This is a genomic window from Halorhodospira sp. 9628 (assembly GCF_022228075.1).
Lineage (GTDB): Bacteria > Pseudomonadota > Gammaproteobacteria > Nitrococcales > Halorhodospiraceae > Halorhodospira > Halorhodospira halophila_A.
Map to the genome: position 1 here is coordinate 1 of NZ_JAJNRF010000015.1, position 50,793 is coordinate 50,793.

Genomic DNA, 50,793 nt, shown 5'->3' on the forward strand with positions numbered 1-50,793 from the left:
CCCAGGGCGGGGGGGCGGGACGCGGGCCCGCGCGGGCCACGCCGGGCCCCCGCCCCCCGGCGCCCGGGGGGCCCCCCCCCCCCCCGTTATGTAGATGCGGACCACATCCCAGGTGTCATTGACTGATCGGTCCGTTCTGGGGCGACGGCTGTTTGAGCCAATCTGAGCTTCGAGGCGGAACAAGTTCCGCGCCTTGCGAAGTTCTTCTGCTACCTTGATTTGCAGCATCCCTTGAGTCCCCGCCGGGAAAGGGGATGTCCCGAGACCCTCAGGGCACGGTTGCCGCCGATCAAAAGCGCAATGGATACAGGACGGTACGCGCGTGATCAGGCTGGGCAGGTCTCATGCAGAGGGTCATGCCCGAGGCAATCTGAAAGATCACCGACACCGAAGTAGGGTGTGCGTCAGCGGGATGCGCATCCGGAACGGATGAGCGCCAGCTGAGGCTGGCTGGAGCGGACGAACATGGAGCAGGTCGTCCGGGAGATCCTGCATCAGCTGCGAGCGACTTGGCGTCGACGCTGGTGGATCCTCCCGATCGCATGGTTGGTCTGTGTACCGGGATGGGCCTACATACACACCATCCCGGATACCTACCAGGCCTCCAGCGAGGTCTACGTCGATACCGATTCGGTGCTGGATCCGCTGCTCAGCGGCATGGCGGTGCGCCCGGATTCCGAGCAGCGGATGAGTATGATGACCAGCACCCTGCTCAGTCGGGATAACCTCCGCGAGATCGCCCGTGCGGCCGACCTCGACGTCTTGCTAGGCCATGACGACATAGATGCCGTGGTCGAGGGTCTGCAGGGGATCGATCTTCACGGCCGGGATGAGAATATCTACACCATTTCTTTCTCGCATCGGGATCCGGAGGTGGCCTACCGCGTGGTGCGCGAGACCGGCAACCTCTTCATGGAGCGGGGTCTGGGCGATCCGCGGGGGGATCTGGTCAGTTCCCGGGAGTTCATCGAGAACCAGCTCGGGCGGTACGCCGAGGAGTTGCGTGCCAAGGAGGCGGAGATCGAGCAGTTCCGGCGTCGGCACTCGGAGGTGCTGGTCGCCGGTGGGGACTTCTACAGCCGCCTGGAGGCGGAGCGGGAGAGCCTGGAAGAGGCGGAGATCGAGCTCGAGCAGGCACGGAGCCAGTACGAGCACCTTGTGGCGCAGCTCGAGGGGGATGGCGACCAGCCCGGGTTGATGCAGCCGCGCCAATACGAGAATCCGGAGCTGGATCGGCGGATTGCCGATCTGGAATCCGAGCTCGATGAGATGCGCCGGCAGTACACCGACGCCCACCCCGATGTCCGCCACACCCAGCGGATCCTGGACGATCTGCGCGAAGAGCGTGAGGAGCAGGTTGCGGAATTGAGTGAGGAATTGCTGGCCTCACCGGTGGATCGGGTGGGCCTGGGCGACCCAAATCACCCCATGCAGATGGACTTGGCCGAGGCGGAGAGTCGGGTGGCCTCACTGGAGACCCGGGTCGAGGAGCGCCGGGCGCGGCTTGACGAGCTGGAGGCGATGTCCGACGAAGTCCCCCAGATTCAGTCCGATTACAGCCGGCTTCAGCGCGACTACGAGGCGCTGCAGAGCAGCTACGATCAACTCCGGGATCGCCTGGAGCAGGCGGTGCTAGCCGGCGAGGTGGAGACTGGCACCGACTCGGTGGACTTCCGGGTGCTGGAGCCTCCGCAGCAGCCGGGTAGCCCGGCGGCGCCCAATCGCCCGCTGCTCGCCAGTGCAGTGCTCTTCCTCGGGCTGGCGGCGGGGACCGGTTTTGCCTTCCTGCTGGCACAGGTCCGCGGGACTGTGGCCTCGCCGACCAAACTAGGCGAGCTTACCAGCCGGCCGGTGGTCGGGCAGGTCAGGCGGGTGCGGACTCCGGCGCACCGGCGGCGCCGACGGATGGAGATGGTGGTCTTCTCCTCGGCAACCAGCGCGCTCTTTGTGGCCTATGGTGTAGTGATCGGGATCGTCTTTACCTAGGAGGGAACAGGCCGATGAGCATAATCGAGCGGGCGCTGGAGAAGCGGCGGGGGAAGCAGGCCCAGCGCGCGACGGCCGAGGAAGCGGCCGAGGGTCAGGAGCTGCCGGGAGCTGCGGAGCTGGTTTCGGATGCCCCCGGGCACGAAGAGGCCGGCGCGGTGCCTGCGGGGCTGGCCGCGTCGCGCCACAGGGGCGCCGGTGAGTCGACAATTGAGCGGCCTGCGGATCGGACCATCGATTACGGCTGGCTGCGCCATCAGGGCATCCACGTCCCTGGCGATGGCCGCAGCGGGCTCGAGGAGGAGTTCCGGCTGATCAAGCGCCCGTTGCTGGATAACGCCTTCGGTCGGCACGGTACGCCGATGGTCGACGGCGGGCGGCTGATGATGGTCACCAGTGCCGTCCCCGGCGAGGGGAAGACCTTCACCACCATCAACCTGGCCTTGAGCATGGCGTTGGAGGTGGATCGGACGGTGTTGCTGGTTGACGCCGATGTGGCACGGCCCAGCATCCCGAAGGCGCTGGGGATCGAGGCCGACCGCGGCCTGATGGACGTGCTGACGGATCCGGAGGTCAGCCTTCCCGATGTGCTCCTGCGTACCGATATCCCCGATCTGACCGTGCTCGGCGCCGGGCGGCCCCATGGCCGGTCTACGGAGTTGTTGGCCAGTCAGGCCATGTCCGACCTGCTGGCCGAGATCCACGCACGCTACCCCGATCGGATCATCCTGTTCGACTCCCCTCCGCTGCTCTCCGCCAGTGAGCCCAGTGTGTTGGCTCGCCAGATGGGCCAGGTGTTGCTGGTCGTCGAGGCCGAGAGCACCGCGCAGACCGCAGTGACCCGGGCCGCTGAGTTGCTGGAAGGCTGTGACGTGGTGCTGACCATGCTCAATAAGGCAACGGGCCTCGGGGGACTTGGTTACGGCGGCTATAGCTACGGCGGCTATGGCGGGTACGGAGCCTACGCCAGTGACGTCCAGCGGGGCGCTGCAACCGGATCCGGCGGCCGTGTCGTTGAGGGGAGCTAGGCCGCGGTCCCGGACGCTTGCCGGCGGTATCGTTGCCGGGCTCCTGCTGGTCTCGGACGGGGCTTCGGCGAGCACGGAGTGGACGTTCACCCCGCGCATGACCGTCGGCCAGGAGTGGACCGACAACGCCGGCTTCGCACCGCGCGGAGCGGAAGAATCGGATTTCATCACTCTGCTGCGGCCCAGTTTTACGCTCTCCGGCGAAGGTGCCCGGGCGCAGCTGGACCTGAGCTATTCCTGGGATAACCGCTTCTACTGGGACGACAGCGACCGCGATCGCAGCACCCACAACCTGTCCGGCCGCGGCAATGCTGAACTGGTCAGTGAGTCCATCTTCGTGGATGGATCGATCCGCCGCAGCGTGCGGGCCGAGTCTGTCTTTGATCCGGTGACGCCGCGGGATCAACAAGAGACAACCCGTTACCGCGTCAGCCCCTACTGGGTCTGGCGGGTTGGGCGCTTCGCGGATCAGGAGGTGCGCTACGTCTTCGACGAGGCTCGCTACCATCGCTCGGATCGGCAGCCGCAGCAGGTCCATCGCGCGCAGTACCGCCTCGACAGCGGTCCCCAGTTCGGCCGGACATTCTGGCAGCTCAGTTCGGAGCGCACCTGGGATCGCTTCGATGATCCCGAGCGGGCCAAGGTGGATCGCTTCTTCAACGAGGCCACCCTGGGCTACCAGGTGACACCCTCGCTGCGCACAAGCGTCTCCGGCGGCGATGGCTGGAATCGAGTGGAGGATCAGCCGCAGGTGGATACCCAGAGCTGGCGGGTCAACGCCGATTGGGGGATCACCCGCAATACGCAGCTGCAGGGGAGTTACGGGCAATTCAAGGATGAGATCGACGAACGTGACCAGACCAACCGCCGAGAGCAGCGGTCGCTGACCCTGACTCACCAGGCGCCACGCTCAACTTGGCGTCTCTCGTACTCGGAGGCGCGGGCAGATGGCCTTGGGCGTTCTATAGACGAGATTGGGGTATTGACTTTTGACGATTCCCCTCCCGGTTCTGTCGGTTTCGAGATCGTTGACCGCGAGACCGATCGAGAACAAATCAGTTTCACCGAGGTCTGGCGCGGCAGCTGGGACTATTCAACCGGGCCGAATACGTTTCGCCTTGAGGTCTCCCGGCGCAAGACGGATCGGGATTTCGATCTGGTTAGTACTGTGGATGCGGATGACATTGACGATGACGTCTTTGAAGAGGATTCGGTCGATCGGGATTGGGGGGTCACAGGCAGCTGGACCTGGGCCTTTGGTGCGCGAACGCAGGCCAATCTGCGCGGCACTGCGCGAAGGCTGGAGGGGGCTACTGAGCAAATTGAGCGCGGTGGTGACACTACAGAACAGGAGCGAGAAACCGACGAGTGGCGCGTCTCGCTGGGACTCTCGCGCTCCATCGGACGCCGGACCAGTGGCGACCTCGACTTTAGCCACAGACAAAGCCGCCAGCAGGTAGATGAGGACAGCGAGCGCCGCCGCGAGAACCGAATCAGCGCCCGGCTGACCATGGAGTTCTGAGCCCCCTATGTACGAAGACTTTTACGGTCTGCGCGACAAGCCGTTCGCCCTCAGCCCCGACCCCCGGTTCTTCTATGCCAGCAAGGGCCATCGCCGTGCCATGGCCTACCTCGAGTACGGGGTCCAGCAGGGCGAGGGCTTTATCGTCATCACGGGCGAGGTGGGGGCCGGCAAGACCACCCTGGCGCGCAGCCTGCTCGGCGGCATCGTGGACCGCCCGCTGGTGGCCGCCCACCTGGTGAGTACGCGTCTGAGCGCGGATAACCTGTTGCGCCTGGTCTGCCTGGCCTTCGGCATCGAGAACCCGCCGGAGCACAAGGCTGATCAGCTGCGCGCCCTGGAGGCATTCCTGGTCCGCATCCGTGGCCGCGGCCAGCGCGCGTTGCTGGTGGTCGATGAGGCGCAGAATCTGGGCGATGCGGCGGTGGAGGAGCTGCGCATGCTCTCCAACTTCCAGGGGGAGGAGGGTGGACCGCTGCTGCAGAGCTTCCTACTCGGCCAGCCGGAGTTCCGCCGCCTGATGCGCAGCGAGAACATGCAGCAGCTGCGCCAGCGGGTCATCGCGACCTACCACCTCGGCCCCATGGACGAGGAGGACACCCGGGCGTACATCGAGCACCGCCTGCGGGAGGTGGGTTGGGCGGATGACCCAAGCTTCTCCGAGGGCGCCTGGCAGCGGATCTACGACTACACTCGAGGTATCCCCCGGCGGATCAATACGCTGTGCGACCGGCTGCTGTTGATGGGGTATCTGGAGGAGTGCCACGAGTTCTCGGTGCGCGAGGTCCAGTCGGTGATCGACGAGGTGGAGGCCGACCTCGGCGAGGCCACCTCGGACCAGGAGTCCGCGCCGGTGGCCGGGCAGGGGGAGGCCAACGGGAATGGAGCCGGTGTCGAGGTGGCAACCCTGGATCAGCGCCTGCAGCGCCTGGAGCGCTATCTGGGTTTCACCTATCGCCAGGTGCAGCAAGGGCTGGCTGTCCACCGGGAGGACCAGCAGCGACTGGACCAGCGCCTGGAGCGCATGGAGCGCTACCTGGTCTCCAACTACCGGTTGGCCCGGCAAATCGGCAGTACCGTCAAGCGCATGCTGGGGGTACGCAACGAGACGGACTAAGGGATGACCCATGCCGGCGCTAGGTGGCCGGGGGGCTCCAAGGGAACCGGGGCGCTGCCCCTGGGGGGAGTGGCTGATGGAAGGCCGTGGATCGGTCCGGGTCAACGCCTTGACCGTGGATGTTGAGGACTATTTCCAGGTTTTGGCCATGGCGCCCTACGTGCGCCGTGACCAGTGGGATCGCTGGCCGTGCCGGGTCGAGGCGAGCATGGATCGGCTGCTGCAGCTCTGCGCCGATCACGGGGTCTATGGAACGTTCTTCACCCTGGGCTGGGTGGCGGAGCGCTACCCCCACATCGTCCGACGCATCGTAGCCGCCGGGCACGAGCTGGCCAGCCACGGCCACGGGCATGAGCGCGTTTGGGAGATTGGTCCGGCGGCCTTTCGCGAGGATCTGCTGCGGGCCCGGCAGCTGCTTGAGGACATCGGCGGGGTGGCCGTGACCGGCTACCGGGCGCCGGCGTTCTCTATTGGACCCCGGACCCCCTGGGCCCGCGAGATCCTGCTGGAGACCGGACATAGCTACAGTTCCAGCGTCTACCCCATCCGTCACGATCATTACGGGGAGCCCGATGCGCCGCGGCAGGCCTACTGGCCGGACGGCCCCGCCGGGCTGTTGGAGATCCCCCCGGCCACGCTGCGGGTCTTGGGTCGGCATCTGCCGGCGGGCGGTGGCGGGTACTTCCGCCTGCTGCCGTATCGCCTATCGCGCGGCGCGCTGCGTTGGATCAGCCAGGTGGAGGGTCAGCCGGCGGTCTTCTACATCCACCCCTGGGAACTGGACCCCGGGCAGCCGCGTATCCCCGGGATCGATCTGCGCACCCGCTTCCGCCACTACCTGAATCTCGGTCGCACCGAGGAACGGCTGCATAGCCTGTTCCGGGATCTGCCTTGGGATCGCATCGATCGCGTGTTCGCCGCCGAGTTGGCCGGCTCGCGGGACTGGCCGGCGGGCCAGGAAGTCGCCGCGCAGGCGGTATGACCCTGCTGAGCATGGAGGAGCGTGTCGAATGGCAGTGCGCGTAGCAGCGTTGAAGGACGGGGACGAGGCCCGCTGGGATGCCTTCGTACTGCGCTCGGCCGAGGCCACGTTCTTCCATCGCAGCGGCTGGGCGCGGGTGCTCCGGGAGGTCTTTGGTCATGCCACGCAGTACCTCTTTGCCGAGCGCGACGGCGAGGTGGTGGGGGTCCTGCCGCTGGCCCGGGTGCGCAGTTGGCTCTTTGGGGACGCCCTAGTCTCCACCCCCTTCTGTGTCTACGGGGGCGTGGCTGCAGCGGACGAGGAGGCGCGCGCCGCGCTGGATGAGGAGGCGCAGCGGTGTGCGGAATCCCTGGGCGTCGCGCACCTGGAGTACCGCCACCGCGCCGCGGTGCATACCGACTGGCCACGCCGGGACGACCTCTACGTCACCTTTCGCAAGGCGATGGAGCCGGACGAGGACGCGAACTTTCAGGCCATCCCGCGCAAGCAGCGGCGTATGGTCCGCCAAGGCATCAAGGCTGGGCTGCAGGCAGAGTGGGAGACGGACCTGGATCGCTTCCATGCGATCTACGCGCGCAGCGTCCACCGCTTGGGGACCCCGGTCTTCCCGCGCCGCTACTTCCACGCCCTCGCCGAGGTTTTCGGCGACGACTGCCGGGTGCTAACCGTCAGCCGCGAGGGCCGCCCGGTGACCAGTGTGCTCAACTTCTACTTCCGCGACGAGGTGCTCCCCTACTACGGCGGCGGGCTTGCCGAGGCGCGCGAGGTGGCCGGCTACGACTTCCTTTACTGGGAGGTCATGCGGCGGGCCTGCGCCGAGGGGTATCAGCTTTTCGATTTTGGGCGCAGCAAACGCGATACCGGCGCCTATCATTTCAAGCGCAACTGGGGGTTCGAGCCCCAGGGGCTGAGCTACGAGTATCGGCTCTACAAACGACCGGATGTGCCGGATCACAATCCGCTCAACCCCCGCTATCAGCGGGCCATCCGGATCTGGCAGCGGCTGCCCCTGGCGGTGGCCAATCGACTCGGACCGCTGGTGGTCCGCAATCTCGGTTGAGGAGGGGGCGTGGGGGATATCCTCTTTCTGGTGCATCGGCTGCCGTGGCCGCCGAACAAGGGCGACAAGATCCGCTCTTACCATGTCCTGCACCACCTGGCCCGCCACCACCGGGTGCACCTGGGGACCTTCGTCGACGATCCGGCGGACTGGCCGTACCTGGAGCAGGTACAGGCGTGTTGCGCGGATGTCTGCGCCCGCCCTTTGCCCCGCCGCCGGGCCCAGTTGCGGGCGCTGAGCGGTCTGCTCAGCGGCGAGCCGCTGACGCTGCCCTGGTACCGGGACCGGGGGCTGGCCCGCTGGGTCCGCCGGGTCCACGACGAGGTCCCGCTCACCGCGGTGGTGGTGTTCTCCTCGTCCATGGGGCAGTACCTGCGCGAGGGAGACGACGGGCCGGTGCGGGTGGTCGATTTTGTTGATATCGACTCGGACAAGTGGCGGCAGTACGCCCAGCGGCGGGCGTGGCCGATGGCTTCGGTCTTCGCGCGGGAGGCGAGGCGGTTGCTGGACTATGAGCGGCGTCTGGCCGCGGTCAGCGATGCCAGCGTCTTCGTCTCGCCGTCGGAGGCGGAGGCGTTTCGCGGCCTGGCCCCGGAGGCGGCAGCTGCCGTCGTGCCCATGGGCAACGGGGTGGATACGGGGTATTTCGATCCGGCGGCGGTCGGTCCGAGTCCATACCCCGAGGGCCAGCGGCCGCTGGTGCTCACCGGGGCCATGGACTACTGGCCCAACGTCGACGCCGCCTGCTGGTTTGCCCGGGAGGTCCTGCCGCGGGTGCGGGCGCAGGAGCCGGCGGCCCACTTCTATGTCGTTGGCAGCCGTCCGGCCCCCGCGCTGGCTGCCCTCAACGGGCAGCCCGGCGTCACGGTGACGGGCTTTGTCGATGACGTGCGGCCGTGGATCGGGCATGCGGCCGTGGCCGTGGCGCCGCTGCGGGTGGCGCGGGGTATCCAGAACAAGGTGCTCGAGGCCATGGCGCTGGCACGGCCGGTGATCGCTTCGCCGGAGGCGCTGGAGGGGCTGCAGGTGGATCTGGACGCCGAGGTGGTCCGCGCGGCCGCCGAGCCCGGGACGATGGCTGAGGCCGTCTGCCGCCAGTTGGCTGAAGCCGGTGAGGGGATCGGCGCGGCAGCGCGCCAGCGCATCCTGCATGACTATACCTGGGAGCGGCAGCTGACGCGCCTGGATCAGCTGCTGGCCGGCGGGAAGCGCGCCGGCGTGCCCATGGAGGAAGCGTCCGCCGTGGGGGTGAGCCATGGACGGTGAGACGGTCTCCACAGTCGTGGCGGGCCAGCGCTCGGCCTGGAAGGGGCACCTGGCGGCGCTGGCGGTGGCCGGGCTGGTCCTGGCGGTGGCGTTCTTCCCTACGTACCAGTCCATCGTCGGGATCTGGTCGCGCTCGGAGACGTTCGCCCACGGCTTTCTGATCGTGCCCATTGTGCTGTTCCTGGTCTTCCGGCTCCGTCACGAGCTGGCCCGGGTGGTGCCCCAGGTTCAGCCCGTGGCGCTGCTGCCGGTCCTGGGGCTGGTGCTCGGTTGGGTCCTCGGCGCCCTGGTGGATGTGGATACGGTCCGGCACTTCGCCGCCGTCCTGCTGGTCCCGGCACTGGTCTGGCTGTTTTTGGGCAATGGGGTGGCCTGGATCCTGGTCTTCCCTTTGGCCTACCTGTTCTTCGCGGTGCCCTTTGGGGACTTTCTGGTGCCGCCGCTGATGGATGTCACCGCCGATTTCACGGTCTGGGCGGTGCAGATGACTGGTATCCCCGTCTACCGGGAAGGGCTCAACTTCGAACTGCCCACCGGTCGCTGGTCAGTGGTTGAGGCGTGCAGTGGCGTGCGCTACCTGATCGCCACCCTGGCCCTGGGTACGCTCTACGCCTACCTGGTCTACCGCAGCTGGATGCGTCGCTTGCTGTTTGTCCTTGCCTCGGCGCTGGTGCCGATCATCGCCAACGGCCTGCGCGCCTACCTGATCGTGATGATTGGCCATCTCAGTGATATGGAGTTGGCTGCCGGGGTCGACCACCTTGTCTATGGCTGGATTTTCTTTGGCTTCGTCATCGCGCTGCTCTTCTGGATCGGTACCTTCTGGCGGGAGGACGGTCCGGGAGCCGCACAACGGCGGCGGAGTGCTCCGGCCGCCGACGATGTGGTGGCCGTTGAAGGCCCGGTGCCAGCCCGCGCCGGTGGCCGGCTGTGGCTGGTGGCCCTGACCGGCGTCGCCCTGGTGGGCGCCGGGCCCTTGTATGCGCACTGGATGCATGAGCGTGATCTGGGCGCTGTGAGCGGGCTGCAGGCCGACGGCTGGGCCGCCCCCGGTTGGGAACCGGTCGAGGTGAATGCCTGGGTACCAGGCTATCGCCACGCGCGGGAGACGGTGTCGGGGGGCTTCGTCGATGAGGAGGGGATCCCGGTGGGCATCCACGTGGGTTACTACCGAGAGCAGCACCGCCACGGCAGCATGGTCGGCTGGGAGAACACGCTGGATGGGCGCGATCGCGACGGCTGGAGCCGTCGGGCCAGCGGCCGCGGTGACGTGGACGGCTGGCCCCGGCCCGCTCGGTATGAGCTCTCCGGCCCGGGCGAGCGGCTGCTGGTCTGGCGCTGGTACTGGGTGGACGGGCATCTGACGCGCAGCGCCCACGAGGTCAAGTTCCGCGAGTCCCTGTCGAGGCTGTTCGGCGGTCGGGATGACGCCGCGCTGCTCATCCTCTACGCGCGGTATGACTCCGATCCCGCGGAGGTGGAGCCAGCCCTGCGGCGGTACGCCGAGCAGGCGCTGCCCCAGGTGCTGGATACCCTTGAGCAGGTGCAGCAGCATTGAGTGTTGAGGGCCAACACTTGGCGAGGGATGGGCGGGATCCGCGGCCGCTGGTGCTGCATATCCTCTATCGCCTGGATGTCGGAGGGCTGGAGAACATCCTCGTGGAACTGGTGCGCAACAGCGCCCCAGACTCATACCGGCACGCCCTGGTCTGTCTGGCCGACTACGATGAGGACTTCCGCCGCCGCCTGCCGCCGGAGGTCCCGGTGTACGCCCTGCACCGATCGCCGGGGTGGGGGCTCGGCACCCTGGCCCGGCTCTACCGCCTGCTGCGTCAGCTCCGCCCGGATGTCGTACACACCTCCAATCTCGCCGCCCTTGAGTGTCAGCCCGTTGCCGCGCTCAGCGGGGTCCCCGCCCGGGTGCACGCCGAACACGGCTGGAATATCACCGATCTCGACGGCACCCGTCGTCGCTACCGGTGGCTGCGCCGGGGTTTGAGCCCCTGGGTTCACCGACACGTGACGGTCTCCCACCATCTGGCGGAGTACCTGATCGAGCGGGTGGGTGTGCCTCGGCAGCGGGTCCGCCACATCTACAACGGGGTGGACACCCGTCGTTACCGGGTGAGCGATGCGCAAGCGGCTTCGGGATCGGAAGATGCGGCGCCTCTGGTTATTGGCACGGTGGGGCGTCTGTGCGCGGTCAAGGATCAGGCCACGTTGATCCGCGCTTTTGCGCGCTTACTGGAGCGTGCCCCGGCATCCCCGGCTACGTGCCTGGTGCTGATCGGCGCTGGCCCGGAGGCAGACGCCCTGCGGGCCCTGGCCGGCGAGCTCGGCATCGCCGCGCAGGTCGAGTTCGCCGGCAACTCTGCGGCAGTCGCCGAGCGCCTGGCGGGATTCGACGTCTTCGTGCTCCCGTCGCTGGCGGAAGGCATCCCGGTAACCGTCCTCGAGGCCATGGCCAGCGGCCTGCCGGTGGTTGCCTCGCGGGTGGGCGGGGTGCCGGAACTGGTTCGGGACGGCGTCACCGGTACCCTCATCCCCCCTCAGGATCCGGAGCGGCTCAGTGAGGTGCTCGAAGGGTATCTGATCGATGCGCAGCGCCGCCGCAACGAAGGGCGCGCTGGCCGGGAGCGGGCCGTGGCGCACTTCTCGCTGGAGACGATGGTGGCCGCCTACGAGGGACTCTACCGTGAGCTGCTGCCCGCCGCGCCGGAACGTCTCCCGTTGGCTGGAAAGGACTGATCTGCGGTGTGTGGGATTGCCGGCATTCTGGATCGTGGTCGCGACGGGGGAGATCCGGGGCAGGAGGCCCTGATCCGGCGCATGACCGATACCCTCAGCCACCGGGGGCCTGACGCCGCCGGGGTGCACTGTGAGCCCGGTATCGCCCTGGGGCACCGGCGGCTGTCGATCATCGACCGGGCCGACGGTCAGCAGCCGCTGACCAACGAGGACGGCCGGGTCTGGACCGTCTTTAACGGCGAGATCTACAACCACGCCTACCTGCGGGAGCGACTGCAGGGGCTGGGGCACCACTTCCGCACGCGCTGTGACACCGAGGTCATCGTCCACGCCTGGGAGGCTTGGGGGGAGGCGTGTGTCGAGCACTTCCGGGGCATGTTCAGCCTGGCGGTCTGGGATGGTCGGGAGCAGACGCTCTTCCTCGCGCGTGACCGACTGGGCAAGAAGCCGCTTTGCTACGCCGAACTGGCCGATGGGCGGGTGCTCTTCGGCTCGGAGATCAAGGCGCTGCTCGCCTGTCCCGATCTGCCGCGGGATCTCGACGCCTCTGCCGTAGAGGCGTACTTCGCCTACGGCTACGTGCCGGATCCGCAGAGTATCTTCGCGGCGGTGCGCAAGCTCCCGCCGGGGCACACGCTCACGTTCCGGCGTGGTGCTGGGTTTGCGCAGCCGCGCTGCTACTGGTCGCCGCGGTTTACAGGCGACTCCGAGCTGAGTCCCGATTCGGCCGTCGAGGAGATGCGTGATCGGCTGCGCGAGGCGGTGTCCGTGCGCCTCGAATCCGAGGTCCCCCTGGGCGCCTTCCTGTCGGGGGGGGTGGATTCATCCGCCGTGGTCGCCTCGATGAGTGAACTCGGCGGGCAGCCCGTGGATGCCTGCTCCATCGCCTTCGGGGACCCCCGCTACAACGAGGCGGATCACGCCCGCAGCGTGGCCACGCACCTGGGGCTGAACCACCACCTCTACGAGTTGAGCCCGGAACGTTTTGAACTCCTTGATGAACTGGCGCTGCTCTTCGATGAGCCTTTTGCTGACCCCTCGGCGCTGCCGACCTACGAGGTCAGCCGGGTGGCCCGGCAGCACGTCACGGTTGCGCTCTCCGGGGATGGCGGCGACGAGGTGCTGGCCGGATACCGACGTTACCGGGGGTACGCCCGCGAGGCGCGGGTCCGTGATCGGCTGCCGGGGCCACTGCGCCGCCGGCTCTTCGCGCCATTGGCGCGCTGGTATCCGAAGGCCGACTGGGCGCCTCAGGTCGTTCGGGCCAAGGCCACCTTCGAGGCCCTGGCTGCGGACCCGGTGGCAGGCTATCTGCGCAGCGTGGCAGTGGTGGACGATGCGCAGCGTCAACAGCTGTTCTCCGATCAACTGCACACCGAGCTGCAGGGGTACCACGCCGTGGAGGTGCTGCGCCGGCACGCCGCGGATGCCCCTGGCCACGATCCGGTGGCCTTCGTCCAGTACCTGGATCTAAAGACCTGGCTGCCCGGGGACATCCTGACCAAGGTGGATCGCGCGAGCATGGCCCATGGCCTGGAGGTCCGCGCGCCATTGCTCGATCACACCCTAGTGGAGTGGGCCGGTGGGCTGCCAACGGACTGGAAAATCCGCGAGGGGCAGGGGAAGTGGCTGCTCAAGCGGGCGGTGGAGGATCGCTTACCCAGAGAGATCCTCTACCGGCGTAAGCAGGGGTTCGATTTGCCGGTGGCGGAGTGGTTCCGCGGACCGCTGCGGGCCCCGCTGCGCCAGGCACTCCTTGGCGAGCGGCTGGCCGATAGCGGCTTCTTTGACGTTACCCGCCTCCAGGTGCTGCTCGATGAGCATCAATCGGGGCGGCGCAACCACGCCCGCCCCCTGTGGGCGCTGCTGATGTTCGAGTCGTTCCTGCGCAGGTCTCTGGAGCGCTGAGGTACGCAGGCATTCGGGCACATCGGGCTGCAGCCAACAAGGAATGTCGAGTGTGAGGATCCTCTACCACCACCGCACCCGGGCCGAGGATGCCCAGGGCGTCCACATCCAAGCCCTGATCGAGGCCTTCCGAACCCTTGGGCACCGGGTGGATGTGGTCGAGCCCGGTCCCGCCCGGCGCCGGCGAGCCCGGGATAGCCGGCCGGCGTCGGCGGCGAAGGGGCAGGCGACCGACGGTGCGAAGTCGGGTGTCGAGGACGCCGATGCCACCCCGACCCTGGCCGGCCGGCGGATCCCCCATTGGCTCTATGAGGTGCTCGCCCTGGCCTACAACGTGCCGGCAGCGCTCATGCTGCTCCTGCGCTGCCTGCCCCGACGTCCGGATCTGATCTATGAGCGTTACGCGCTCTTCTCTTGCGCCGGTTTGCTGGTGGCCCGGTGGATCCGGCGCCCGCTGGTGCTTGAGGTCAATGCCCCGCTGAGCCTGGAGTTGCAGGAGCACGGTGATCTTGTGCTGCGCGGCCCGGCGCAGCGGATGGAGGACTGGCTCTGTCGCGAAGCGACCCGAACCGTGGTGGTGAGCCATTCCATGGCGGAGATCTTCGCCAGCCGCGGGGTCCCGCGGGGGAAACTGCTGGTTATGCCCAACGGGGTCGACAGCCGGCGGTTCCATCCAGCGGTGGACGGTTCGTCCGTGCGCAGGCGGTATGGCTTGGAGGGGTGCCGGGTGGTGGGGTTCGTTGGCTGGGTGCGGCCCTGGCACGGGGTCGATGGCCTGCTCACGGCCATGGCCGATCGCCTGCGGGGTGGGGCCACCGAGCGCGTGCTGATCGTCGGCGACGGGCCGGCGGTCCCCGCCCTGCGGCGTCAGGCCCGGGCCCTGGGGATCGAAGAGGCGGTGATCTTTACCGGGGCGGTGGCTCAGGAGGAGGTCCCGGCGCACCTGGCGGCGCTGGACATCGCCGTGCAGCCGGATGTGACCAGCTACGCTTCCCCCATCAAGCTCTTCGAGTACCTGGCCATCGGACGGGCCGTCGTGGCGCCTGATCGGCCCAATATCCGCGAGGTGATCGAGGAGGGCGTCAGTGGTCGACTGTTCCCGCCGCAAGACTGGGAGGCGTTAGGGTCGGTCCTGGCGCAACTGCTTGACGATGCAGAGGCGCGGCACTCGCTGGGCGAGGGGGCTGCGGCGCGCATCGAGCAAGGGGGATATCGCTGGGTCGATAACGCGCGCCGGGTCCTGGAGGCGGTGGACGAAAGGAATCAGCGACATGTCGTGGCGGGGGCCTAGGTCTGTGCAGGAGCCTTCCGGCCCGGATGCGGTTGCGGGCCCGCGGATTGTCGTGCTCACCCGGGTCTACCCCAACGCGGCGCAGCCGACCTTCGGCGTATTCGTCCAGGAGCGGATGGCCCGCGTTGCCCGGCACCTGCCCCTGGTGGTGGTGGCGCCGGTGCCCTGGTTCCCCGGGGAGGGACTGATCCGCTACTGGCGGCCCTGGTTCCGGCCCCGGGTGCCGCGCCACGAGCAGCGCGAGGGGATCGACGTCCATCACCCCCGCTTTCTCTGCATCCCCGGGGTGTTCAAGAGCCTGGACGGGCTGTTTCAGGCGCTCGGGGTCTTGCCGACCCTGCGGCGGCTGCGTCGCGCCGGGCAGCTGGATCTGATCGATGCGCATTTTATCTACCCCGATGGCGTAGCGGCGTGGCTGGTTGCCCGGTGGCTCGGTTGCCCCTACACCATCACGCTGCGTGGGACCATCCTGCGTATCTCGCGCACCCGGCTGGCGCGGTATCAGGCCCGCCGAGCGCTGCGTGGGGCGGCTCGGGTCTTCTCGGTCTGCGACTCGCTGCGCCAGGTTGCGCTAAGCATGGAGCCTGATCGCATCTCGGTGGAAGTCGTGCCCAACGGGATCAACCTCGACCTCTTTTATCCGGAGGACCGGTGGGCTTCCCGTCAGGCGCTGGGTATCCCGCCCGATGCCCGGGTGCTGATCACGGTGGGGACGCTCAACGAGCGCAAGGGCTTCCACCGGGTCATCGAGCAGCTACCGCAGATGCTCCAGGAGCAGCCGGATCTCTACTACCTGGCGGTGGGCGGGGGCAGCCCGGATGGCAACGACGAGGGCCGTCTGCGGGCGCTGGCGGAGCAAAAAGGGGTGGCCGACCGGGTGGTGTTCACGGGCCCTGTTCCGCCCAAGCGGCTGCGCCACTGCTATTCCGCGGCCGATCTGTTCGTCCTGCCGACCCGTTTCGAGGGGTGGGCGAACGTCTTTCTGGAGGCCTTCGCCTGCGGCCTGCCGGTGGTCGCCACTGATGTCGGCGGGAATCGCGAGGTCGTCTCCAGCGACACCCTGGGCCAGCTGGTACCGTTTGGAGATGGTCCAGCCCTGCGCCGGGCCATCCTCGATGCGCTGAGCCGGGAGTGGGATCATGCGGCGATCCTGGCATATGCCCGGCGGAACAGCTGGGCCGAGCGCATCCCGGTGCTGGTGGCGCGGCTGCAGCAGGCCGCGACTAGCCGATCAGCCCGCCCAACCCCCCCCCGCTGTAGAGGCTGAGGGCACCGAAGAACGCGATCATCAGTCCGATAAGTGCCAGGGTGAAGACGGTGATCTCCCGGCGCTGACGGCGGTATCGGGTGGGGGTGCGGACGCGACTGACCACCCCGAGCACCGGGCGCCCGGTCAGCGCAGCTAGCTGTGCCGGTGAGGCCAACGTCCCGCGGATCTGCGAGATCAGGAAAGCGACGCCGGACCCTGCACCGAGGCCGAGCAGGAGAACTCCGCTGGCGAGCAGGGGGCGGTCCGGGGCCGCGGGGCTGCTGGGTCGTTGCGGGGGCTCCAGGACCCGGAAGTCCACCGCCGCGGTCTCGGTCTCCACGGTGCCGGTGAGCACCGCCCGTTCCCGGGTGCTGAGCAGTTGCCGGTAGCTCTGCTGCAGGACCTCGTGGTCCCGCGTCAGGGCGTTGTATCGGGACTCGATGGCGGGTACCTGGTCCACCAGCTCTTTCAGGTTGGCCACACGGCGCTCGTGCTCACGCACACGGGTGTCCATGGCGGCCGCCTGGCTCTCGGCCTCGGCCAGGGCCAGGCGCACCGGGGTGTCGATGCCGGAGAGCTCCAGGCCGCCCTCGCTCATGGCGAGCTCGACGCTATTGCGCCGCTCCTCCTCCAGGTCTTCGAGGATGCGCCGGGTCTGCACGACGTCCGGATGCGAGTCGGTAAAGTGCCGGCGCATCTCATCCAGTTGCGAATGCAGGCGGCTGATCCTTTCATCCAGGCGGGGGTCGCTCAAACTGCTGTCGGATGGCAGCGAGCTGCGCCCCTCGTCCAGGCGCGCCTGCAGGGTCTCCACCCGGCGCAGGTGCTCCTCGCGCTCCAGGCGGGTCTGCGCCAGCACCTCGCGGGCCCGTTCCAGCCGTGCGTAGTAGTTCCCGCCGGCGCTGAGCAGGGCGACATGCTCCCGCTTGAAGGCTTCGATCTCCTCCTCCTTGTCACGCAGTAGTTGGGCGTAGCGCCCTAGCTGCCGCTCGATGAAGCTCTGGGAGCTGAGCAAGTCGGTACGCGAGTCTCCCAGGCCCCGTTCCATGAAGAGGTTGGAGGTTTCGCGCACCACGCGGTAGGCGACCTCCGGGTCCCGGTGCGAGAAGGAGATGGTGTAGATGTTGTCACGCCCCTGGCTGCGCAGCTGGATCCCACCACGCAGTGTGTTGATCAGGGCCTGCTCGTTGTCCTGGCCGAGGAGGACGTCCAGATCCGATTGCCGGGCGATGTCACGAAGGTTGTCGTTGCTCAGCAGGGTTGCGGACATCATCCGCATGCGCTGATCGGTGTCCGGGCGGACGGTCATGCCGCGCAGCAGCGGGTCGAGCACGGATTGGGTGTTGACGTAGACGCGGCTGGAGGACTGGTAGACGTCGGGGAGGGTGTGGATGTAGGTCCAGCCGCTTAGGCAGATGACCCAGGCGAACGGAACGATCCACCAGCGGCGATGCCAGATCGCACGCAGGTACTGAATAAGGTCCTTATAAAGCTGCTCCAGCCCCACGGCCTGCTCCCCCACGTCAGTCCTCGGCCTGCGGGCCGAGTCGCGGCGGTCCCCGCAACCGCCTCAACGAAGGAGTATAGCCGCTCTTTAAGAAACGAGAGGGTCTAAAAACCTTCCGCCGGCCTGAGGCCGGCGGAAGGCGACCGGATGCCTTAAGACAGATGAGAGCGTTTTACTTGCCCTCGTCGTCCGGCGACACCTTGTCGGAGAGCTTCTGCGAGTACTCACCGAGCACTGGCACCTCCCAATCCTTGCTCTGGAAGGCGTTGAAGGCCATGAACAGCAGGCCGATCAGACCCACCCAGAACACCAGGGGCATGCCGGCGAAGGCGGCGTTGAGGATCGCCACGCAGATCCAGACCACGGCGATGACCGCGGAGATCGCCAGGGACTGTGCGGCATGGAAGCGCACGAACGGGTCCGCGCGATCGAGCAGCAGGAAGATCGCCCCCGTAACGGGACCGCCGACGTAGGAGAGGCCGGCAGCGAAGTGGCGCGGCAGCCCGGAGTTGCCGAGGAAGGCCTCGGCGCTATCGCTGCTGCTCTTGCCGGAATCGGAAGCCGCCGAGCTCGCCGTTGTGGAGCTGCTGGTGGTCGAGGCGGAGCTGCTCGCCTTGCTGCTGGCAGTGCTGCTCGTGCCCTTGCCGGCACTGCCCTGCTCGGCAGCGGTCTCCACCGTGCCGGACTTGGCAGCTTCGGACTTGGCGCTCTCGGACTTGGTGGTGCCGGCCTTGGCCGTGCTACCCGTGGATTTGGTGGTGCTGCTCTTGGTGCTCGTTTCCGAGGTTTTCTTGGTCGATTTGTCGTTCATGTCCTCGCTCATTCTGGACACCTCCATGAAAAAGCCCGATCAGGGCGAATCATACCCCCGGCCCGTCGTTACAATACCGAGGAGCGATAACCTCCGCAAACCGCAGTTCCGGGCCGCCCCCTGTTGATTCCCGCGGGTAACCACCATTGCGCGCGGCCCATCGGTTGCCTTTGTGCAACAGGATGTTAGGCGAAACCCGGGGGGTTCCACTGATCCATCATGCGCTCTCTTGCCACATCCAATCGTTTCGACATCAGCGCCGAAAAGCGTTTCAGAATCTGATATCCGAAAGCCGGATCCGCCTCGCAGCGCGCGATGATTGCAGCGCCGTCGAACTCCAGCAATTCGGTTTTATCCTCGGCGCGGGCGTTGAAATTCCAGCGGTACGGGGGAATCAGCCAGGACCAGCCAAGGATCTGATCGGCCCCCAGGTGCTGGACCTCCAGCGTGGGCCCGCTGATCGCCGGGACCTCGAGCACGACATCACCGGAGCGGATCAGGTAGAAGGCGCGCGCGGCGTCGCCGTGGCGGAACAGCACCTCATCCCGCTCCAGGGTGCGAGGGCTGGCGCATTCGGCCAGGAACTCCACGTGGGCGCGCTCCAGCCCCTCGAAGAACTCCTGATCGGACAGGATGTTGGCAATCGTTGCGGGCATGGTGCGTGCCTCCTGGGGCGGATGGTCCGCCGCCGCCGGCCCCGCGCCCGGCCGATCGACGGGAACGGCTCAGCTTGCAATCCGCGATGGCTCCGGCCATCGGCGCTCTTCGCGCTCCCCACTGTAAAGGTAATCGCGTGTCAAAGGCACTGCGTCTTGCTGCCGCGCCAGCTGCAGCTGCAGGACCATCATGCCGCGCCAGCGGAAGGCGGCTTCGCTGACCGCCAGGTAGAATTCCCACATGCGGCAGAACGACTCACTCTTGGCGGCGGCCACGCGTCCGCGGATGCGCTGGAAGCGTGCCTGCCAGTTGGCCAGGGTGTAGGCGTAGTGCAGCCGGAGGACCTCGATGTCCGTGGTGCGAATGCCCACGCGCTCCACCGAACTCATGACCTCGGAGGTGGCCGGGATATAGCCGCCGGGGAAGATGTAACGCCGGATCCATGGGTTGGTCACGCCGGGCGGATTGAAGCGCCCGATGCTGTGGACCAGTGCCACACCGTCTTCGGTGAGCAGTCGGCGGATGGTGTCGAAGTAGGTGTCGTAGAAGGGCGCCCCCACGTGCTCGAACATGCCGACACTGACGATGCGCTCGAACGGTCCGGTCACGTCGCGGTAGTCCTGCAGCCGGATCTCGACGCGGTCGGCCACGCCCGCCTGCCGGACGCGTTCCTGCGCCAGGCGCTGCTGCTCGCTCGACAGGGTCAGGCCCACCACTTCGACCTGTTCATGGCGGGCCAGGTGGATCGCCATCGAACCCCAGCCACAGCCGATATCGAGCACGCGGTCGCCGGGCCGCAGGCACAGCTTGCGGCGGATGTGGGCGGCCTTGGCGCGCTGCGCCGACTCGAGGTCCATGTCCGGATCCTCGAAGTAGGCGCAGGAGTAGTGCATATCGGCGTCCAGGAAGTTCTGGAACAGCCAGTCGTCCAGGTCGTAATGGGAGGCGATGTTCCGCCGCGCCGCGGCCGCTCGGTTCCACTGCTGCAGCGGGCGCGCGGCCCACAGCAGCCAGGCCTTGACGCCGCGGGCGCGTGGTGGCGGGAAGTTGTTCAGCAGCACCTCGAGGACGCCGAGCAGCCCGCCTTCACCGGGGCTCCAGTCGCCGTCCATGTAGGTCTGGCCGAGCATGAACTCCGGATCGAGGGCGATGCGCCGCAGGGTGCGCCGGCGATGGATGTGCATCACCCCGTGCGGCGGGCCGCCGTCCCCGTAGGCGCACTGCTCTCCGTCGTCATAGCGCAGCTCCAGGGTCCCGCGACGGATTCGTCGACCAAGTCGTTGTTCTACCCATTTCATCGACACGACTCCATGATGTCTGTCTGGGCGACCCGGTTCCGGAGGCCGGACACACGGCACTCCTCCCAGTTTGGCTCAGGAATTCAATGGTGTTGCAGGGGGTGGCCGGGACGCAGGCGCGCACCCCCGTGCGCCGTATCGCCGCGCCTAGCGGCGCAGTGCGCGTCGGGCGCGGACGAGGCTGCGGTACCAGTCGCGCCGGGGCAGCGGCACCGGCGTCGGGCGGCGGCTGAGCAGGCTCACCTGGCTGGCCTGCTCGCTGAGCTGCTGCCCGCGGGAGATGGTCGCCAGAACCCGCTCGCGGGCGCCGTAGGTCTCGGTCAGGAACCGCCTCCCGTCCTCGGTGAGTTCCACGTGGTAGTGGCGGACCAGGGCAAGTGCCAGCTGCTCAGCGGAGCGGCTCAGGTCCTCTTCGACGCTGGCGGCCATCGCCTCGCCGAGGTCGCGTTTCTCCCGGGCGCTCATGCCCGGCTCGAGGCCGCCAAGGTAGCTCGCGTTGGTGGCCCCCAGGCCGCGTTGGACCTCGGGCCGGGAGAGCTGGATGTGCGGTTCCAGGGCCAGCGCGGTCTCAACGGCCAGGTGCCGGGCTCGGTGGGGGGTCAGATCGCGCACCTGCTCGCGGGGGCGGCGGGGCTGCGCGTCGCTGCGCAACCACTCCAGCCCTTCGTCGCGCAGGTGACGCATGATCTGCTGGCAGACGGTCTGCCGGGCGTCCTCGTCCAGGGCGACCGTCCGCTCGACGATGCGCAGGCCCCGGCCGCCCCGGCTGGTGCGCAGTCGCTGCGGATCCCCGGGCAGGGTTCCGGCAAGGTCGTTCCAGCGCTCGGTGGCCTTAAGCAGTTCCGCGTGGGCAGTGCCTAGGGTGACCAGGGCCTCTCGGGCCGAGCGGTACAGCGACAGCGCCGTGCCCAGGGTGTCCGCGGTGCGTGCCAGGCGCTCGCGGCTGGCCCGGTCCAGGGCCCGGCGTTGCTCCAGGGCCTGCAGACGGTCGATGCGCATCTGCAGGTCGTCCATGGCGGCCATGACGCGTTCCAGCAGTTTATTGGAAGGCAACTCTTCGGGGACCAGCTCGTAGGGCAGGGCGTCGGCCTCGATCAGCCAGGCGGCGAGTGCGCGGATGCGGTTGTCGCTGGCGGCCTGGGCCAGGCGATAGCGGCTGCGTGCGGTCTCCAGGGTCTCCAGGGCGCGGGCAAGCTGCCATCGCCCGCGGTAGGTGAACGTGAGGATGGGGATCTCGCGGCCGTTGATCAGCTCGAAGGCCAACCCGAGCATGTCCTCCACGTCGCCCATGGTGATCAGCAGCGGGTTATCCTCCTCGAAACCCGCCAGTACGCGTTCGATAAAGGCCTCGTTGCGCGCGATGCCGGCTCGCAGCTGGGGCACTTCACCGAGGAAGCGCTCGCGCAGGGCGCTGGCGGCCAGTGGGGCCTCCGGCCGGATCTGCTGGTACGCGGTATCGAAGAGTTCCTCGTGCTGGGCGTTGAGGTCCCGGATGCGGGTGAACAGGCCCGAGCGGCGGTAGCTCTCAATACGCGCGAGGACCTCGCCGAGCTGGCGATCGCCGGTGAGGTCCTGGCAGGCCAGGCCGATCCCGGCCGGTGAGAGGTCAACCCGGCGCAGGAGCTGGCGGGCTGCTTCGCTGCGCCGCGCCTGGCCGCTGAGGCCGGCCACATGAAGATCCCGGCTGGCCAGGATCAGGTCGCCGAGGTGATCGATGGTGCTGGATACATCGGCCTGGGCGCGTTCCTGGGCCGGCCCCCAGGTGCTGTCGTATACGATCTTGGCCAGCAGGCCGATCAGGCCGGAGAGGATGGTGAAGGTCGTGAAGTAGATCAGCAGCTGGGTGTGGGGGGGATGACCGTAGGCCACCCAGTAGCCGCCGGTCAGCCCCAGGCCGGTGACCGGGCCGGCGGTCCAGGCCAGGCTGAGCAGCGAGCGGGAGATGCGCACCCGGCGCACGGCGCGGGACCATTGCTCCAGGCGCTCATTGGCCTCCCGATCCAGTGAAACGCCACGAGGCTGCTCGTCAGCTGACGAACCGTCGGGCGGCTTTTTCTTCCAGCGCAGCAGCGACACCGGGGCGACTTAGCGGAATTTCCGCTCGTACTCTTCGAGCAGGGGCGCGGCCAGATCCAGCGGGATGGCGTAGCTGATGCCGCTGGGCTCGCGTACGGCCGCCTCGCGCCCGCCCTGGACAAAGACCTTGTTGAGCACCGCATAGACCTGCCCGGTGGCCGTATCGTAGACCGGGCTGCCGCTGTTGCCCGGGTAGGCGGTGCCGTCGAGCTGAAAGACCATCGGCGGTTGCTCGCGGCGCAGACGGGCGACCTGGCCGGGATCGAGCTGGTCATCGCGCTGCGCGGGCAGGGCCAGCGGGGTGCGGGCCGAGATGATCGCGGTGTGCGTGACGGGGTAGAAGCCGATGACCATGCCGATGGGGAACCCGGTGTAGGCCACCTGGTTGCCGGGGCGCAGATCGTCGGGGTTGCCCAGGCTCAGTGCCGGCAACGGATCGCCGTCGATGCGCACAATGGCGAGGTCGTGGGCCCGGGAGTGGGCCACCGTCTCCGCGGCACGGACCTCCGGCGAGCCCGGTTCACCAACCAGCACGATCAGTTGTTCGCGCCGTTCCTCATCCAGGCGCTCGGGCAGTACATGCTGGTTGGTCAGCACTGCCTTGCCATCCGCGATCACGAAGCCGGTGCCGCGGAAATCGACCCGCGGGTTGCGGGTCGGCGCATGGGTGCCCACGCCAACCACGGACGGGGCGATGGTCTCGATCGTATCCGCGAGTTGATCCGCGGCTTGGCTGGCGGGTGTTACGGCATAGGCGAGGAGCAGCATGGCAGAGAGGCTGAACAGCCAAGTGCGGTCAGCGCGGCGGGGGCTTCGCGTCATCCTTGCTGGCTCCCAAGAGGGTTTTATAAACGTTTGAGCGGACGCTTCGTCTACCGTCGAGCAAAGCCGCCGCGGGTAGCATAACACCTGGCTCGAACGAGGCGAGGCACGACTAGACTCAGGATAGCGCATACACGCGATTGCTGACCCAACTGCTGAGGTCGCCCGCCGTGAACAAACTGACTGGACTGCGTCTCGGCCTCCTCTTCGGGGACCCGCGTCTGCCCTACGCCTACGGCCCCTACGGACGGATCGGCCCCGAGGAGCTGGCGGCGGCGGAGGAGGCCAAGCGAGTGCTGGCGGCCCTGCCCGGAGTGAGCCTGCGCGTTTTCGATGACCACGAGCGGCTGATCGATGATCTGCGTGACCATCCGCCGGACCTGGCGGTGAACTTCTGCGACAACGGTTACCGCAACCGCCTGGAACTCGAGGCCAGCATCCCGGCACTGCTGGAGATGCTCGCCATCCCCTACACCGGGACCACGGCTACGGCCATGGGGCTGGGGCGGGACAAGGGGGCGGTGCGCGCCCTAGCCGCCGGACTGGGGGTGGCGGTGCCCGAGGAGTGGCTCATCGATCTGCGCGACCCGCGCCCGGTGGTGCCGAAGCGCTACCCGGTGCTGATCAAGCCGAACGACAGCTGCGGCAGCATCGGCATGGAGCCCGATTGCGTGGTGCGGGACGCCCGTCAGGCGCGGGCCTATCTGCGCCGTCTGGCTGGATCCGGGGTGGTCTGGGCGCTGGCCCAGGAGTTCCTCCCCGGGGCGGAGTACACGGTGGGGCTGGTCGGCAACCCGGCCACCAGGCTGTCGGTCCTGCCGCCGCTGGTCGTCGACTATTCGGCGCTGCCCCCGGAACTGCCGCCGATCCTCTCCTACGGCTCCAAGACCGACCCCGAATCCGCCTACTACCGGTCGCTGCGCTTCGCCCCGGCGCGACTCGACGAGGCCAAACGGGTCGGGCTCGAGCAGGCCGCGCGGCAGCTGTTCGCGCGGCTGGGGGCGCGGGACTATGCGCGGGTGGATTTCCGTGAGGATGCCGAGGGGAAGCCGCGGCTGCTCGATTTCAACAACCACCCCGCCTGGGGGCCGGAGGGGAAACTGGCGATGATGGCCGGATATGCCGGCTTCAGCTACGCCGAACTCCTCGGGCAGATCGTCCAGGCCGCCGTGGAGCGCTACGGCGCCGCAGGGCGGCCGCTCGGGGGGCAGATCTAGAGCAGCTGTCTTGGGATCCACTCGTCGTAGTCGCGGTGGAAGATGCGTGCCCCGTTCTCGAAGACCTCTAGCTCGGCGCTGACCCGGAAGTGTTCGGCGGTAGCGCTCATGCGGGTCTGGCAGGTCACCCGCACGTCCCAGTCCTCGCGGTGTAGGCGGGCATCGAGGTCGATCAGGGCCTGGGCCGACAGGGGATCGGTCTCGTTGATGCGGAAGGTGCGCCGGATGGTGTGGCCGACGGTGAGATCGATCTCCTCGAGCCGCGCCAGGGCAGCACCCTCCAGATCGGCGGCGTCGCCGAAGGTGCTGTAGATCGTCTCGTTGGTGGTTAGATCGTGTTCCACCGTCCGGTGCGGATCGACCCACTCGAGTGCCGTGGGTTCGGCGCCGGGGCCGCGCTCAGGCGGTGCGAAGGGGGCCAGGGATCGATCCAGGGCGCTGGGCGGGCGTTCCGGGAGCTCGAGGGTGCTGACCCCGGTATGGACCGTCAGGGCCACGGGCTCGGGCGAAGGCCAGATCAAGGGCCAATAGGTGGTGGAGATGCTGAGCCGCAGGGTGTGGCCGGCCGGGAAGGCGTAGGCGATGTCGTTCAGGGTGATCCGCACCCGGTACCGCTCGCCGGGCTCGAGCGGTCGCGGCTGCTCGTGGCCGTCGCGATGGCAGAGGTTCAGCGCCCCGTAGCTTACCCGGGATGAGGTGCCGTCCGGGGCGACGTCATTGAGGCGAATCACCGCCATCGCCACCGGGCGGTCCACGGACAAGACCAGGTCCACCCGGGGTGCACCAAGGATCTCCAGCCGCCGGGGGAGCGGGTCCGAGTCGAAGACCAGGGACTTGCCGTCATCCTCGCGCTGGTCCAGGGGGCCCTCGCCCTCGGCCCCGTAGCCGTAGAACTCGCCGCCCTTGAGCCCGGTGGTTTGCGGCGAGCGCACGCGCACCGCGTCCTCGGGATCGTCCGGCGTCTCACCCAGGGCGCCGACGTTCAGGTGCCATCGGCGGGCCTGGATGCGCGGCGAGGGCCATTCGGTCTCGGCCACCCAGCGTCCCGGCCGGTACTCCAGGTAGGGCGAGGGCGGCACCCACTCCTCCAGCCAGACCCGCAGCATGGGCTCGTCCATGATCCCCGTCTCGATGCCCTTGAGCCAGTGATCCCACCAGCGCACGGCCTCCTGGAACATGCCGATCCGCGGCCCGGGCACCGCGGCATGGGGGAAAGCGTGGGGCCAGGGGCCGATCAACCCTTTGCGCGGTGCGCTCAGGCCGGCCATCAGCCGAGGGATGGCGTTGACATAGCCATCCGACCAGCCGCCCACCGCGTAGACGGCGCATTCGATGGCTGCGTAGTCCTCGCAGACCGAGCCGTGGCGCCAGTAGCCGTCACGATGGGGGTGCTGGAGCCAGACCGCCGGGAACAGGCGCAGGCTGTCGAGTCGCTGCTGCCACTGTTCGCGCCAGTTGGCGCCGGCGATGGCCGGGTCCGGTGGCCAGGCCGCCAGGCTGAAGAAACTCGAGCCCCAGGTCAGGTTCTCATTGAGCAGGCAGCCGCCCTTGTAGTGGGCGTCATCGGCGTAGCGGTCGTCGGTGGAGCACATGGTGAGGATGGCGCGCAGTCCGGGTGGACGCCGGGCGGCGACCTGCAGGGCGTTGAACCCTCCCCAAGAGAGGCCCATCATGCCGACGTTGCCGTCGCACCACGCCTGTTCGCGGATCCAGGCGATGGCGTCCACCGCATCGTCCTGTTCCTGCTCCAGGTATTCGTCGAGCAGCACCCCCTCGGAGTCGCCGGTCCCGCGCAGATCCAGGCGGATGGAGGCGTAGCCGTGGCCGGCGAAGTAGTGGTGCAACGGCTCGTCGCGCAGACGGGTGAAGTCGCGCTTGCGGTAGGGCATGTACTCGAGCACCGCGGGGACCGGGGAGCGCTCCGCGTCCTCGGGCAACCACACCCGCGCCGCCAGGCGGACCCCGTCGCGCATCGGGATCCACAGGTTCTCGATGACCCGGATGTTCTGCGGGAACGCCTCGACGATGCGCATGGTTCAGTCGTGGCCCCGGTTGTGCCCGGCGAAAGCCGGTTCCATCCGCCCCGCTGCCGGACGCAGGCCATCCAGGCCTGCCTCAAGCAACCGTTCGGTGGTGCGCACCAGGGTTCGCGCCACCCGGCAGGTGGTCTCGAGGGAGACGGATTCATTGGGTGCGTGGGCCTGGTCGATGTCCCCGGGGCCGTAGATGACGGTCGGCACCCCGGCCAGGCGAACCCAGCCGGACATGTCGCAGCCGTAGGGGGCTGCGGCGATGCGCGGCTCCTGGCGGAACTCTTCCTCGGCGCACTCGGCCAGGGTGCGCACCAGCGGGTGGTCGGCGTCGGTCTCGGCCGAGCCGAAGCCCGAGGCCAGACGCCGAATCTCCGGCGGGTTGCGGGATAGCCAGGGGTCGTCGTGGATCGCCTCGGCGATGGCGTGGCGAAACCGGGCCTCGGCCTCGTCGATGGTCATGCCCAGGGGGACCCCGACGCGGACCTGGGCCTCCAGCGAGTCCATCACCGAGGACGACCAAAGCCCGCCGCGGATGACCCCGACACTGGTGGCGTAGGGCAGCGGGTGGACGGTCATCAGCGGGTGCTGCTCGGCGGCGTTCAGGGCCTGCTCGTCGGCCCGCATGGCCTGGTAAAGGGTGATGAAGTGATCCAGGGCGCTCTCGCCCTGCAGGCGCTTGCTGGCGTGGGCCGATTTGCCGGGTACGCGGATGCGCAGGGACATGGCCCCGGCGTGGGCGATGACCAACTCCGGGATGCCGTGCTGCACCGTCGGTTCGGGGATGATGCAGGCATCGGCGCGCCAATTGCCGCGGATGGCCGCCAACGTGCCGAGCCCGCTGTCCTCTTCAGCCGGGACCGCGGCGAAGATCACCCGCCCCGGGAAGTTGCGCCCCCCTTCGGCGAAGGCCTCGAAGGCGGCCAGTGCGGCCACGAGGCCGGCTTTCATGTCCGACGCGCCGCAGCCGAAGACCCGGTCGCCCCGGGTGACCCCGGAGAAGGGCTCGTCCTGCCAAAGGCCGTAGTCGCCTGGCGGTACCACATCCACATGCCCGGTGAGCAGCACGCTGGGACCGGGCTGATCGCCCCGGACCACGCCTACCACCACCGGCGCCCAGGCCCGCTCGACCTCGTGGCCGGGGTAGCGGGGATCGCGCTGCAGTGAGGCGATGCCATCGTTCCAGTAGTCGATCTCAGCGTCGTACTGTTGCAGCCAGTTGGCGATGCGAGCGACCGCCCCATCCTCCTCGCCAGTGATCGAGGGGATGCGGATCAGGGAGACCAGTCGCTCGTGGATGCGCGCTTCGTCGAGGTAGGCGGTACGGCGGACCATGCGTGCTCCGCGGTTTCGGGGGCTACCATGGAGTATATGCACCTGAGACCGACTTCACCCGACGATCTTGCTTTCGTGCGCACCGTGGAGGGCGCCACGGAGAACGCCGCCTTCGTCGAGCAGTGGACCGTGGCCGAGCACCAGGCCTGCATCCGCGCCCCGGGCTGCGCGCACTGGATCCTGGAGGCCGGGCGGCCGCGGCGGGCGGTTGGGTATGCCATCCTGCAAGACGTGGATCACCCCGACGGCGTAGTGATGCTGCGCCGGATTGCCATTGCTGGCAAGGGCCGCGGTTACGGCCGCCGGGCGGTGCGGGCCTTGATTACGCACGTCTTCGCCGAGCTGGGGGCGCAGCGCCTGTGGCTCAGTGTGCTGAGCAGCAATCGCCGGGCGCTGCGCCTGTACCGCGACCTGGGGTTCGTCGATGACCCGCAGGCCGTGCCGGCTCCCGGCTCGCGCATCCTGATCCTGGAGCGCCCGGCGGCCCGTCAGTAGTTGGTTTCTAAAGGCTCCGAGAAGCGAAAATCAAGCTGCTCCATGATGGACCGGAACTTGTCGTGGAGGTGCTGTTCGTCCTCGCCACCGATGAACAGCTCGGCGATCTCGTAGCTGTAGCTGTCCTGCCCGCGCAGCTCGGAGAGCTGCGTCCCCTCGGCGACCTGGATGTGGATGGACAACTCCGGGTGGGTGCGTTGCAGGGCGTGGATCTGCTCGGCATCGGGGACCCGCAGCACGCGGGCGTCCCCGTAGACGCGGGGCATGAACTTGGCCGCCATGGGGAAGCGGCCCTCTGGCCGCGGAAAACGCGGGCGCCGGCCCAGGCTGATGTCGATGGCGACCTCATGGTGGGAGGCGCCGGTGGCGATCTCGAAGATCGGGCAGTGGGACTTGGAGATCCGTGGATTGACCTCGAGCAGCCAGATCTTGTCCACGTCCTCGTCCCAGAAGAACTCCATGTTGAACGGCGTCTGGTCTAGCCCGATGTGCTTGAGCAGTCGTCGGGCGTAGTCCTTCATCCGCTCCTGGACGGGGATCGGGAGGCTGGAGGGGTACTGGTAGCTAACGAAGCTGACCTGGTTGGCTCCGCGCAGGGAGTCCAGGATGGCGTAGACGACGACCTCGCCGTTGAAGACGTACCCTTCCAGGGTGCAGAGCCGGCCCTGAATGATGCCCTCGGCCAGGGCCGTCGCGCCGCTGCCGGACCCCGGCAGCCGCTCCGGGTGCTCAACGCGTTCGGTGAACGCCTGGAACGGTTCGGCGAAGACCGGGATGCCCCGGGCGATGGCATCGATGGCCGCCCGGAACTGGGTGTCGCTCTCCACCCGGAAGCCGAGCAGGGACGAGAAGGCCACCGCCGGTTTCAGCCAGAACGGGTAGGCCAGCTTGAGCGTGGCCAAGGGGTCCTGGGCGTACGGATCGATGGCCTGGAACGGCGGGGTGCACTCCGGCACCGCCGCCTCGCAGGCCAGCCGGTTCCAGTATTTGTGCTCGCAGAGCAGCACGCTTTCCAGCGACGGGGTGGGCAGGCCGTATTCACGCCTCAGGACCGGCAGGATGGAGGTCGTCGGAAAGTCCCAGTGGCCGATGATCGCGTCCACCCGCGGTGCCTGGTCCAGAGTGCGGCGGGCCTGATCCAGGATGGCGGGGATGTCGTAGCGCTTGGGGAGGACGATGGCGCTGTAGTCGGCCAGCGGGTGGAAGGCGTAGTTCGCACTGCCTCGTACGCTGTTCAGGTGCTGGAGATGGAAGTCGTCGAGCCCGACGACGAAGATCTGCTTGCGATCGTCCATGGCGACCCTCAAACGGACGTGCCCCATTGCACGGTTCCCTAGGAGGGAGCGTAGCCGAGAATCGCTGTGTTGCAGCGGTCAGCCGTCGTCGGCCGCCTCGATGCGTTCGAGCCGGGTGCGCTGGGCGTGGTGCTCGCTGCGAAGGTCGACGGTGCGCACGGGCAGGCCGGCCCAGCCCTCCGCCATGTACCAGCGCACCGCCCGTTGCTGGCCCGGCTGCTGGCGGGTGAGACGCACCGTGCGAAAGGTGCCCGGGTGTGCGCGCACGGTCTGCCGGCCCTCCACCCGGAAAACGACCTCTTCCACCTCACCCTGCTCATCGACCACCTGGTGGCTGATCTGCGTATGGCGCGTCCCCTCCAGGGCCTCTTCCATGACCTGCCAGCGGTGGGTCAGCGGGTCGAGTGCATCCGGGGGCACGGCGATCTCGCCCGCCTCGACAGCGGCCTCGTCATCGGTGAAGCGCGCCGCCAGGGTGACCTCCTCCTCCGCGTCCTCGAAGGCGGTCTCGGGGTCATACGCCTCGTCGGTCTGGAAGACGGTCGCGGTGCGGACCTCGTAGGTCTCTGGGCGGGCGACATCGCCCTCGAGGGTGCCCTCGCTGATCTCCCGGGTGCGGCGGATGCGCCGATCCCCCGGGTGGTCGGCCTGGGCCGGGTGCTGGCGGTGTTCGCGGATGCGCTCCAGGCGGAAGGTGTCGTCCGCTTCGAAGTCCCAGGTCAGGGTTTCGTAGCCGCGCCACTGCCCACCGTCCTGGATCCAGTAGCGCGCGCTCCCGCTCTCGGGCAGTTCACCGGCGGCGGCGATGGTGGAGCCGAAGCCGACCAGTACGGCGGCTGTAACACCGAGGCGGTGGCGTAACCGGGCGGGCTTGATAGCAAGCATGGGCTGCGTCGTGTCGGTTTGCCTGTCCCTGTTGTCGGCAGGTGGAGGGTGGGGATGAGGGTGCGAGTTGACGCCGGGATCAGGAGTGCGCACAGTCAGTCGGGATGTTGCACCGCGGCGCGCGGGTGCGCGCGACGCCAATAGAGGGGTAGGCATGAAGATCCTGGTCACAGCCAAGCGGGTGATCGATTCCACCGTCCGGGTGCGTGTGCGCCCAGACGGCTCCGGCGTGGACACGGCCAACGCCAAGATGGCTATGAATCCGTTCGACGAGACGGCGGTCGAGCAGGCGGTCCGGTTCCGGGAAGCGGGTGCGGCCAGCGAGGTGCTGGCGGTCACGCTGGGGGATGCGGGCAGCGAGGAGGTGTTGCGCACTGCCTTGGCCTTCGGCGCCGACCGCGCGCTGCGGGTGGAGAGCGACAACCCCTTGGAGCCCCTGGCGGTCAGCCGGGCGCTGGCGGCGCTGGTCGAGCGTGAGCAGCCCGACCTGGTGCTCATGGGCAAGCAGGCCATCGACGACGACAGCAACCAGGTGGGGCAGATGCTGGCGCAGCACCTGGGCTGGGGGCAGGCCACCTTCGCTTGCGCCATCCACCCCGAGGGTGAGGAGTTGCAGGTGACCCGCGAAGTCGACGGCGGGCGGCGCACCGTCGCGGTGCGGCTGCCGGCGGTGGTGACCACCGAGCTGGATCTCAATCAGCCGCGCTACATCAAGCTGCCGAACATCATGAAGGCCAAGAAGAAGCCGATTGACCGGATATCGCTCGACGACCTGGGAGTGGACGGGGCCTCGCGCTTGGAGTTGCTCGGGGTCGAGGAGCCGCCGCCGCGGGCAGCGGGTGAGCGCGTGGCGAGTGTGGCCGAGCTGGTCGACCGCCTCAAGAACGACGCACAGGTGATCTGAGATGAGTGTGCTGGTCTTTGCGGAGCACGACGGTGCCGGTGTCACCGAGGCGACACGGCGGGCGATCACTGCCGCTGCCAACCTGGGGGCGCCGGTGGATGTGGTGGTGACCGGCGGCGAGGATGCGGCCGGGGTCGCCGACTCGCTGGCTATCCAGGGGGTCGGCCGGGTCTGGCTGTGCCTCGGGGCGGCCTGTGCCGATCAGCTCGCCGAGCCGGTTTCGGGGCAGCTCGCGAACCTGGTGCGTGACGAGGGCTACCAGGCGCTGGTGGCGGCCACCAGTACCCAGTCCCGGGACCTGTTGCCCCGTGTGGCGGCGGCGCTGGATGTGCAGATGCTTTCGGACGTCGTCGCTATCGAGGACGCCGAGACGTTCGTCCGGCCGATCCACGGGGGCAGTGTGCTGGCGCGGATGCGCTGCCGGGAGCCGGTCCGTGTGCTCACGGTGCGGGCCACCCGGTTCGATCGGCCGGAGGCCGGTGATCCGCCGGCCGTAGAGCGTCTCGAAGCGCCCACGGAGCCAGGACCGACGCGCCTGCTCGAGGAACACGGCTCGGCCTCGGACCGTCCCGAGCTAACCTCCGCTCGCGTGGTGGTGGCCGGCGGCCGTGGCGTGGCCGATGTCGGCATCGAGGCGCTGGAGGCACTGGCCGATCAGCTCGGTGCCGCCATCGGGGCCTCACGGGGGGCTGTGGAGGCCGGCCTGCTGCCCAATGAGGCGCAGGTCGGGTTGACCGCCAAGGTGGTGGCGCCGCAGCTGTACATCGCCGCTGGGATCTCCGGGGCGATCTACCACGTCTCCGGGATGAAGGATAGCGGTGTGATCGTGGCGATCAATCACGACCCGGAGGCCCCCATCTTCGAGGTGGCCGACTACGGGCTGGTCGCCGATCTGCGGGAAGCGTTACCCGCGCTGCGCGAGGCGCTGGAGCAGTCATGAGCATCTACCGTGCACCGACGCGCGATCTGCGCTTTGTCATCGAGGAACTGATCGGCCTGGAGCGCCTGTCCGGCCTGGAGGATCTGGAGGAGGTGACCCCGGATCTGCTCGAGGCGGTCCTCGAGGAGGCCGATCGGCTGGCCAGCGAGGTGTGGGCCCCGCTGAACCGTGTCGGCGACCGTCAGGGGTGCCGGATGGATGGGGGGAGCGTGCAGCTGCCCGAGGGCTTCACCGAGGCCTACCAGGCCTTCGTAGAGGGCGGCTGGAACGGTATCAACGCTCATCCAGACCACGGGGGTCAGGGGCTGCCGGAGCTGGTGGCCACGGCGACCCAGGAGATGTGGCATGGCGCCAACATGGCCTTGGCCCTGGCGCCGATGCTCTCGGCGGGGGCGACCGAGTTGCTCCACCGCCATGGCGACGAGACCCTGCGCGGGCTTTACCTCGACAAGCTGGTCAGTGGTGAGTGGAGCGGCACCATGGATCTCAGCGAGCCCCGGGCCGGGTCCGACCTGGGGCAGGTCCAGTGCCGTGCCGTGCCGGATGGGGAGGCCTACCGCCTCTACGGTCAGAAGATCTACATCACCTGGGGGGAGCACGAAGCCGCCGAGAACATCATCCACCTGGTGCTGGCCCGTACGCCGGACGCGCCCGAGGGCCATCGGGGGATCTCGCTGTTCCTGGTGCCCAAGTACCGGGTGGAGGCCGACGGCTCGCTCGGGGCGCGCAACGATGTGCACTGCACGGCGCTGGAGCACAAGCTCGGCATCCACGGCTCGCCGACCTGCACCATCAGCTACGGGGACGGCGAGGGGGCCGTCGGCTACCTAGTCGGCGAGCCGTGTCGCGGCCTCAACCACATGTTTACGATGATGAACGAGGCCCGCCACAAGGTCGGGGTGCAGAGCGTCGGGGTCTCGGAGCGCGCCTACCAGCAGGCGCTGGCGTTTGCCCGGGAGCGGATCCAGGGGCGCCGGCCCGGGGGCAAGGCGTCGGTGCCCATCCTCCACCACCCGGATGTGCGGCGCAGCCTCATGGCCATGCGGGCGCAGACCGAGGCCATGCGTGCTTTGGCCCTGCTGACCGCGGCGGAGATGGATGTCGCCGGTCACGGGGCGGACGAAACGAGGCGTCAGAGCGCTCAGCGCCGGGTGGATCTGTTCACTCCTGTGGTCAAGGCCGTGGCCAGCGAGCAAGCCGTGGAGATCACCTCCCTCGGTATCCAGGTCCACGGTGGCATGGGCTATGTGGAGGAGGTCGAGGCCCCGCAGTTGCTCCGGGACGTGCGGGTGGCGGCGATCTACGAGGGCACCAATGGGATCCAGGCCCAGGATTTCACCCTGCGCAAAGTGCTCAAGGACGGCGGCGAGACCCTGGAGTCGGTGCTCCGCGAGGCGGATGAGATCGTCGAGGCGCTGCGCCGTGATACCGAGCTCGAGGCCTTGGCCGGCCCGCTGGACGATGCGCTGGCCACGCTACGCGAGAGCACGGCGCGGTTGCTGCGGGACGGACAAGACGATCCGTTGGTGCCCCTGACTGCGGCCACCCCCTACCTGATGCAGGCCGGTCTGGTGCTGGGCGGCTGGCTGATGGCGCGGGCGGCCGTGGTTGCGCAGGCCCGTATCCGGGAGGGAAGCGGTGACACCGGCTTCTATACCGGCAAGGTGCATACCGCGCGTTTCTATATGCGTCACATCCTGCCACGGCTCCACGGCTACACCCCGGCGATTCGGGGTGGCAGCGACGAGCTCGAGGCGATCGGCGACGGCGACTGGTGAGGAGGAAGCGGCTTGGAGCAGGAGGAACTCGAGCGCGAGACGCTGGCCTACGATGTTGTTGTCGTGGGCGCCGGTCCGGCCGGGTTGGCGGCGGCCCTGGAGCTGGCCCGCGGTACCGGTAACGGCCCGGCGCCTTCGGTCTGCGTTCTGGAGAAGGGGTCTGCGGTTGGCGCGCACCTCCTATCCGGTGCCGCCATCGATCCGCGCGGCCTGGATGAGCTGCTGCCCGACTGGGCGGAGCGCGGCGCGCCGCTGCGCCTGCGCGCCGCTGAGGACACCTTCCACTGCCTGACACCACGTTACGCGCTGAGACTGCCCACGCCACCGCAGATGGACAACCGCGGGAGCTACGTCGGCAGCCTCGGTGAGCTCGGGCAATGGCTGGCGGACCAGGCCGAAGCGGCCGGGGTGGAGATCTACCCCGGGTTTCCGGCCGCCGAGGTGCTCTACGACGCGCAAGGTGCGGTCTGCGGCGTGGCCACCCCGGATATGGGGCGCCAGCCGGACGGTACGCCGGGCCCGGGTTTCGAGCCGGGCGTGGAGGTGCGCGCTCGGCAGACGGTGTTTGCCGAGGGAGGGCACGGGTCACTGACCCAGCAGGTGATCGGGCGTTTCGACTTGCGCCGGGATGCGCAGCCGCAGACCTACGGCCTCGGTTTCAAAGAGATCTGGGAAGTTAGCCCCGAGCGGCATGTGCCGGGGCGGGTCGCGCACACCATCGGCTGGCCCCTGGATCAGTTCACTTACGGCGGCAGTTTTCTCTACCACCTGGACGATCGGCGTGTGGCGATCGGGCTGGTGGTGGGGTTGGACTTCGAGAACCCTTATCTGTCGCCCTTCGGGGAGTTCCAGCGCTTCAAGACTCACCCGTCGATCCGGCCGCTGCTCGAAGGCGGTCGGCGCATCGGTTACGGGGCACGGGTGTTACCGGAGGGGGGCTGGCAGAGTCTGCCGCGGTTGAGCTTCCCCGGTGGGGTCCTGGCCGGTGATGCGGCAGGGTTCGTCAATGTACCGCGCATCAAGGGCATCCACACCGCGATCAAGTCTGGCATGCTCGCTGCCGAGGCGGTGCGCGCCGCCCTGGAGGCGGATCGGGTGCAGGCCGATGATCTCGATCGCCGGGTCGGCGACAGCTGGGTGAGCGACGAGCTCCGCGCCGTGCGCAATATCCGTCCGGCATTCCGCTGGGGGCTGCTGCCCGGGTTGGCTTATTCAGCCCTGGATACCTACCTCCTGCGGGGACGGGCGCCCTGGACGCTGGGGCACGAGCCGGATCACCAGGCCCTGCAGCCCGCCGCGCGGTCGAGGCGCAAGGAGTATCCCCGGCCCGACGGGCGGCTGACCTTCGATCGGACCGCCTCGGTGTTCCTCTCCGGTACCCATCACGAGGAGGGGCAGCCCTGCCACCTGGTGCTGCGTGACCCTGCGCTGGCGCTGCGCGTCAACTGGGCGGTCTACGCCGGGCCGGAGGTCCGCTACTGTCCGGCGGCCGTCTACGACTACGACACGGATGCGGCCGGCCAGCCGCGACTGCGTATCGATGCCATCAACTGCCTGCACTGCAAGGCGTGCGATATCAAGGACCCGCCCCAGAACATCCGCTGGGTGGTCCCGCAGGGCGGGGACGGACCGAACTACCAGGGGATGTGACACGGGGCGAGGGTCCTGGGTGCGCGACAGTCCGTGTGGATGGCGCCGGGGCCCTCTATACTCCTGAGGCTGAGGTTATCCGCGGGCGCCGGCCGGCGCCTGATCTCTCCCGCTCAGGATGCCCTCCATGACCAAAGACCCCAGTCCGTCGCGCCAGGATGAAGCGGCCCGGCTGTTGCGAGAGCGGGCTAGGAAGCGCATGGAGACCACCCCCGGAGCAGTCGACATCGATCGGACGCTGCCGGCCACCCCGGAGGCGTGGCGTGAGGAGTTGCTGCTGCTGCAGATTGAGCGCGATATCCAGGCCGAGGAGCTCCACCGCACCAGGGGCGAACTGGCGCGGGTCCGTGCCGGCTACCGCGATCTCTTCGAGCACGCCCCGGTGGCTTATCTGTTGCTGGATGAGGACGGAGTGATCCGTGATGCCAACCCCCCGGCCGCGGAACTGCTGGGAGCCGCCTCGGCACCGGAACTCGAGGGGCAGGCGTTTGCCGAGTTTCTGGCCCCTTCGGCGCTCGAGCAGTGGGCGCGGTGCCGAGCGGCGCAGAGTGCGGGCGGGGCGGCGCGGGCGGCGACCGAGCTGGGGCTTCATTGCGATCAGTGTCCCCTGCGCCGGCTTGTGCGTATGGAGTGCGTCACGGAGGTAGCGTGCACCGAAGGGGGTGGCGTCCACGGCCTGTTCGCTCTGATCGATTTGACCGAGCAACGTCAGGCTGAGGAGGATCGCGAGGCCCTGATCGATCTGGTCGAGGCGTCCCCGCAACTCCTCGCGGGGCGTCTGGGCGTCAAGCCGGTGGATGATGCGGAGGGCGAGCCGACGCCCTGAGCGGCCGCCGAGCCCCGGCTTGCTCGATTGCTACAAAAATCATCTGCGCACGGCGCGGCGGTGCTATTCCGGCCGCGTCCGAGCAGATAGACTGCGGGGTAGCTCGCCCGGGCGGTCCCACGAAGGCATGACGTCTGCCGGCCGCTCCGCAAGGCGGGCTGACCCATGATCCGCAACCGGAGCATCCCGCCGCATGAGTACTGAGAAGGACCCGACCAAGGGCTACGTCGCCATTCTGGGCTGGAGCATCAACTGCATCGATGCCCTCGACCGGTTCGACCGCCGTTACGTCATTGTCGCCCCGGAGTGGGCCGAGGAGTATGCCCGGGAGCACGGGATCCCCTTCATCGCCTGGGATTTCGAGCGACTCAATGATCGGTCCATGGAGATCGCCGAACGGCTGCATGAAGAAGGCGTGGATGTCGCCATCCCGCTGTTCGAGGAGACCGTCGAGTGGGCCGGTGCCATCAACGCCGTGCTCATGGGGGACCCGCGGCTGCACGGTCAGGCGGTGCTGTTCCGGGACAAGGCGCTGATGAAGCGCCGTGCTCAGCTCGGCGGGATCCGCGTCGGCATCTTCGAGGAGGCCCACGATCGCGACGACGTGATCCGCTTCCTCAAGCGCGTGAACCAGACCTTGCTCAAGCTCGACGGCGACCCCAACGACCCGATCCACCTCAAGGCCTTCGACAAGGCGGGTTGCCTCGGGCACCGCGTCATCCGCACGCCGGACGAGGTCGACCTGATCCCCGAGGAGGAGTTCCCGGTGCTCATGGAGAGCCACCTGGACGGCTGGGAGTTCGCCGTCGAGGCCTGGATCCACGACGGCAAGATCCGCTTCCTGAACATCTCCGAGTACGTCACCCTCGGCTACTCGGTCTTTGTTCCGGCCACCCCGGAGCTGGAGAGCTGGCGGGATCTGATCACCCGCGAGATCGAGAAGCTGATCAAGACCTTCGACATCCGCTTCGGCTTTATCCATCCGGAGTACTTCGTGACCAGCGATGGGACGATGTACTTCGGCGAGGTGGCCTACCGCCCACCGGGGTTCAAGGTCTTCGAGCTGCTCGAGCGCGCTTACGGGTTCAATGCCTACCAGGGGATGGTGCTGGCCTTCGATCCGAAGACCACGGAGGAGGAGATCACCGACTTCTTCCCCCGCGAGGTGGTGGATGCCAAGGGCTATGCGGGCTGCTTCGGCGTCTATCCGCGCCGTCGGGTGGTTAGCCGACTGGAGATCCCGGAAGAGACCGAGCAGCATGAGTACTTCGAGTACCACGAGCTGACGCCGCCACAGCAGGAGGTGGTCACCAAGCGCACCGCCTTCGGGACTCACTGGGGGTTGGTCTACTTCTTCGGGGACAATCCCCACCGGCTCCGGGATCTGCTCAAGCACCAGGAGGAGCTGGACTTCTACGTCTGACGTCGCATCGGACCGGGGCGCCCCGCCGCTCGGGCGGGAGCGCCCCGGGCGGCTCGTGGGCGACGGTGCCGGGTTCCGGGGTCAGTGGATCGCTCGCCCGGCGGCCCAGCTGTTGCGTGCGAGCGCGATGACCTCGCTGATCTCCTCTTCCGGCACTGGCGGGTCCAGGGCCTCCTCCCGCGGGTCGTAGTGGAAGATGTAGAGCCGGGACAGGAACTGCTCGAAGGGCAGGGACGATTCCCCGTGGCGTTCGCCGTTACCCTCGGTGGAGACCATCACCCCGTTGCCCCAGTCCTGGGTGCTGTCGTTGTTCGGGTTGAAGAAGTAGACGCGGACCACGCCGTCCGGGTCCGTGGAGACGCGCTCGATGGTGATGGCGTGCCAGCCGACGAAGGCACCGCTGCTGTCGGTGACCGCCACCCCGGCGGGCTGGGGGTGGATCACCGGGTTGTTGCCGTTGTAGCCGGGGTGGTAGCAGCCGTAGAAACGGCTTGCAAAGCCGCGCAGATCGGGGAGGGCGCCGGTGGCGACATCGACGGCGATCGAGAACCCCCGCCCGACCCACCAGCCGTGGAATTCGGGGTTCACCCAGCGGTGGGGGTCCTCGCCGCGTCCGGCGCAGCGCCGCCCCATCTCGTGGTAGATGGCGTCCAAGTGAGGTACGGCCACCGCCGAGACCGGGTCGATATCCTCCAGGGGCGCCTCCGGGTAGCGGGCGAGCAGCTCCGCGGAGGAGAGGGCCTGGCCCTCGAAGTGGGCCACGACATCGTCGTCGCGGGCGGCCCAGGCGACAATCTGCAGCAGATAGTCGGGGTCGTTGCTCGACCACATGGACAGCGCCCGTGCCGATTGACACGTGGGGCTGTTGCCCTGACCCAGGCCGCGCGGCTGGCCGAGGACGCTGATCGCCCCGGCGAGCAGGAAGGCCTCCGGCGCGGCCGAGGCGCCGGGGATGCGATCGACCAGCCGCTGCCGGGCGGCGGCGCAGAGCGGTAGATGGATCTGGCGCCAGAGGGCCGGCGCTACTGGGCCGCTGTAGAGGATGCCGCGCTCGAGCAGGCCCGCCAGGCCGTAGACCGCCTGCGCGGTCTCGGACCAGATGGCACGGCGGATGAGCGTGTGCACCAGTTCCGGGTAGCATCCGAGCGCATCGATCCCGGTGCTGCTCAGGCCCAGCGCGCTGGGGAGGAGTTCGGGCGACTGCTCCAGCGCAAAGTGCAGGAAGACCGGGTGGTAGGGTGAAACCAGGCCGGTGTCGTGCATGGCGCGCCCCAGGCCGAGTGCCTCGTTGCGCAGGGAGGTCTCGTCCATGCTGGCCAGCCGCTCCTGGTAGACGGCCAGACCCGGGTCCTCCTGGCAGCCACGTGTCGGCCCGTAGAGCGCGCTGATCAGGCGCTCCGCGCCTCGGGCGCGGGCTGCTGGCACCCCGGGTTCATCGCTGTCCAGGTACACCGCCACGCTGGTGATCATCTCCTTGACGTGCCCGACGACCACCGGCCGCTGGGCGAGGATGCGCCAGATCTCGCCGATCAGCTCCTCGATGACCTCGCCGAAGCCGACCTGCTCGGCGATGAAGCGCTGGTGGCGCTGCACCATGGGCAGATTGCGGCCCAGATGCACCCGCTCGGACTCGCCGACCGGCCCGAAGATCAGCCGCAGATTCAGCGCCAGGACCCGTGCCAGGAACCGTCGGGCCGTGTCGGCGTCGAGCGTTGGATGACTGGCGGTGCCCTCGGCGATGGCCACCAGGCGCAGTTCGCTAAGGCACTCCAGGATCAGCGTCTGGTCCCGGGCGAGCTTCAGGGTGTTGGCGGCCAGGGTTGGCTGGAGTTGCTCGGGGTGTTCCCAGTCGCTGCCGGCGAAGACGCCGGCCTCGGTCAGCGCCCCGATCCGCTGGTAGAGCGCCGGGACGCCGTCGGGGTGGGCGAGCAGGCGGCGGGTCGCCTCGAGAACCTGCGCAGCGTGAGTGAACTTGGCGAAGCTCGCAGTCCGGGCCAGGCGCTCGCAGGCGTCATCCACCCGTTGAGTCAGGCGCTCCAGCGCCTGCCCGGTGTCGTCGGGGGTATCATCCATGCGGGAATAGTGGACCGGCCGCCACGGTTTGTCCAACACCGTTTGGCCCGGGGTGAGGTCTCGGGCTAGCCCGGCCATGCGCGCCAGGCGTGGGCCGGGCCTAGGGCTGGCCTGCGATCAGTGCGCGATGCGCAGCTCCTCGCGGCTGCCGCCGTCCTGTTCCCACTCCTGGATCCAGCGCGGGGTGCGTCCACGGCCGGACCAGGTCTTGGCCGGGTCCCGCGGGTGGCGGTATTTGGCAGGGACACGGCGGCGAGGTTTTTTGTTGTGCCCATTGAGGTCGCCGAGCGCCTCTTCGAGTTTGACGCCGTATTTCGCCGCTACCAGGCGGATCTCTTTTTCGGCCTCTACAACGCGGTTGCGATCCCGCTGCTCGCGTTCCCTGGCAATGCGTTTTTCGAGGGTGTCGAGTTCTTCGTCCGTGAACCCCTCCAGGTTGATGGCTTCAAGCTGTTTGCTGGTCATCGGGTATCGGCTCCTTACAAATGAGTGCCCGAGGGCTTTTCGGGTCCGTCCCTTGACCGGGTGCTTGAGTCCTGAGGCGTCGTTTCGTTGAGAGCGATTCAAGCCTGTAAACAAGATACCAGATCCTTTTCAGGAATCAATTCGTCGCTCTTCTTCGGATGGCATCCCTACCTTTTCCGTGTAAACCCGATGAGTCAAAATCGGATAAGCGCTGGCATCTGCCCCGTTGGTTTCGGGTTGGATCGCGCCGTTAAGAGGCGTAGGGTGGAATCGCCGATCCATACCGAAAATAATGAGGTGGCTGGCATGAGTGGAATCGACAAGAGTCGTCGCACGTTCCTCAAGGGCAGTGCCGTGGCGCTGGCGGCGCTGCCGCTATCAACCCTGCTGCATCAGCGCAGCGCCCGAGCGGAACCGAGGGCCGAGGATGGCCACGCCCACGACTACGTCAACGAGGCCGCGGACGCCTCGGGCCATCCGCGCTACGAGGAAGGGCAGCTTTGCGAGAACTGCGCCTTCTGGGGCGAGGCCGTCGAGGATGGTTGGGGGCGGTGCACCCACCCGGACTTTGGCGAGGTGCTCGTCAAGGCGGAAGGCTGGTGCTCCGTTTACGCACCAGCCTCCTGATCCGGGGTCGCCGTCACGTGGGGGTAAGCCCGGCCACCGGCGGCTGCCACGTGCCCGCCCGGGAGGGTATGGCAGCCGCGCCGGGCGCCCCTGCGGCGATACGCAGGGGGCGGCGATGTGGCGAGGCGTGCTGACAACTGCGGCATAAAAAATGCCCGCGGTGCGGGCATTCAGGGAAGCGGGGATATCGGGAATCTAGAGATTGGTGGAGGCGGCGGGAATCGAACCCGCGTCCGCAGGAGCTACACCGTCGGTCCTACATGCTTAGCCGATCTATTCTTTTTAACGGTTGAACGCCCGACCGGCAGGGCGGCTCAACCGCGAGCCCGTTGGGTTTCACGATGCCGGACCGGACCTATCCGGGCATCGCTATCCTGCGTCTATGACTGCTCGTCAGCCGGCACAGGCACCGACTGGGAGCAGCTGGCGGGTGTTACGCCGCCAGGGCGTAGTTGTCGTCGTTGGCAACTATCTTTAAGTACAGCCTGTTTTACGAGGTTGACTGTCACCTCGGCATGCACCTCGGGTTTCGCGACCTGCGTCGAAGCCATGTCGCCCCCGTTGCAACTGAGTAGACAGTGTACGGCTCGTGGAGTTCCCTCGGCAAGCGCGATTATCGCGCCGGCAGAGACCGGTCGACGGGCCGGCCCCCGCGCTAGCTGACCTTGTGCTTGAGCAGGCGCTCCCGCTGGCGCTGCCAGTCCTGCTCCTTCTTATCCGCCCGCTTGTCCTGCTTCTTCTTGCCCTTGGCTACACCGATCTCGATCTTGGCGCGCCCCTTCTTCCAGTAGAGCTTGAGCGGCACCACGGTGTAGCCTTCGCGGTCCACGGCGCCGATCAGACGGCTGATCTCGCGACGGTGGAGCAGCAGCTTGCGCGTGCGCGTCGGATCCGGCCGGACGTGGGTGGAGGCAGTGCTCAGCGGCGTGATGTTGCAGCCGATCAGCCAAGCCTCGCCGCGACGGACGAGGACGTGGCTTTCGGTGAGGTTCACGCGCTTGGCACGCAGCGATTTGACCTCCCAGCCCTCCAGCGCCAGCCCGGCCTCAAGGCGCTCCTCGATGAAGAAATCGAAGCCCGCCTTGCGGTTGACGGCGATGACGTTGCCTTCGGTCTTTTTGCTTTTTCCGGCTTTCTTGCTCACGGGGCGCATTGTATAGACGCCGGACCGCTGCGCAAAGCGCTGCGGCCGCCTGGTGGTTGGTGGTTGTCGGGGAGGACGCGGATCGTGACAATGGCCGGTCAAGGTCCGGAACGCTGGAGAACGGGAAGCCCCATGCCGAGCATCAGCCGCAGTGAGCTGGTCCCCTACACCGCCATCGAGATCTACGACCTGGTCAACGATGTCGCCCGCTACCCGGAGTTCATTCCGTGGTGCAAGGAGTGCGAGATCCTCGAGACCAGCGAGGACACCACCCGTGCCCGCATGACCTTTGCCAAGGGCGGCATGGAGAAGTCGTTCGTGACCGCGAATCGACACCAGCGCGGCAAGATGATCGATATCCGGCTCGTGGAGGGACCGTTCCAGCGCCTGGAGGGTTACTGGCGCTTTCGAGACCTGGGCGAGAGCGCCTCGAAGGTGACCCTGGACATGGAGTTCGAGTTCTCCAATCGGATCGTGGCCTACGCCTTCGGCAAGGTCTTTACCCAGGTGGCCAATACGCTGGTAGACAGTTTCGCCCGGCGGGCCCGCGAGGTCTACGGAGAGCGCGATGTCCTCTGACGGGGGATTGCAGATCGAGGTCGCCTACGCCCTACCGGAGCAGCAGACCGTGCTTCGGCTGGAACTGCCGGCTGGCAGTACGGTGGGGGACGCCCTGAACGCCTCGGGGCTCCTCGAGCGCCATCCGGAGATCAACCTGACGCAGCAGTCGGTGGGGGTGTTCGGGCAGATCGTCGGCCTCGATACCCCGCTGCACGATGGTGACCGGGTGGAGGTCTACCGGCCGCTGCAGGTCGATCCGAAGGAGGCCCGCAAGCGGCGGGCCGCTCGCAAGGCCTCCTGAATGGACGCAGGCTAGCGGGACGTCCAGTGATCCTCGATCTCGACGAGGGTGTCGTCGTCGAAGTGGAGCGTCAGCCGCTTGCGCGCCTGCTCGCTGCCGCTGCGCTCGTACAGGTAGTCCCAGCGATCATCCTCGAAGGCGTGCTCGAGCACCGGCGTGCCGAGCCGCTGCCGGACTTCGGCACGGCTCATGCCGACGGCGATCCGCTCGATGTCCTCTTCCTCAAGCAGGTTCCCCTGCTCGATCTCCAGCGGCTGGGCCAGCGGGAACTGACCGCCGCACCCGCTGGCGAATGAGGCGCCGAGAACGCATAATAAGAATAACTTGCATTTGGATGGTGTCGTCATAGAGGAAATGGTAGCCTAATGACCGAATCGACGAACAGTAGGCGAGGGGAAGCTGTGGACGCTGGTGGCTTGCGCAAGGCAGGGCTGAAGGTCACGCTGCCGCGGATGAAGATCCTGGAGGTGCTGCAGCAGAGTCAGCAGCGCCACGTCTCCGCGGAGGAGGTCTACCGGGCCCTGCTGGATGCTGGGGAGGACATCGGGCTGGCCACGGTCTACCGGGTCCTGACCCAGTTCGAGACGGCGGATATTCTGGTCCGGCACAACTTCCAGGGCAGTCATTCCGTCTTCGAACTCAACGATACGGCGCATCACGATCACATCGTCTGCGTGGAGTGCGGTCGCGTGGAGGAGTTCGTGGACGACACCATCGAGCAGCGCCAGCGCGAGACGGCTCGGGACCACGCCTTCCGCATGACCGGGCACTCACTGGTACTCTACGGCGTCTGCGCCGATTGCGCCGGGGCCAGCGAAGAGGGCAGTTGACCCCTCCGCGCCTGTCATGCCCTTAGCTAGCGCCGCGGGCCAGCATACGCTGCGCCGCGGCACGCTCGTGATCGGTGATCTCCAGCCCTCCGAGCATGCGCGCGATCTCCTCGATTCGCTCGGCCTCCGCGAGGGGATCCACCTCGGTGCGTGTGCGTCCGTCGCCCTCGGATTTGCTGACACGAAAGTGGGCGCCGCCCTGGGCAGCCACCTGCGGGAGATGCGTCACGCACAGGACCTGGTAGCGCTGCCCGAGGGTGCGCAGCAGGCGCCCGACCACCTCGGCCACCGCGCCGCCGATGCCGGTGTCGGCCTCGTCGAACACCAGCGTCGGCACCCCGCTGGCGCGTTCGACCGTGGCCACCTGGATCGCCAGACCGATTCGGGAGAGCTCGCCGCCCGAGGCGACCTTGGCCAGGGGGCCGGCAGACTGGCCGGCGTTCGTGCGCACCAGCAGCTCGATACGGTCGAGGCCGTGACTGCTCGGAGTGGCCTCCGCCTCAAACTCGATCGCCGGGATGAGTTCAGCGCCGGCCATGCCCAGTTCCCCAAGCAATTGATGGACCTCGGTGGCCAGCTGGTCGGCGGCGTTCTGGCGCAGCCGGGACAGCCGCCGGGCGGCGTCCTGGTAGCGCTCCACGGCCGCCGCCCGGTTCTGACGTAGTGTCTCCAGGCGCTGCCCGGCGTTCTCCAGACGTTCGAGCTGGGCCTGCAGCGTCTCGAGGGTTTCCGGTAACTGCTCGACCTCGACACGATGCTTGCGGGCGAGATCCCGCAATTCGCTGATGCGCTGGTCGAGTTCGGCCAGGCGCTGCGGATCGATCTCGAGCCCGTCGGCAAAGTTGCGTAGGGTCTGGCAGCCCTCTTCCAGGTGTGCCAGGGCGTTCTGGAGCAGGTCGGCTGACTCGCCCAGGGCGGGGTCGATCTCCCGTCGCTCTTCCAGCTCACGGACCGCGCGGCCGATGAGCGCCTGAGCGGCGAGGTCATCGTCCGACAGGGCCTGGAGCTGGGTCTGGGCCAGCGCGATGAGGGATTCGGCGTGGGCCAGCCGCTGGTGCTCCGTCTCCAGCTCGTTCAGTCCGTCCCGGGAGGGGGCTGCGCTTTCAAGCTCTTCGACCTGATGCCGCAGCAGGGCGAGGCGATCCTCGTAGTCGTGGTCCCGGTCCTCGAGTTCGGCCAGCTCGCGGTCGATCTCGCGCAATTCGCGGAAGCGCTCGGTGACCGCACGACGTAGCTCGCCGGCCTCGGCGTAGGCGTCAAGGAGTTCGCGCTGAATGGCCGGGCGCAGCAGCGATTGGTGGGCGTGCTGGCCGTGGATGTCGACCAGCTGCTCGCCGAGTTCGCGGAGCACCTGCAGGGCCACCGGCGTGCCGTTGACGAACCCCCGCGAGCGCCCGTTGCTCTGGATAACCCGGCGGACGATGATCTCGTCATCCCCGTGGAGTTCGCGATCAGCCAGCCACTGAGTCACCTCGGGGCCGGGCGGGTCGAACACGGCGCTGACCTCCGCGCGCTCCGCCCCGGGGCGGATGATCTCGGACCGGGCGCGGTCGCCGAGGCAGAGGCCAAGGGCGTCGAGGAGGATGGACTTGCCGGCACCGGTTTCGCCGGTCAGCACATGCATGCCCGCGCCGAACTCCAGATCGAGCTGATCGACGATGGCGAAGTCGCGGATGTGGATCTCCCTGAGCACAGCGCTTCTCCCTATGCGCCGAAGGGTTCGATGTTGCACAGCGGCCCGCCCCAGCCGAGCTTGGCGCGGAGCAGGTTGAAGTAGCTGTAGCCCGGCGGATGGACCAGGCGGATCGGACTCGGGTGGGCCCGCACCACCAGCCGGCTGTCCTCCTGGAGGGTCAGGTCCCTCTGGCTGTCGCAGCTGACCCGGACGTGCTCGATGAACCGCGGGTGGACATCGATCTCGATCCGGCTGTCGCCATCGACCACGAGTGGCCGATTACTCAGCGTGTGCGGACAGACCGGCACTAGAACCATGGCGTGCAGGTTAGGGTGGGCGATGGGCCCGCCTCCGGCCATGGCGTAGGCCGTCGAGCCGGTCGGTGTGGCAATGATCAGTCCGTCGGAGCGGTGATCGCTCAGCGGCTCGCCGTCGATCCGCGTGACCAGTTCGATCATCCGCGCGGTGTTCCAGCGGTGCAGGACCACCTCGTTGATGGCCACGTCCTCGCGGAGCAGCGTATCATCCTGGTTGGAGCGGATCTCGGCGCGCAGGATCAGCCGCTCGTCGACGACGTGCTGCCCGTCCAGGATCTGCGCGACCTCGTCCAGATGCTCGGGTGCGATGTCGACCAGGAACCCCAGCCGGCCGCGGTTGATGCCCATCAGGGCGACATCCCGCCGGCCGGCCACGGCCCGGGCGATGTGGATCAGGGTGCCGTCGCCCCCGATGGCGATGATCAGATCGCAGGCATCGAGCAGGGCTTCACGGGGCACGCGCTGCAGGTGGTGATCACCGGTCTCCGGCATGGACTGCTCATCGAGCAACGCCGTACAGCCGCGCGCTTCCAGCATGGGCAGCAAGCGCTCGACCAGCCCGGTGATGGCCGGATCGCCGGGTTTGCCGGTGATGCCGACGGTGGGGAAGGGCGGTGGTGGATGTACGTCCATGGTCGGGAACGGTATCACGTCGCCCAGGGGGCGCCAATTGGCCGGCGACTGGCGCGTTGACGGTCGTTCGCGCGGCTTGCTAGCCTCACCTCGCACTCGAGCGCCCTAAGTGCAACCCCCGCGAAATCGCGCAACCCGTGGTACATGAGCCATGAGCCCGCCGCACGACCTGGAGCTGGGCGACCGCGCGCGCACCCTGCTCCGCACGCTGGTGCGTCGCTACATCGACAGCGGCAGGCCGGTCGGGTCGCGCAGCCTGGCCCGTGAAGCCGGGCTGTCCGTCAGCCCAGCCACGGTGCGCAACGTCATGGCCGACCTCGAGGAATTGGGCTATCTGGTCTCGCCGCACACCTCGGCCGGTCGGGTGCCGACCGATCGGGGCCTGCGCTTCTACGTCGACTGCCTGCTCCAGGTCCAGCCCATCGAGGGCGACACCGTCGAACAGCTCCGCCGGCGTCTGGTTCGCGACCGGGAGGAGGGGGCGGAGGAGTTGGCCGACTCCGCCTCGGACCTGCTCTCGCAGTTGACCCGGCTGGCCGGTGTGGTGACCCTCCCGCGCTGCGACTGGGCGGTGCTGCGCCACGTGGAGTTCCTGCCGCTGTCCGACCGTCGCGTGCTAGCGATCCTGGTGATCAATGAGCGGGATGTGCAGAACCGCGTCATCCGCACCGAGCGCGACTTCTCCGAGGCTGAGCTTCAGCGCATCGCCAACTACCTCAATGCGGAGTTCGCCGGCGTGGAGCTGCCGCGCGTGCGCCAGCGCCTGCTCGCCGCCATGCAGGCCGATCAGCAGCGGCTCGACGAACTCATGCGCTCGGCGGTGGAGGTCGGCGAGAAGGCCCTGGCGGAGGAGCAGGACGACGAGGGGTACGTGGTCGCGGGTCAGACCAATCTGATGGAGTTCGAGGAACTCTCCGATGTGGACCGGCTGCGCCAGCTGTTCGAGGCCTTCACGCAGAAGCGTGACATCCTCCACCTGCTCGATCGCTGCGCGCGGGCCGATGGCGTCCAGATCTACATCGGCCAGGAGGCCGGTTACGAGGTCTTCGACGGTCTCTCGCTGGTGACGGCCCGTTACGGGGTCGCCGGTGAGGCGGCCGGGGTGCTCGGGGTGATCGGGCCGACCCGCATGGCCTACGACCGGATCATTCCGATCGTCGACATCACCGCCCGATTGGTCGGCTCGGCCTTGAATCCGCCGCGCTAGATCCCCACACCTGTGCCCAGGCAGGAGGCAGTGCACCCGGTGGCCGCGCTTGGGGCGCCCGGTGGTGGGCTGCCAGTAACCGTTTTCCGGCTCAATCCAGCGGAGCAGCCATATGACTGATAACCAGCGACAGAGCACGACCGAGGAGCAGCCCGAGGTGCGCGGCGACGCGCAGGCAACCGCCGAGGCGTCGGAGCAGAAGCACACCCGTCAGGCCTCGGAGGCGCTCGAGGGCGAGCTCCAGAGCGGCGAGTCGGCGAGCGAGGGCGCCGCGGCGGACGAGGCCGGTACCAGCGCCGAGGACCTGGAGCAGCGTATCGAGGAACTCGAGAACGCCCTTGCTGACGCCGAGCGGAAGGCCCAAGAGAACTGGGATCAGGTGCTGCGCATGCGCGCCGAGCTGGAGAACGCGCAGCGCCGCGCGGAAAAGGATGTCGACCAGGCCCGGCGGCAGGGGCTCGAGAAGGTCTGCGGCGATCTCCTGCAGGTCAAGGACAGCCTGGAGATGGGCGTTCAGGCGGCCGAAGACGCCGAGGCCGATCGCGAGAAGCTCCTCGAGGGCTCGCAGTTGACCCTCAAGATGCTCAATCAGGTCTTCGAGCGCTTCGAGATCGAGGAGATCAACCCGCTGGGCGAGCGTTTCAACCCCGACTACCACGAAGCTATGGCGACGCAGCCCAGCGAAGAGCAGGAGCCGAACACCGTGCTCCACGTGGTGCAGAAGGGCTACCGCCTGCAGGATCGCCTGCTGCGCCCGGCACTGGTGGTGGTGGCCAAGAAGGCCGACGGCAGTGCGGGCAGCGGTGGCTCGGTGGACGAGACCGCCTAAAGGCACGCGATTCGGCGCGATTCAAACCGGGCCCTTGAAAAAGCCGATGGGGCACCGCACTTAAGGGGCAGAAGGCAATCAGGCCCGGACAGATTCAACGGTTAGCAGGAGCGAATTATGGGTAAGATCATCGGCATCGACCTGGGCACGACCAACTCGTGCGTGGCGGTCATGGAGGGCAATAAGACCCGCGTGATCGAGAACGCGGAGGGCGATCGGACCACCCCGTCGGTGGTGGCTTTCGCCGAGGATGGCGAGGTGCTCACCGGCGCCCCGGCCAAGCGGCAGTCGGTCACCAACCCGGAGAACACCATCCATGCGGTCAAGCGCCTGATCGGCCGGCGCTTCGACGAGGATGTCGTCCAGCGCGACATCAAGGAGATGCCGTACAAGATCGTCAAGGCGGAAAATGGCGACGCCTGGGTCGAGGCGCAGGGTAAGAAGATGGCGCCGCCGGAGGTCTCGGCGCGCACCCTGCAGAAGATGAAGAGCACCGCCGAGGACTACCTGGGTGAGGAGGTCACCGAGGCAGTGATCACCGTCCCGGCGTACTTCAACGACTCCCAGCGTCAGGCCACCAAGGATGCCGGCAAGATCGCCGGACTCGAGGTCAAGCGCATCATCAACGAGCCGACGGCGGCGGCGCTGGCCTACGGCCTGGATAAGGAGGGCGGCGACAAGAAGGTCGCGGTCTACGACCTGGGCGGCGGCACCTTCGACGTGTCGATCATTGAGATCGCCGAGGTCGACGGCGAGAAGCAGTTCGAGGTCCTCTCCACCTCCGGGGATACCTTCCTGGGGGGCGAGGATTTCGACAAGCGGATCATCGACTACCTGATCCAGGAGTTCAAGAAGGACCAGGGCATTGACCTCGGCCAGGATCACCTGGCGCTGCAGCGCCTGCGCGAGGCGGCCGAGAAGGCCAAGGTGGAGCTCTCCTCGAGCCAGCAGACCGAGATCAATCTGCCCTACATCACCGCGGATCAGAGCGGTCCGAAGCACATGGCCATCAAGCTCACCCGGGCCAAGCTCGAGTCGCTGGTCGAGGACCTGGTCGAGCGCACCATCGAGCCGTGCAAGACCGCGCTCAAGGACGCAGGCCTGGCGGCCAGCGACATCCAGGACGTGATCCTGGTCGGTGGCCAGACGCGGATGCCGAAGGTCCAGGAGAAGGTCAAGGATTACTTCGGCAAGGATCCGCGCAAGGACGTCAACCCGGACGAGGCCGTGGCCGTGGGTGCAGCGATCCAGGCCGGTGTGCTCGGCGGTGACGTCAAGGACGTTCTGCTGCTCGACGTCACGCCGCTGTCGCTGGGCATCGAGACCCTCGGTGGCGTGATGACCAAGATCATCGAGAAGAACACCACCATCCCCACCAAGGGGACGCAGACCTTCTCGACCGCCGAGGACAACCAGACCGCCGTGACCGTCCACGTCCTGCAGGGCGAGCGGGAGATGGCCAAGGACAACAAGTCCCTCGGTCGTTTCGATCTGACCGACATCCCCCCGTCGCCGCGCGGTGTGCCGCAGATCGAGGTCGCCTTCGACATCGACGCCAACGGCATCCTCAACGTCTCGGCCAAGGACAAGGCCACCGGCAAGGAGACCGGCATCGAGATCAAGGCCTCCTCCGGGCTGACCGAGGACGAGATCGAGCGTATGGTCAAGGAGGCCGAGGAGCACGCCGAAGAGGACCGCAAGCAGCGCGAGCTGGTCGAGGCGCGCAACCAGGCCGAGAACATGATCCACTCGACCCGCAAGACGCTGTCGGATCTCGGCGAGCAGGTCGGCGATGCCGAGAAGCAGGAGATCGAGAGCGCCATCAGTGAGCTCGAGCAGGTCAAGGACGGCGAGGACAAGGAGGCCATCGAGCAGAAGACCCAGGAGCTGGCGACCAAGGCCGGCGAGCTGGCGCAGAAGGCGTACCAGCAGTCCGGTGGCGGCGAAGAGGCCTCCGCGGGTGCGGGCTCCGGCGAGGCCGCGTCGGGCGAGCAAAAGGAGGACGTGGTCGACGCCGACTTCGAA

The 50,793-nt window shown here is 67.9% G+C and carries 43 protein-coding genes and 1 other RNA gene; 27 read left to right on the plus strand and 17 right to left on the minus strand.

Translation table 11 applies throughout. The features are described 5' to 3' along the window. Positions 1 to 465: 465 nt before the first annotated feature. The 12 genes from LRG10_RS11985 (at position 466) to LRG10_RS12040 (ending at position 16,175) form a co-directional block, all read left to right on the plus strand. Entirely contained in the window at positions 466 to 1,986 is a 1,521-nt protein-coding gene (locus LRG10_RS11985; RefSeq protein WP_238635684.1) for an XrtA system polysaccharide chain length determinant, read from the plus strand. A gap of 14 nt (positions 1,987 to 2,000) precedes the next feature. After that, positions 2,001 to 3,014 carry an XrtA-associated tyrosine autokinase gene (locus tag LRG10_RS11990; protein WP_238635685.1) on the plus strand — a complete coding sequence of 338 codons (1,014 nt, stop codon included), beginning with the start codon at positions 2,001 to 2,003 and terminating at the stop codon, positions 3,012 to 3,014. Then, the gene (locus LRG10_RS11995) at positions 2,956 to 4,536 is read left to right on the plus strand and encodes a TIGR03016 family PEP-CTERM system-associated outer membrane protein (RefSeq protein WP_238635686.1); all 1,581 of its coding nucleotides are present in this window, start codon (positions 2,956 to 2,958) and stop codon (positions 4,534 to 4,536) included. Before LRG10_RS11990 ends, LRG10_RS11995 begins: the two co-directional genes overlap by 59 nt. A 7-nt stretch (positions 4,537 to 4,543) precedes the next feature. Beyond that, positions 4,544 to 5,653, plus strand: a complete 1,110-nt coding sequence (locus LRG10_RS12000) for an XrtA/PEP-CTERM system-associated ATPase (RefSeq protein ID WP_238635687.1) — start codon at positions 4,544 to 4,546, stop codon at positions 5,651 to 5,653. Between the two features lie 76 nt (positions 5,654 to 5,729). Continuing rightward, the gene (locus tag LRG10_RS12005) at positions 5,730 to 6,635 is read left to right on the plus strand and encodes an XrtA system polysaccharide deacetylase (RefSeq protein WP_238635688.1); all 906 of its coding nucleotides are present in this window, start codon (positions 5,730 to 5,732) and stop codon (positions 6,633 to 6,635) included. A 28-nt stretch (positions 6,636 to 6,663) separates the two neighbouring features. Beyond that, a complete protein-coding gene (locus LRG10_RS12010) occupies positions 6,664 to 7,695 on the plus strand; it encodes a FemAB family XrtA/PEP-CTERM system-associated protein (RefSeq protein ID WP_238635689.1) in 1,032 nt (343 codons plus the stop codon). Between the two features lie 9 nt (positions 7,696 to 7,704). Beyond that, the gene (locus LRG10_RS12015; protein ID WP_238635690.1) at positions 7,705 to 8,961 is read left to right on the plus strand and encodes a TIGR03087 family PEP-CTERM/XrtA system glycosyltransferase; all 1,257 of its coding nucleotides are present in this window, start codon (positions 7,705 to 7,707) and stop codon (positions 8,959 to 8,961) included. Further along, positions 8,951 to 10,519: an exosortase A gene (gene xrtA / locus LRG10_RS12020; protein WP_238635691.1), complete on the plus strand. Its 1,569-nt coding sequence runs from the start codon at positions 8,951 to 8,953 to the stop codon at positions 10,517 to 10,519. The genes LRG10_RS12015 and xrtA overlap by 11 nt, the downstream gene beginning before the upstream one ends. Continuing rightward, the gene (locus LRG10_RS12025; protein ID WP_238635692.1) at positions 10,516 to 11,709 is read left to right on the plus strand and encodes a TIGR03088 family PEP-CTERM/XrtA system glycosyltransferase; all 1,194 of its coding nucleotides are present in this window, start codon (positions 10,516 to 10,518) and stop codon (positions 11,707 to 11,709) included. Before xrtA ends, LRG10_RS12025 begins: the two co-directional genes overlap by 4 nt. Positions 11,710 to 11,715: 6 nt before the next feature. After that, positions 11,716 to 13,617 carry an XrtA/PEP-CTERM system amidotransferase gene (locus tag LRG10_RS12030; protein WP_238635693.1) on the plus strand — a complete coding sequence of 634 codons (1,902 nt, stop codon included), beginning with the start codon at positions 11,716 to 11,718 and terminating at the stop codon, positions 13,615 to 13,617. A gap of 52 nt (positions 13,618 to 13,669) precedes the next feature. Next, complete coding sequence (locus LRG10_RS12035) at positions 13,670 to 14,908, plus strand: glycosyltransferase family 4 protein (RefSeq protein ID WP_238635694.1); 1,239 nt, start codon at positions 13,670 to 13,672, stop codon at positions 14,906 to 14,908. A gap of 4 nt (positions 14,909 to 14,912) precedes the next feature. Then, positions 14,913 to 16,175 (plus strand): glycosyltransferase, encoded by a 1,263-nt coding sequence (locus LRG10_RS12040; RefSeq protein ID WP_238635695.1) that lies wholly within the window; start codon positions 14,913 to 14,915, stop codon positions 16,173 to 16,175. Here LRG10_RS12040 and LRG10_RS12045 read toward each other — a convergent pair. The 6 genes from LRG10_RS12045 to LRG10_RS12070 all read right to left on the minus strand — a co-directional run bounded on the left by LRG10_RS12045 (position 16,132) and on the right by LRG10_RS12070 (position 23,328). Then, positions 16,132 to 17,658 carry an XrtA system polysaccharide chain length determinant gene (locus LRG10_RS12045; RefSeq protein WP_238635711.1) on the minus strand — a complete coding sequence of 509 codons (1,527 nt, stop codon included), beginning with the start codon at positions 17,656 to 17,658 and terminating at the stop codon, positions 16,132 to 16,134. The two genes, LRG10_RS12040 and LRG10_RS12045, sit on opposite strands and share 44 nt — an antisense overlap. A gap of 178 nt (positions 17,659 to 17,836) precedes the next feature. Then, the gene (locus LRG10_RS12050; protein ID WP_238635696.1) at positions 17,837 to 18,487 is read right to left on the minus strand and encodes a DUF4870 domain-containing protein; all 651 of its coding nucleotides are present in this window, start codon (positions 18,485 to 18,487) and stop codon (positions 17,837 to 17,839) included. A gap of 173 nt (positions 18,488 to 18,660) precedes the next feature. Next, a complete protein-coding gene (locus LRG10_RS12055) occupies positions 18,661 to 19,131 on the minus strand; it encodes a Crp/Fnr family transcriptional regulator (protein WP_201170711.1) in 471 nt (156 codons plus the stop codon). Between the two features lie 69 nt (positions 19,132 to 19,200). Then, the gene (locus tag LRG10_RS12060; RefSeq protein WP_238635697.1) at positions 19,201 to 20,430 is read right to left on the minus strand and encodes a cyclopropane-fatty-acyl-phospholipid synthase family protein; all 1,230 of its coding nucleotides are present in this window, start codon (positions 20,428 to 20,430) and stop codon (positions 19,201 to 19,203) included. A 147-nt stretch (positions 20,431 to 20,577) separates the two neighbouring features. Then, the gene (locus LRG10_RS12065) at positions 20,578 to 22,506 is read right to left on the minus strand and encodes a hypothetical protein (RefSeq protein WP_238635698.1); all 1,929 of its coding nucleotides are present in this window, start codon (positions 22,504 to 22,506) and stop codon (positions 20,578 to 20,580) included. A 9-nt stretch (positions 22,507 to 22,515) separates the two neighbouring features. After that, positions 22,516 to 23,328 carry a serine protease gene (locus LRG10_RS12070; RefSeq protein WP_238635699.1) on the minus strand — a complete coding sequence of 271 codons (813 nt, stop codon included), beginning with the start codon at positions 23,326 to 23,328 and terminating at the stop codon, positions 22,516 to 22,518. A 170-nt stretch (positions 23,329 to 23,498) separates the two neighbouring features. On the opposite strand from LRG10_RS12070, the gene LRG10_RS12075 reads away from it, so the two are divergent. Further along, a complete protein-coding gene (locus LRG10_RS12075; protein WP_238635700.1) occupies positions 23,499 to 24,545 on the plus strand; it encodes a D-alanine--D-alanine ligase in 1,047 nt (348 codons plus the stop codon). Here the strand turns inward: LRG10_RS12075 and LRG10_RS12080 are convergent. Together LRG10_RS12080 and LRG10_RS12085 are read right to left on the minus strand one after the other, a co-directional pair. Beyond that, the gene (locus LRG10_RS12080; protein ID WP_238635701.1) at positions 24,542 to 26,578 is read right to left on the minus strand and encodes a CocE/NonD family hydrolase; all 2,037 of its coding nucleotides are present in this window, start codon (positions 26,576 to 26,578) and stop codon (positions 24,542 to 24,544) included. The two genes, LRG10_RS12075 and LRG10_RS12080, sit on opposite strands and share 4 nt — an antisense overlap. 3 nt (positions 26,579 to 26,581) lie before the next feature. Next, on the minus strand, positions 26,582 to 27,910 hold the full coding sequence (locus LRG10_RS12085) for a M20 family metallopeptidase (RefSeq protein ID WP_201170693.1): 1,329 nt from the start codon (positions 27,908 to 27,910) through the stop codon (positions 26,582 to 26,584). A gap of 36 nt (positions 27,911 to 27,946) precedes the next feature. Here LRG10_RS12085 and LRG10_RS12090 point away from each other — a divergent pair, with 36 nt between their 5' ends. Next, complete coding sequence (locus LRG10_RS12090) at positions 27,947 to 28,405, plus strand: GNAT family N-acetyltransferase (protein ID WP_238635702.1); 459 nt, start codon at positions 27,947 to 27,949, stop codon at positions 28,403 to 28,405. On the opposite strand, the gene LRG10_RS12095 is transcribed toward LRG10_RS12090, so the two are convergent. Together LRG10_RS12095 and LRG10_RS12100 are read right to left on the minus strand one after the other, a co-directional pair. After that, positions 28,399 to 29,700 carry an acetyl-CoA carboxylase biotin carboxylase subunit family protein gene (locus LRG10_RS12095; RefSeq protein WP_238635703.1) on the minus strand — a complete coding sequence of 434 codons (1,302 nt, stop codon included), beginning with the start codon at positions 29,698 to 29,700 and terminating at the stop codon, positions 28,399 to 28,401. The genes LRG10_RS12090 and LRG10_RS12095 overlap by 7 nt on opposite strands. A 78-nt stretch (positions 29,701 to 29,778) precedes the next feature. Next, positions 29,779 to 30,585, minus strand: a complete 807-nt coding sequence (locus LRG10_RS12100) for a hypothetical protein (protein ID WP_238635704.1) — start codon at positions 30,583 to 30,585, stop codon at positions 29,779 to 29,781. 154 nt (positions 30,586 to 30,739) lie between these two features. Between LRG10_RS12100 and LRG10_RS12105 the strand changes: the two genes are divergently transcribed. From LRG10_RS12105 to LRG10_RS12130, 6 genes are all read left to right on the plus strand, one after another. Continuing rightward, entirely contained in the window at positions 30,740 to 31,489 is a 750-nt protein-coding gene (locus tag LRG10_RS12105) for an electron transfer flavoprotein subunit beta/FixA family protein (protein ID WP_238635705.1), read from the plus strand. 1 nt (position 31,490) lies between these two features. Further along, positions 31,491 to 32,429, plus strand: a complete 939-nt coding sequence (locus LRG10_RS12110; protein WP_201170680.1) for an electron transfer flavoprotein subunit alpha/FixB family protein — start codon at positions 31,491 to 31,493, stop codon at positions 32,427 to 32,429. Then, positions 32,426 to 34,207, plus strand: coding sequence for an acyl-CoA dehydrogenase (locus LRG10_RS12115; RefSeq protein ID WP_201170677.1), 1,782 nt, complete (start codon positions 32,426 to 32,428; stop codon positions 34,205 to 34,207). Before LRG10_RS12110 ends, LRG10_RS12115 begins: the two co-directional genes overlap by 4 nt. A 12-nt stretch (positions 34,208 to 34,219) precedes the next feature. Further along, positions 34,220 to 35,857, plus strand: a complete 1,638-nt coding sequence (locus LRG10_RS12120; RefSeq protein WP_201170675.1) for an electron transfer flavoprotein-ubiquinone oxidoreductase — start codon at positions 34,220 to 34,222, stop codon at positions 35,855 to 35,857. A 127-nt stretch (positions 35,858 to 35,984) separates the two neighbouring features. After that, complete coding sequence (locus tag LRG10_RS12125) at positions 35,985 to 36,683, plus strand: PAS domain S-box protein (protein WP_238635706.1); 699 nt, start codon at positions 35,985 to 35,987, stop codon at positions 36,681 to 36,683. 193 nt (positions 36,684 to 36,876) lie between these two features. After that, positions 36,877 to 38,106, plus strand: a complete 1,230-nt coding sequence (locus LRG10_RS12130) for an acetyl-CoA carboxylase biotin carboxylase subunit family protein (RefSeq protein ID WP_238635707.1) — start codon at positions 36,877 to 36,879, stop codon at positions 38,104 to 38,106. An 81-nt stretch (positions 38,107 to 38,187) separates the two neighbouring features. On the opposite strand, the gene LRG10_RS12135 is transcribed toward LRG10_RS12130, so the two are convergent. Both LRG10_RS12135 and LRG10_RS12140 read right to left on the minus strand, forming a co-directional pair. Continuing rightward, complete coding sequence (locus tag LRG10_RS12135; RefSeq protein ID WP_201242658.1) at positions 38,188 to 40,179, minus strand: hypothetical protein; 1,992 nt, start codon at positions 40,177 to 40,179, stop codon at positions 38,188 to 38,190. A gap of 117 nt (positions 40,180 to 40,296) precedes the next feature. Beyond that, positions 40,297 to 40,644, minus strand: a complete 348-nt coding sequence (locus LRG10_RS12140; RefSeq protein ID WP_201170668.1) for an H-NS family nucleoid-associated regulatory protein — start codon at positions 40,642 to 40,644, stop codon at positions 40,297 to 40,299. A 306-nt stretch (positions 40,645 to 40,950) separates the two neighbouring features. Between LRG10_RS12140 and LRG10_RS12145 the strand changes: the two genes are divergently transcribed. Continuing rightward, positions 40,951 to 41,271: a high-potential iron-sulfur protein gene (locus tag LRG10_RS12145; protein ID WP_201242656.1), complete on the plus strand. Its 321-nt coding sequence runs from the start codon at positions 40,951 to 40,953 to the stop codon at positions 41,269 to 41,271. A gap of 203 nt (positions 41,272 to 41,474) precedes the next feature. Here LRG10_RS12145 and ssrA read toward each other — a convergent pair. Together ssrA and smpB are read right to left on the minus strand one after the other, a co-directional pair. Next, positions 41,475 to 41,831: a transfer-messenger RNA gene (ssrA, locus tag LRG10_RS12150) on the minus strand. 95 nt (positions 41,832 to 41,926) lie between these two features. Next, positions 41,927 to 42,424, minus strand: a complete 498-nt coding sequence (gene smpB, locus LRG10_RS12155) for an SsrA-binding protein SmpB (RefSeq protein WP_201170634.1) — start codon at positions 42,422 to 42,424, stop codon at positions 41,927 to 41,929. Between the two features lie 123 nt (positions 42,425 to 42,547). Here smpB and LRG10_RS12160 point away from each other — a divergent pair, with 123 nt between their 5' ends. Then, on the plus strand, positions 42,548 to 42,994 hold the full coding sequence (locus LRG10_RS12160) for a type II toxin-antitoxin system RatA family toxin (protein ID WP_201170631.1): 447 nt from the start codon (positions 42,548 to 42,550) through the stop codon (positions 42,992 to 42,994). Next, positions 42,984 to 43,277: an RnfH family protein gene (locus tag LRG10_RS12165; RefSeq protein ID WP_201170628.1), complete on the plus strand. Its 294-nt coding sequence runs from the start codon at positions 42,984 to 42,986 to the stop codon at positions 43,275 to 43,277. Before LRG10_RS12160 ends, LRG10_RS12165 begins: the two co-directional genes overlap by 11 nt. Positions 43,278 to 43,288: 11 nt before the next feature. Here LRG10_RS12165 and LRG10_RS12170 read toward each other — a convergent pair whose 3' ends face one another. After that, positions 43,289 to 43,624 (minus strand): outer membrane protein assembly factor BamE, encoded by a 336-nt coding sequence (locus LRG10_RS12170; RefSeq protein ID WP_201170626.1) that lies wholly within the window; start codon positions 43,622 to 43,624, stop codon positions 43,289 to 43,291. Positions 43,625 to 43,678: 54 nt separating this feature from the next. On the opposite strand from LRG10_RS12170, the gene fur reads away from it, so the two are divergent. Continuing rightward, entirely contained in the window at positions 43,679 to 44,107 is a 429-nt protein-coding gene (gene fur, locus LRG10_RS12175; RefSeq protein ID WP_201242672.1) for a ferric iron uptake transcriptional regulator, read from the plus strand. Between the two features lie 22 nt (positions 44,108 to 44,129). Here the strand turns inward: fur and recN are convergent, their stop codons facing one another. Beyond that, positions 44,130 to 45,800 (minus strand): DNA repair protein RecN, encoded by a 1,671-nt coding sequence (gene recN / locus LRG10_RS12180; RefSeq protein ID WP_238635708.1) that lies wholly within the window; start codon positions 45,798 to 45,800, stop codon positions 44,130 to 44,132. Between the two features lie 11 nt (positions 45,801 to 45,811). Then, on the minus strand, positions 45,812 to 46,732 hold the full coding sequence (locus LRG10_RS12185) for an NAD(+) kinase (protein WP_201170618.1): 921 nt from the start codon (positions 46,730 to 46,732) through the stop codon (positions 45,812 to 45,814). Positions 46,733 to 46,883: 151 nt separating this feature from the next. On the opposite strand from LRG10_RS12185, the gene hrcA reads away from it, so the two are divergent. The 3 genes from hrcA to dnaK all read left to right on the plus strand — a co-directional run. Beyond that, on the plus strand, positions 46,884 to 47,939 hold the full coding sequence (gene hrcA, locus LRG10_RS12190) for a heat-inducible transcriptional repressor HrcA (protein WP_201170617.1): 1,056 nt from the start codon (positions 46,884 to 46,886) through the stop codon (positions 47,937 to 47,939). A gap of 112 nt (positions 47,940 to 48,051) precedes the next feature. Then, a complete protein-coding gene (gene grpE, locus LRG10_RS12195) occupies positions 48,052 to 48,768 on the plus strand; it encodes a nucleotide exchange factor GrpE (protein ID WP_238635709.1) in 717 nt (238 codons plus the stop codon). A 117-nt stretch (positions 48,769 to 48,885) separates the two neighbouring features. Then, positions 48,886 to 50,793, plus strand: a 1,908-nt coding sequence (gene dnaK, locus LRG10_RS12200; protein WP_238635710.1) for a molecular chaperone DnaK, incomplete at its 3' end; no start/stop codon positions are given.

Excerpts from the sequence above, each read along its gene's own strand:
- LRG10_RS12145 (WP_201242656.1), top strand. The coding sequence starts at position 40,951 with ATGAGTGGAATCGACAAGAGTCGTCGCACGTTCCTCAAGGGCAGTGCC.
- LRG10_RS12005 (WP_238635688.1), top strand. The coding sequence starts at position 5,730 with ATGGAAGGCCGTGGATCGGTCCGGGTCAACGCCTTGACCGTGGATGTT.
- LRG10_RS12100 (WP_238635704.1), bottom strand. The coding sequence starts at position 30,585 with ATGCTTGCTATCAAGCCCGCCCGGTTACGCCACCGCCTCGGTGTTACA.
- hrcA (WP_201170617.1), top strand. The coding sequence starts at position 46,884 with ATGAGCCCGCCGCACGACCTGGAGCTGGGCGACCGCGCGCGCACCCTG.
- LRG10_RS12130 (WP_238635707.1), top strand. The coding sequence starts at position 36,877 with ATGAGTACTGAGAAGGACCCGACCAAGGGCTACGTCGCCATTCTGGGC.
- LRG10_RS12105 (WP_238635705.1), top strand. The coding sequence starts at position 30,740 with ATGAAGATCCTGGTCACAGCCAAGCGGGTGATCGATTCCACCGTCCGG.
- LRG10_RS12090 (WP_238635702.1), top strand. The coding sequence starts at position 27,947 with ATGCACCTGAGACCGACTTCACCCGACGATCTTGCTTTCGTGCGCACC.
- LRG10_RS12140 (WP_201170668.1), bottom strand. The coding sequence starts at position 40,644 with ATGACCAGCAAACAGCTTGAAGCCATCAACCTGGAGGGGTTCACGGAC.
- LRG10_RS12135 (WP_201242658.1), bottom strand. The coding sequence starts at position 40,179 with ATGGATGATACCCCCGACGACACCGGGCAGGCGCTGGAGCGCCTGACT.
- LRG10_RS12080 (WP_238635701.1), bottom strand. The coding sequence starts at position 26,578 with ATGCGCATCGTCGAGGCGTTCCCGCAGAACATCCGGGTCATCGAGAAC.
- LRG10_RS12110 (WP_201170680.1), top strand. The coding sequence starts at position 31,491 with ATGAGTGTGCTGGTCTTTGCGGAGCACGACGGTGCCGGTGTCACCGAG.
- LRG10_RS12185 (WP_201170618.1), bottom strand. The coding sequence starts at position 46,732 with ATGGACGTACATCCACCACCGCCCTTCCCCACCGTCGGCATCACCGGC.
- LRG10_RS12055 (WP_201170711.1), bottom strand. The coding sequence starts at position 19,131 with ATGCCCGCAACGATTGCCAACATCCTGTCCGATCAGGAGTTCTTCGAG.
- smpB (WP_201170634.1), bottom strand. The coding sequence starts at position 42,424 with ATGCGCCCCGTGAGCAAGAAAGCCGGAAAAAGCAAAAAGACCGAAGGC.
- LRG10_RS12170 (WP_201170626.1), bottom strand. The coding sequence starts at position 43,624 with ATGACGACACCATCCAAATGCAAGTTATTCTTATTATGCGTTCTCGGC.
- LRG10_RS12165 (WP_201170628.1), top strand. The coding sequence starts at position 42,984 with ATGTCCTCTGACGGGGGATTGCAGATCGAGGTCGCCTACGCCCTACCG.
- LRG10_RS12010 (WP_238635689.1), top strand. The coding sequence starts at position 6,664 with ATGGCAGTGCGCGTAGCAGCGTTGAAGGACGGGGACGAGGCCCGCTGG.
- LRG10_RS12085 (WP_201170693.1), bottom strand. The coding sequence starts at position 27,910 with ATGGTCCGCCGTACCGCCTACCTCGACGAAGCGCGCATCCACGAGCGA.
- LRG10_RS12095 (WP_238635703.1), bottom strand. The coding sequence starts at position 29,700 with ATGGACGATCGCAAGCAGATCTTCGTCGTCGGGCTCGACGACTTCCAT.
- LRG10_RS12160 (WP_201170631.1), top strand. The coding sequence starts at position 42,548 with ATGCCGAGCATCAGCCGCAGTGAGCTGGTCCCCTACACCGCCATCGAG.
- grpE (WP_238635709.1), top strand. The coding sequence starts at position 48,052 with ATGACTGATAACCAGCGACAGAGCACGACCGAGGAGCAGCCCGAGGTG.
- xrtA (WP_238635691.1), top strand. The coding sequence starts at position 8,951 with ATGGACGGTGAGACGGTCTCCACAGTCGTGGCGGGCCAGCGCTCGGCC.
- LRG10_RS11990 (WP_238635685.1), top strand. The coding sequence starts at position 2,001 with ATGAGCATAATCGAGCGGGCGCTGGAGAAGCGGCGGGGGAAGCAGGCC.
- LRG10_RS12050 (WP_238635696.1), bottom strand. The coding sequence starts at position 18,487 with ATGAGCGAGGACATGAACGACAAATCGACCAAGAAAACCTCGGAAACG.
- LRG10_RS12060 (WP_238635697.1), bottom strand. The coding sequence starts at position 20,430 with ATGAAATGGGTAGAACAACGACTTGGTCGACGAATCCGTCGCGGGACC.
- LRG10_RS12070 (WP_238635699.1), bottom strand. The coding sequence starts at position 23,328 with ATGACGCGAAGCCCCCGCCGCGCTGACCGCACTTGGCTGTTCAGCCTC.
- LRG10_RS12115 (WP_201170677.1), top strand. The coding sequence starts at position 32,426 with ATGAGCATCTACCGTGCACCGACGCGCGATCTGCGCTTTGTCATCGAG.
- LRG10_RS11985 (WP_238635684.1), top strand. The coding sequence starts at position 466 with ATGGAGCAGGTCGTCCGGGAGATCCTGCATCAGCTGCGAGCGACTTGG.
- LRG10_RS12000 (WP_238635687.1), top strand. The coding sequence starts at position 4,544 with ATGTACGAAGACTTTTACGGTCTGCGCGACAAGCCGTTCGCCCTCAGC.
- LRG10_RS12125 (WP_238635706.1), top strand. The coding sequence starts at position 35,985 with ATGACCAAAGACCCCAGTCCGTCGCGCCAGGATGAAGCGGCCCGGCTG.